This window comes from Pseudomonas sp. F8002 (assembly GCF_013385495.1).
Classification (GTDB): domain Bacteria; phylum Pseudomonadota; class Gammaproteobacteria; order Pseudomonadales; family Pseudomonadaceae; genus Aquipseudomonas.
This window is the reverse complement of sequence record NZ_JACAPW010000032.1, coordinates 288,358-345,506: the sequence shown is the minus strand read 5'-3', so window position 1 is coordinate 345,506 and position 57,149 is coordinate 288,358. Positions and strand designations below refer to the sequence as shown.

The following is a 57,149-nucleotide window of genomic DNA, read 5'->3' as shown; positions in this document are numbered from 1 at the left end:
AGCCCCATGCCAAGGGTGCGACATTCGATATTGTGACCACGGTCGAAGATTCACTGGGGCTACTGTGGGAAGCGCAAAGCCGGATGCTCTGTCGCGGTGTGAAACTCGATGGCGCAGCAACGGACAACCCGCTGCAACCCCCTGCCGCTGTCGCCGAACTGACCCGCTGGAAAGCCCCCGCCGATGTTGGCCGCCGCTACGCCCGGGTGTCCGGCGACTACAACCCGATTCACTTGAGTGCCCTTACTGCCAGGTTATTCGGCTTTCCCCAGGCCATCGCCCATGGGCTGTGGAACAAGGCCCGCACACTGGCGGCACTGAGTGAGCATTTGCCAGCCGCCAATCTCGAGATAGATGTCGAGTTTAAAAAGCCGGTGCGTTTGCCCTGTGAGGTAACGTTGTTCACGAGCGCCCCCGGCTCCAGCGGTGAGCTGCAACTTAAAGGCGCCGGGGACATTGAACACATGGTCGGCCGCTGGCGGCCCATCGCCTGATAAATTGTATATATACATCCTAAGTTATAGCGAGCTATCGATAGCTCGCTACTCTTATCAACTCATTGATTTTAATAAACTTACAACTTAAACACCGCCGCCTTCTACACCCTTGGTATTAGTCATTAAGCAAACTAACTCTTCGTGTATATAAATCGTTAATACCAAGTTGAGCGTTGCGAGAGCGCGCACCCGGGACTGTTATAGCCATAACGGACGAATGTATCGCTGCCCCTAGAAACAGCGAACTTCGAAAACAACAAAGGCTGTACCAGGTGCAAGGAACTCAATCATGAAAACTCAAGTCGTGTTGTGGAAAGCAAGTACCGCGCTGGCCCTGATTCTGGCAGTAAGCCTCGGAGGCTGCAGCAGCGGTGGTGGTGGTCATCACAGTAGCGTCGCGGCGTCATCTCCGGATGCTGGCGGCGGTACTGGCGGTGGGACAGGTGGAGGCACCGGCGGCGGTACCGGTGGTGGCACTGGCGGCGGCACTGATGGAGGTACCGGTGGTGGCACCGGCGGCGGCACCGGTGGTGGCACCGGCGGCGGTACTGGTGGAGGTACCGGTGGTGGCACCGGCGGCGGCACTGGTGGAGGTACCGGCGGCGGTACTGGTGGAGGTACCGGTGGTGGCACCGGCGGCGGCACTGGTGGAGGTACCGGCGGTGGTACCGGTGGCGGCACTGGCGGTGGCACTGGCGGCGGCACCGGCTCGACCACTCCCCTGGTCACCGGCCAGGTAGTAGGCGCTGTGGGCGGTGTCGTCGGTAATGTCGGCACCACAGTAGGTAACCTGGGCACAACCCTGACCACGGTTCCCATTGTCGGCACCACTGCCGGCGGGCTGGTCACCGCGACAGGCACCGCCGTCAACAGTATCGGCGGCGGCTTGAGCAACGGCCTGGGCACGTTGGGTACCAATAGCAACTCCGTGGGCACAACCGTTGCCGGTGTGGCCGATGGCGTTGCCGACCTGGGCACCGGCGTTTCCAACACCGGCAAATCCCTGGGCACCACACTCGGCGGCATTCCCGTAGTCGGCGGCTTGACCGGTGGCGTAGGCGGTGCGGCAGGTGGCGTGGTTGATCAGGTCGGCCAGGCCGTCACCATGCTCGGCGATACCTTGAGCACTGCCAGCACCACCGGGCCATTGGGCAGCGTGACCAATACGGTGGGTAAAAGCGTATTGGTACCCGTCGTCTCTCTGGTGGAAAACACCACCGGCAACCTGGGCAATAAAACAGGCCTGGGCAACCCGGTCGGCGGCGTACTGGATAAAGTCGGCTCCACTGTCACCGGCCTTGGCGGCCAGGTGGCCAGCGCCGGCGGCGCAGGCAACCCAGTCGGGACACTCGTCGGTGGCGTGTTGACTGGCGTTGGCACCACCCTTGATAAGTCGAGCGGTTACGTCAACCCGGCCACCACGACCCCTCAATCGGGCCTGCCTGAACTCGTCGGCGGTCTTGTCGCCAACGTCGGCAACGGCCTGAATGCCGGCAACACCAACGGCACTGTCAGTGCAGCCGGTGTGACCGGCGGCCAAGTGGGTAACACCGTCGCGTCGCTCGGCACCCTGATCGGTGGCAATGGCGTGGCCAACACTGCAGCCACGGCTCCCGTTGCAGGCCTGGCGACCAATGTCGGCACCGCACTCAACCCAGTGACCTCGGGTGTTGCCAACCTGACGCAAAACATCGGCACCAGCACCGGTATCGGCGCACCGGTGAATGGTCTGGTTACCCAGGTCGGCGGCGCAGTCAGCAGCCTGGGCACCAACCTGACGGCGGCGAATGCCAATCCGGTGACTAACGCTGTGGGCGGTACCCTGAATGCCGTCGGCAATACCGTCGGCTCGGTGGGTGGCCTGGTAACCGGCGGCACCAGCAGTAACGGTGGCGGTCTGCTCGGTGGCTTGAACGTGGGTGCCGGTGCCACCGCTACGGGCACTGCCAATGCAAATGCAAACACAGGCGGCGGCCTGGGAGGTCTGCTCGGTGGGCTGACCGGCAAAAAATAGAATTGCACCTGGCCATTAGACGGCCTCCCCTACAGCGCCTACGCTTGGTTGAGACGAGAGATTCCAACGAGTCTCTCGTCTTTTTTATTGGCCAATGAATGGCTTTGCGAACCGTGTCCCAGAACCCGGCGGGCCTAGCGAAAACGCTGCAGCAGTTTTGACCATGGAGTGTCCTATGCGCGCCTTGACGCCTTTGTTTCTGCTCACCCTCATTGCTGCCAGCGTCCATGCCGAGACCCTGCCCAGCTACCTCAACAGCAACGACACCATTCGCAACCTGCCGGTACCCAACCTCCCCGCCGATGCCTATCGCCCGGTCACCCCACAGACCCAACTGCCCGAGCCGGCGGCAACCCAGGGCCAGCCATTGTTGATGGACACCAAAGTGACCATCCGCAAGCTGCAAATCGACGGGGGAACTATCTACCCGCTCCAGGACGTGGCCAAGGTTTTCGAACCGCTGATCGGCCATGAAACCACCCTCGCACAACTGATCGAAGCCACCCGCGGCATCACCCGCCGCTACCAGCAGGACGGCTACCTGTTGTCCTACGCGTACCTGCCCGACCAGCGCTTCGAAAACGGTCTGGTGCGCGTGGTGTTGGTGGAGGGCTACATCAAGGATTACAACGTGCAGGGCGACATTGGCTCGGTCTCGGCCTACGTCGACAAACTGGCGGCCAAGCTGCTGGCCGAGCGCCCGCTGACCCGCAAGACCTTCGAACGCTACACCACCTTGATGGGCCGCATTCCAGGTGTAACGCTGCAGGCGCAAGTACCGCCGCCGGGCACCACCGATGGCGGCACGCGCATGCAGATCCAGGCCTCGCGCAAACCCTTCACCAGTAGCATGAGCATGACGGACGACAGCCGTGGCGGCCTGCAAGCCCTGATCACCGGCACCAGCAATTCCCAGACATCCATGGGCGAACAACTGAGCGTCAGCGGCCTGTTCCCGCCCGGCGAGGACAAGGAGCATTACTACCGCCTGGGCTACAGCCAGTTCGTGAATGCCGAGGGCACTCAACTGGTGGTCAACGCCGAGCGCTACCGCGCCGACCCGCGCAGCAATGTGCAGCTGGACGGCGGTTTTGAACTCAAGCCACACCAGGAGGTTGACCGCTACTCCGTCGGCCTCAGCCATCCGCTGATTGCCTCCCCCACCGAGTCATTGACCCTGGGCACGCGACTCTATGCCGTGGACCAGACCACCCGCTATCAACTGGTGGGTTTCCCGCAACGTTTCGACCTGGAAACCAATCTGCGCGCCCTGGCGTTCGAAGGTGACTGGCGCAAATCCGATACGCGCCAACTGCGCATTGTCAGCGCCGGCCTGTACCAGGGCATCGACGGCCTGGGCGCCAGCACCCGGAGTGACTTCGAGGGCATAAAACCCGACATCGACTTCTTCCGCCTGCGCGTCTCGGGCGTACAGAGCGACAAGTTCTTCGACAACTGGCAAGGCGTGGCATCGGGTGCCTTCTACTGGAGCAACGACACCCTGCCCGACAGCGAACGCGCGACGTTCGGCGGGCAGAATTTCGGGCGTGGCTACCCGGATGACCAGGGCTCGGGCGACAAGGGCTGGGGCGTGGCGTATGAGGTCAACTACAGCTTCAACCGCAGTGGCGAGTGGGTAAAAATCCTGCAGCCGTACGTGGTGCTCGACAAGGCCAAGACCTGGTTCAACGAACTGCCGGCCAAGGGCAACAACATGTCATCGGCAGCGGTGGGCCTGCGCTTCGGGGATAACAAGTACTACAACATCGCGCTGGAAGCGGCCAAGCCAATGTCGGACATCGCCCTGGACAGCTTCAATCGGCGGCCACGGTATACCCTGAGTTTCAGCTACCAACTCTGAACCCTGTGGGAGCGAGCTTGCTCGCGAAGAACGTCCAGACAACGCGGGGAACCAGACTGCCCGCGTTATCGTTGACGTTTTTCGCGAGCAAGCCCGCTCCCACACAAGCTCGCTCCTACATCAGCCTGATTTTGGGGATGGGGAAGAGGTTGTTGAGGGTATCGATCAAGCGCACCAGGTAGATCGGCTTGCGGAACAGGTCCAGCACCTGCAGGCGCAGCATGTCACTGACATCATCCATCTCGGCGTGGCCGGACATGACGATCACCGGCAAGTGCTGGCGAGCGGTGTGTTCACGCAAACGCTTGATCAAGGAAATACCACTTTCCTCGGGCATGCGCAGGTCGGTGATCACCAGGGCGATATCGGGGTGCAGGGTCAGCTCCTGCAAGGCGAAGGTGACCGAAGTCGCGGTAAAACAGACAAAGCCTTCATTCTCCAGCGACTCGGCCAGTTCAATGAGGGCGTCCTCTTCGTCATCCACCAAAAGGATTTGTTGCCGGGGAGCCGAAGAGGAGTTCATGTGGAAATGCCTGATACGCAATAGATCATTCAGCGGAACCTGCACGTGTTTGCGCGAGTACCTGGGTCAGGTATGAATGGCGGCTTGTATCGAAGTAAATACGTTGGTTACCGCCGTCCGGATGGGTGTAATAAAGGCAGCCAGCGCCACGGCAACCATCGCCGCAACCAGTGCGTACTCGATACCCGATGCGCCCTCTTTGGAATAGAAAAAAATCTGGACTTTGATGAAACCCATGCGAATAAGATCAAGGAACATAATGACTTCTCCTTTGCGCCCACGGCGCTGGTATCGCGGCATCACAAAAATGATTTCGGTGTGCCACTAGAGCATTGTCAACAAACCCCATACCAACAACTGTAAGAACTGATTAATCACAAAGTATTAGTCGGCAGGCTGACGCCAAAAATCCAACTTTCGCAGAGGTTTCTGGAGATATTTTTCGCTCGGTAATGGCGTTTTGTCTTAGCTGAACTACCTTCAAATAGCGAAATAGTTAGAAGCTTGAAGCGATCCGGATACGCAAGCATTTGTGGGAACAGCAGTGGATGCAGCAGGAAAGGGAGAGCCTTCATGAACAGTCGGATTAGCTTGATCCTCGCCGGGCTGCTGTTGGTAGGTGCACTGATTGCAGGCTACTGGGGCCTGGTACTCAGCCGCCCTGCCCCCGTCGCACCGCCCGTGCCCCAAACGCCTGAAGTCGTGCAACCCGTAGCCGAAGACCAGACCCGCCAACCCGTGGTGGTGCTGGCCCATGACGTCGCACCTTTTGTTGCGCTCACCGCCGCCGACCTGACCCTGGAAAAACTGCGCACGGTTCCCGCCGGCAGCCTCACCAGCCTCGACCAGGCCGTGGGCAAGATCCCGTGGCGGCCGCTGCCCGCCGGTACCTGGCTGACCGAGGAGAGCTTCAACTCCGGCGGCACCGTGGCGCGAATGATCCGCCCTAACGAACGCGCGCTTGCCGTCGCCGTGGATGAAGTGATCGGCGCCAGCGGGCAACTCTCCCCGGGGGACTATGTGGACGTCCTGCTCTTCCTGCGCCAGGAAGCCAGCAACCCGCAGCAGTCCGCACAAATCGTGGTGCCCGCCTTGCGCCTGCTGGGCGTCGGCGATCAATTGGGGCTGACCAACGACGGCAAGCCCGGCTCCGTGCCACCGACCACCCCCGACGAAAAACTCAAGGCGCAGCAGAGTCGCGCCAGCGCACGTACGGTACTCCTCGCCGTACCGGAGGAGCTCCTGAGCCGGCTGATGCTCGCAGCCCAGTCCGGCGTACTGCGCCTGGCTGTACGCAGTGCCGACGAACAACTGCTGAGCCAATACTGGGCCGGTGAAACGGAGTCCGCGATCCACCTGGAAAACACCCGGCGCGAGCTCTACCAGTTCAACCAGCTGGCCTTCAGCACAGCGCCCGTCAACGGCCTGAGTCCCGCTGGCAATGGTGCGCCAAGGCGTTCAGGCGTCGAAGTAATACGTGGCAATCAGGTTACCCAACAAACGCCCTGAAAGAGCTAAGGATGCCTTGAATGAGCAGTCGTTTCGTGTGGTCTTTTTCGCGAATTTTCTGGGCACTTCTCACCCTGAGCCTGCCTGTCGGCGTCGCACTGGCAGCACCCGGCAACTGCACGGGCCTGGGCCAGCTGCCGGCGGTGCTGGAGGTGGGTGAAGGCGCTCAACAGGCCATCCAGTCGCCGGTGCCGATTACGCGCCTGGCCATTGGCGATCCGAAAGTGGCCGATGTGCAGGTCAACGGCAACCAGGCGTTCCTGCTCACCGGCATCGCCTCGGGCACCACCAGCCTGATGGTCTGGACGGCCTGCTCCAGCAGCCCGCGCCAAAGCATGGTGTTCGTCAAGGGCAAGGCCACGTCGGCCCTGACCAGCCTGGCCCTGGCGCCGTCCGATGACCCGACGCTGCCGAGCCAGGTGCAAACCGACATCCGCTTTGTGGAAGTGAGCCGCACCAAACTCAAGGAGGCCAGCACCTCGATCTTTGGCCGGGGCGGCAACTTTCTCTTCGGCGCCCCGAACAATGTTGCCAACGCCGCGGCCACAGGATTCCGTGGGCTCCCGGTGAACAACGACACCTTCAACATTGGCTTTGGCGGCGGGCGTGTCTCGGCCATGATCAACGCCCTGGAAAGCAGCGGTTTTGCCTACACCCTGGCCCGGCCGAGCCTGGTGGCGCTCAGTGGACAAAGTGCGACCTTCCTCGCCGGTGGTGAAGTACCGATCCCGGTGCCCAGCAGCGGCAGCAACAGCATCTCCATCGAATACAAAGAGTTCGGTATTCGCCTGACCCTGACCCCGACCGTCATCGACCATGGGCGGATTTCCCTGAAGGTCGCGCCAGAGGTCAGTGAGCTGGACTACAGCAACGCGGTCAACATCCAGGGCATCTCCGTGCCGGCCCTGACCATCCGGCGCACCGACACCAGCATCTCCCTGGCCGACGGCGAAAGCTTCGTGATCAGCGGCCTGATCAGCACCAACAACAGCTCCAACGTGAGCAAATTCCCGGGGCTGGGCGACATCCCGGTCCTCGGTGCGTTCTTTCGCGACTCCAGCATCAATCGCCAGGAAAAAGAGCTGCTGATGATCGTCACCCCGCACCTCGTGCAGCCCTTGGCGGCCAACGCCCAACTGCCCTCGTTGCCTGGGGAAAAACTGCGCAATTACGACCCGAACTGGTACCGCCTGTACTTCCTCGAAAACGGCAATTTCGACCGTCGCAGTGGACTGTCCGAATGAGTGAGAGCCTGAGCCAGACCTTTTTGGCAATTACCCGCAACACCACGGATCTGGAATGGCTTCAGGGTGCGCTCGCGCCCCTGGGGCAAGTGGTCAGCGCCGGTGCCGGCAGCCTCGACGAACTGTTGGCACTGGTAGACGTGACGTTCGCCAACCTGGTGTTCATCGGCCTGGACCGGGAACACGTCACCACCCAGTGCGCCCTGATCGAAGGTGCCCTGGAAGCCAAGCCGATGCTTGCCATCGTGGCCTTGGGCGATGGCATGGACAACCAGCTTGTACTGAACGCGATGCGCGCCGGCGCACGGGATTTCGTGGCCTACGGCTCGCGCTCCAGTGAGGTTGCCGGCCTGGTTCGGCGCCTGAGCAAACGCTTGCCGGCGGTCACCCCGAATACCCATCTAGGCGGGCTGACCGTGCTCTACGGCACCCAAGGCAATGCCGACGGCGCGCTGATCGCCAGCCACCTGGCGCTGGTTGTGCAAAAAAGCGGGCAGCAAACGCTGTTGCTCGACCTGGGCCTGCCACTCGCTGACAGCCTCGCACTGCTGGGGCTGGAGAGTTCTTTTCATTTCGGCGACGCCCTGCGTCACTTGCGGCGCCTGGACTCAACCCTGATCAACAGCGCCTTCACCACGGCCGAAGCCGGTCTGCGCATCCTCGCCTACCACAACAACGACGAGCCCCTGGAACGTACCAGCGCGGCCGAGCTGTACATGTTGCTCAGCGCCCTGCGCCAGCACTTCCAGCACATCGTGGTGAACCTGACCGGCCAACCCGACAGCGAAGCCTTGCGCACCTTTGTCAGCCATTGCGACAAACTGCTGTGGTGCACCGACCAAAGCGTGCCGGACTGCCGCCGCAACCTGGCCGTACTCAACCTGTGGCGGGAAAAAGGCATGAAACTCGACCATGCCCGCCTGCTGGTAGACCGCTACCTCAAAGGGGCCGCCCCGGACTCGGATGCACTGGGCAAGAGCTTCGGGCTGGAGGTAATCGCCGTCCTGCCCTGGAGCCCGGAAGTGCGCCTGAGTGCCAAAAACCAGGCCCAGACCCTGTTCGCCCTGGCCCCACGGGAAGCCCTGACACAGACGTTGCGCGGCTTGGGCGAGCGCCTGGCAAAACGCTCCGAGGGCCTGGAAAAACCCTCCACCAATTGGCTCAACCGCCTTCTGAGGACCAAATGAACGGCGAGAAGCTGTTTGGCGTCGCCCCGCGCGGCAACGTCGGCAACACTGATCACGACGGCCTGAAGCTGGTGCTGCATCGCTACATCATCGATGCCATCGAGGATTCGGGAAAAAATCTGCTGGAAGGCACACGCCAGTCCCTGGCGCAGTTTGTGATCGACAAGGTGGCCGAATACATCACACGTATGCACCTGGCGATTTCCCGCTATGAGATGGAGCGTCTGGCCGAAGAGATCGTCGATGAGCTGACCGGTTTCGGCCCGCTGGAAGTGCTGCTGCGCGACCCGACCGTCACCGAGATCCTGGTCAACGGCCCGCACCGGGTATTCGTCGAACGCGATGGCCTGCTGCAACAAAGTGACTTGCGCTTCATTGACGACCACCATGTCGAGCGGGTCATGCAGCGCATCCTCGCGCCCCTGGGACGCCGGCTGGATGAGTCGTCGCCGATGGTCGATGCGCGCCTGCCCGATGGCAGCCGGGTCAATGCGATCATTCCGCCGATTGCCCTGGACGGGCCGTGCCTGTCGATTCGAAAGTTTCGCAAGGACATGCTTAAAAGCAGCGACCTGGTGGCCATGCAAACCATCGACCAGGCCATTTTCGACTTTTTCAAGGAAGCCGTCGGCAAGCGCTGCAACATCCTGATCAGCGGCGGTACCGGCACCGGTAAAACCACACTGCTGAACATTCTCAGCCAGTTGATCAACCCCCGCGAGCGCCTGGTCACCATCGAAGACGTGGCCGAGTTGCAACTGGGCCATCCCCACGTTGTGCGCCTGGAAACCCGCCCGCCCAATGCCGAGGGGCATGGGGAAGTGAAGGCCAGTGACTTGATCCGCAACGCCCTGCGGATGCGCCCCGACCGCATCATCCTCGGCGAGATCCGGGGCGTGGAGGTCATCGATGTGTTGACCGCCATGAACACCGGCCACGACGGCTCGATGAGTACCGTGCACGCCAACAACGCCCAGGACGCCTTGCTGCGCCTGGAAACCCTGGTGGGCCTGACCGGCCGGGTCGTCGCGGAAAAAACCCTGCGGCAAATGATCTGCGCGGCGCTGGATGTGGTGATCCAGCTGACGCGCCTGCCCGATGGCCGCCGCTGTGTCAGCGAAGTGGTGGAAGTGGTGGGCATCCGCGAAGACGTGTACGTCACCAACACCCTGTTTCGCCACGACAAGCGCACCGGCTTTGGCTTCCTGCGCGAAGCGGTCAACCCGGCCGGTGACAAGTTGCGTCACGAAGGTCACCTGCCGGTGTAGGAGGCAACCCGATGATCGGTCCGATTCTGCTCGCCCTGCTCGCCGTGGCCCTTCTGGTGCTGGGGATAGGCCTGATGCGCAACGGTTTGCGCAAGGCCCAGACCGACCGGGTATTGGAACGCCTGGCCGAAGGGCAACCCCAGGCCATGAAAGACAACGCGGTGACCACTAGCCTGGAACGCATGTTTATCCGTGCAGGCCTCGGCCGGCCAGCCGAGCGCCTCGGCCTGTGGCTGACCCTGTGGGCCTTTGGTGCCCTGCTGGGGGGGCTCGTGGGCCAGTGGATAGGCTTGTTTGTGATGGTGGCGGCACCGCCCTTGGCACTGCGCCTGTACATCGCCGTACGCTACCAGCGGCGGCTGCGCCGGATGATTGAACAACTCCCGCAATTGCTCGATCACGCCGTGCGCAGCCTGAAATCCGGACGCACCCTGGCGGACGCCATCCTGAGCGGCATCGATGCCAGTGACGATCCGTTGAAAAGGTCCATGGGCCGTATCAAGCGCAATGTGCAATTGGGTGTCAGCCTGCCGGAGGCCGCTCATGACTATGCCGAGTTTTATGAACAGGATGAATTGCGTCTGTTTGCCCTGGGCCTCAAGGTCAACCACCGCTACGGCGGCAACGCCAGTGAGCTGCTGGAAAACCTGATCAAGATGATTCGCGAGCGCGATCAGGGCGCACGGCAATTACGCGCCATGACCGGCGAAACCCGAGTGACCGCGCTGGTGCTGGCGGTGCTGCCGGTGAGTGTCGCGGGCTACTTCCTGATCATTAATCCGACGTACCTGATGGCCATGTGGGATGACCATAGCGGCCAACGCCTGATGCTCGGTGCGTTCGCCTTGCAAGTCATCGGATGCGTGGCGCTGTGGCGCATGTTGCGGAGTATCTGAGATGGCAATACTGATCAGTGCCGTATTGTTTCTTGCCGCATTATCACTGCTGCTGGCGAATATCCTGAGCAGTCGTCGTCAACAACGCGTGGTCGCCCAGCGGCTGCAGGGCGAGCCAGGCCGCAATGACAAAATGAGTGAGTGGTTGCACCAGTTGGGCAGCACCCGGATCGGCCAGCGCACCATCAGCCTCGATAACGAAACCCAAATCCTGCTCAACCGCATGGGCTGGAGAAAAGCCAGCCAACGCTCGATGTTCGCCGCTTGCCAGATCGGTTCACCGATAGTTTTGCTGGGGCTGACCGCGATGACACTGGAGCTGTTCTTTCCCGGCACTGAGCATGAGTGGGTGATCTCCCTGCTGGGCGTGATCATCGGATACCTGCTGCCCAAGCGAGTACTGGTTGCACTTGCCAAAAGACGCCAGGGGAAAATCTCCCGGGAAGTAGCGACCTTCATCCCCCTGGTGCGCATTCTGTTTGAGTCAGGCATGGCCGTGGAGCAAGCGCTGCGGGTCATGGCCTACGACGCGCAAAAGTTGCTGCCGGTACTGACCGCCGAACTGCGCCTGGTGCTGGCACGCGTCGATTCCGGGCTGGAGCTGGGGGAGGAATTGAACAAGGCCAGCCAGATGCTGGACGTCGATGAACTCAGCGACACGTGCCTGATCCTCCAGCAACTTCTGCATCAGGGCGGCGGGGCGATGAAGTCGCTGCAATCGCTCAAGCAACTGCTGGATGACCGGCGCCTGACCCGCCTGCAGGAATACATTTCCAAGATGTCCGCCAAAATGTCCGTGGTGATGATGCTGTTCCTGTTTCCCGCATTACTGATCGTATTGGCCGGCCCTGGCTTTATCGCCATCGCCAAAGCCTTCGTGCCTTGAGAGGACATGCAATGAAGACATTGATGGTCGCCTGCAGCCTGTTGTTGTTGAGCGGTTGCGCCAGTAACGGGCAACTGCCGTGGGCGGGTTTCAGCGCGCAGGGCAGTTGTGCCAAGCCCAACTCCGATCAGGAGTTATCGCTGAACCTGGCCGACGACATGGCCAACGAGGGCAAGCTGCACGCCAGCCTGGCCAACCTGCAAAACCTGCCGGACAACCTGCCCCAGGTGCGCCAGCGCCAGGCCAAGGTGTACCGCCTGCTGGGCCGCAGCGAAGCCGAACCGTTGTACCGCAGCCTGCTCGGCACCTGCATGGCTGCCGAAGGCGAGCACGGGCTCGGCCAACTGGCAGCGGCCAGGGGAGACAACGGCCAGGCCATGGCGCACTTGCAACGCGCGGCCAGGATGTCGCCCACCGACGAGAAAATCCGCAACGACCTGGGCGTGGTGTACCTCAATCAACGGCGCCTGGAAGATGCACGCTTCGAATTCCTGACGGCCATGGAGCTCAAGCAGAGCGATCAACTGGCGGCGATCAATCTGGTGACGCTGATGATCTACCAGGACAACTGGGAACAAGCCGCACGAGTGGCCAGCCGCATGGGCCTGAGCCCGGAACAAGTGACGCAAGCCCAGGCCCGGGCGCAGCAACTCAAGGCGCCCGTCTCAACGGCGACAGCGCCAAAAGATCAGGTCGCAACCGTAGGCGACGTGCTGCAAGCGCCGGTCAAATAGATCTCTGAAGGGAGTACACACGATGAAACTCACACTGCTCGCCACGCTGCTGTTCGCCAGCCTGCCGCTGACGGTGCTGGCTATTGAGCCGGGGCCTTCTTCGCCACAGCAAAAACAGACCGAAGGCTGGCTGCAACTGCAGGTCAGTGGCGAACGCGCATCTCCCATCCGGCAGAAGGCCACGCCCGCTGAACGCGACCTGGCCATGCAACGCCTGCTGGACAGTTACAAACACACTATTCCTGAGTACTACGACCAGAAACTGGGCGGCAACACCCCAAGCGGCAGCAACTAATGCGCAGTGACGCGCTGGCGCGCCGCAGAATTGTTCGGCGATAACGCCAGCGCCAACTGGGTTCGGTTGTGCATATGGGTCAGGCGCAGCACCTGGGACACGTAGAGTTTCACGGTGTTTTCAGTGATGCCCAGCTCACAGGCAATCTGGTAGTTGGTCTGGCCCTTGCCTACCAGCCTTGCAACATCCAGTTGGCGGGGCGACAACTGATTGAAGATCGCCGGTATTTCAACCCGGTCAGTGTCGCTTACTTCACCCTCGGCTTCAGTCGACGGGCCGGATTGCGGACTGCTGCGCACCTTGTCGAGGTCATGATAAAGGTCATCGATGGACGCCGAGAGAAACTGCAGCTTCTGGTTCAGGTGCCCCAGGTCGAGATCTTTCTGCCGGTCCTGCAGCGCGACCACCTGGCGTTGCAACCCTTCGAGCAGCTCGCCCAAATTGATCGGCTTCTGGTAGTAATCGGCAATCCCGGCGCGCAAGGCCTTGATCACGTCCTGCTTGTCTGCACGCCCGGTCAGCATGATGGCCTCAAAGACCCGTTGCTTGCCGGCCAGGTGTTGCAGGGCCTGGACCAGTTCGATGCCATCCATCTCGGGCATATGCAGATCGCACAGCACCAGGCCGATCTCGGCATCGTCGCGAAAACGCTCGATGGCTTCCTGGCTGGATGCGCAAGGGACGCAACGGTAACCGTTGCTTTCAAGAAATTCGCAAAGCTCTTCCACGATCAAAGGCTGATCGTCCACCACGAGCACTTTCACTTGAGAGGTAAGCTTGTTCACGCGCTACTCCATGCCTGGCAAGCAAAAGGACCGATGTATCCATTCCGACCATTTTTCCTATACAACTTACCCATAAACGTAGACGTACTTTCCTACTATGTACATAGCGATACCCTACGTGGCGACTAATGGGATCCAAAACCAGGACAGGCAAAAACCGATCAGTAAAAACGGCACGAACGGCTGCCTGGCCGAATGTGCCGGATCAAGGTACTGCAAGGTATTCCTAAGCCCTTGATTCATCAGCGGCCACACCCTGGGCGCCAGCAACAGCCAGGCTGCGCTCGCGAGGCCGGCGCCGATAAAAGTGCCCAGTACGTAGAGGTAGTCGGTTGCCAGCCCCAATGCCGCGATCAGCTTCACGTCACCGGCGCCCAGGCGGCCCAGCGCGTACCCCGGCAGGGTGAACAACAACGCCAGGACAAAGGCCACGCCGCCCTCGACAGCCGGCGCACCGAGCCAGGTCGTACCGCTCCAGAACAGGTAACCCAACGCCAGCAAGGCTGCGCCGAGGGTCAAACGGTTGGAGACCTGACGTAGACGGATATCTTGCACAGCGCACAGCGCGAGCCAAACGACCAGGACGAGGCTTTGAATCACGTAAAAAAAATCCCTTTTTGCTGAATGATTCTATGCTGATATCAGGTAGTAGTAGTCAGGGTAGACGAGTCATGAAAAAAGGCCTCGCTAAAAAGCAAAAAGGTGCCGCCGCGCTGGAGTTCGCGATGGTCTTCATGATTTTTTTTGCGATTTTTTATGGCCTGGTCAGCTACAGCTTGCCGTTATTGCTGATGCAGTCCTTTACCCAGGCCGCCGCCGAAGGCGTAAGACGTAGCGTCGCGCTGGACCCCGCCACGCCTGGCTACGTCACGGCACTGCCGCTGCAGGCCGTCAGTGCGGCGCAGGCACAACTGGCGTGGATCCCCTCCCAGTTCAAATTCCTTCCCGGGTACGTGACGGCCGTCTACAACTCGTCAGGCGTGTTGACGGTGTACATCAACTACCCGACGTCCAGCCTCCAAAGTGTGCTGCCGTTCCTGGTACTGCCAGGCATCGGTACCGTCCCCGCCCTGCCTCCCATGCTGTCTGCCCAGTCGAGCATGCAGTTTTGACCTCAGGCGATAAACTCTTCGGCCGCCTGCTCGGACGTGGCAACCAGCTGCCTGCTGACGCACCGGCAGCGATCCCGGCAACCGCCGCGTTGTTGTTCTACCTGGACGCCCAGGGCCGCGTAATGGATGTCCATGGCCCGCTTCGCCATCGACTCGAACACCCCGCTGCGCAACAGCAACAGGCACCCTCGCTGCTCGACTACCTCACTGCGGCGAGCCGCCTGGTGATCGAGGGCACGCCCAGCGACTGGCAGGGGCAAAGCCTGGACCTGGAGCTCAAGGGGCTCGCCGGGCAAACCCTGCATACCCGTGGCTGGGTTCAACCCGAAGGCAAGGGCTGGCTCCTGCAATTGCTGGACATTGGCGACCTGATTGCCCATCGCCAACTCACCCAGGTGCGCGAACACAATCAACGGGTGAGCGACCAGATCAGCGAGCAACTGCGGGTCTGCAGCCTGGTGCGCCTGCCCGAAGTACTGCAAGACACTCTGCAGGCTATTTCCCAGCACTGGCACATCCCCTGCGTCGCCATCGCCTTGCTGGATGAGCAGGGCCAGGCGTGGTGCATCGAGGGCTGTTACACCGCCCACGATGCGCCGGTACTCTGGAGCAACGGCCAAGCCCTGGGCTCCAGCCTCGACAGCCTGGGCGGCACGGCGCCAGTGAGCCTGGAGGTAAACCGTGGCCACAGCGAACACCCACGCCTGCAAGGCCTGTTCGGCAATACCGATGGCTTTCTGGTGCCCTACCGCGACGGCCTGGGCGTGGGCGCATGGCTGCTGTGCGGGGTGTATCACCGTCAGGAACACACCAGCGACCGTGACTGGTTGCAACTGACCGCCGCCCTCGCGGCACCGCTGCTCGGCCGCCTGCGCGAACTGCGCCATCAACAGCAACTGGAACGCCTCGACGCGCTGCAAGGATTGCTCGGCACCGGCTGGTGGGAGCTGTCCCCACACACTGAAGACCTCGAACTCGCCCCACCGCTGCTGCACACCCTGAGCCAAGGCGAGGCGATCACACAGCTGTCGCTACCCATGTGGCTCAAGCTGATTCACCCTGCCGACCGGGAAGAACTCGCCAGCCGCCTGCAAGACCTGAAGACCCTGGGCAAACCGCTGTCCACCAGCGTGCGCCTGCAACGTGCCGACGCGGCGCTTAACCCCATCTGGTATCGCGTGCAGGGGCAAGCGTTGGGCTCGGGTGAGCATCGCCGCCTGGTGGGCTTCATGCTCGACATCAGCGACATAAAAAACCAGGAGCAACAGGCCGCCGCCGCCCACGCACGCCTGGATAACCTGATCGCCAGTTCCCCGGCTGTGATCTATGTGCAGCGCTATGTCGAGGGCACGCTGCAACCGGTGTTCTTCAGCGACAGCTTGCTGCCGCTGCTTGGCCGCACCCTGGCCGACTTCACCCCGGCGACGCTGAACCAGTGGATCCACTCCGAAGACCGCGACCTCTACTTCGACCGTACCCGCCAACTGCTGCGCGAAGGCAGCGTGCGCAGTCGCTATCGAGTGCTCGACACACAGGGCAATTACCACTGGCTGCTGGATGAAGCCCGGCTGCTGCGCGACGACCTCGGGTTGCCCGTGGAAGCCGTGGGCCTGTGGCTGGATGTCACCGAGACGACCCTGGCGGCGCAACGGGTCAAGGAAAGCGAGGAGCGCTATCGAATCCTCGTGGAAGACTCCCCGGCCATGATCTGCCGCTACCTTCCGGACCTGACCCTGACCTTCGGCAACACGCCCCTGGCCAACTACATGGAATGTCTGCCTGGACAGCTGCCGGGCATGAACCTCAGCCAGTGGTTGTCCGAAGAACAACGCGAGGCATTTGTGCAGCGCATCCGGCAGTTGACCCCGGAGTTCCCCGTGAGCACCGCCGAAATCAGCCTGCAACTGCCGGGGCGCACACATGCCTGGTGGGTGTGGTCGGACCGGGGCGTGTTCGACGAACAGGGCCAGTTGCAGGAAGTGCAGGCCGTGGGCCGCGACAACACTGAAGTGCGCCGCTCCCAGCAGCAACTGACCCAAAGCGCCAAAATGGCCACCCTCGGCGAAATGGCCACCGGCCTGGCCCACGAGATCAACCAGCCGTTGAATGTGATGCGCATGGCCATCGTCAACGTGCTCAAGCGCTTGAGCAACGGTGATGCACAAATCGACTACCTGACGGAAAAACTCCAGCGTATCGACTCCCAGGTCCAGCGCGCAGCCCGCGTGGTAGACCACATGCGGGTGTTCGGCCGCCGCTCGGAAGTCGAACAGCAGCCCTTCAACCCGGCGCAAGCTGTGGAAGGCACCCTGTCGCTGCTCAGTGAAGGCATGCGCGGCAAAGGCGTGGACCTGCGCGTAACACAGCTAGACGTGACGGTGCAGGTCAAAGGCTATGTCGACCAGCTGGAGCAGGTGCTGATCAACCTGATGGTCAACGCCCGCGATGCCCTGCTGAGCAAACGCGAGCACGACCGCGACCTGCAACCGTGGATCTCGGTGCAGATCGAGCACGACAGCCGCCACGTGCGCATCTGGGTCGAGGACAACGGCGGCGGGATTGACCCGCGGCTGCTGGAGCGGATTTTCGAGCCGTTCTTCACCACCAAGCCGATTGGCGTGGGCACCGGCCTGGGGTTGTCGGTGAGCTACGGCATTGTCGAGAACATGGGCGGCCGGTTGAGCGTCGCCAACAGCGAGCATGGGGCGAAGTTCTGTGTGGAGTTGCCGGTGGTTGAAGCCTAATTCACCAGGGCCGCTTGCCCATGGGGCCGGCAACTGAGGTTGGCGCCCACTTCCACCGCGTTCAGGTTAACCCCAAGGTTCGACAACAGGCTGTTCACCACCGGGTCCAGAATAGGGCTGAGCACTCCGCCAATCACGGTGCCCAAGGTGCTGTTGAGCCCGTTGAGCACTGTGCCCGCCGTCGTCAATAACCCTCCCAGCAGATTGAACCCCGTTGGCTTGTAGACCTGGAACTGGATACCGCTCAACGCGTTACTGATCGCGCTGAGAAGGCTGGCTGTCGATGAGGCGTAGTACTGCGGCGGCAGGTTGATTTCCGGCGGTTGGGGGTACGTGTGGGAAGGCAAAGCACTCGTCGCAGCGCCCACCGAGCTATTGATGCTGAGGCCAATACCACCACCGTAAAACGGCTTGCGGGTCGCAGGGTCGCACGTCGTCGGGCCGAGCCCCAGCAAGGGCCTGAAACAGGTAATGGCCCCGATATCCACCACTGGTAAAGGCGGAATCGGATTGAGCACGGTGTTGCTGTTAAACGCGTTGATCAACTGCGGGCTCTGACCAATTTGTACGGTAACAATCGAGGCGTTGGTTTGGGTAGTCAGGGTCTTCGTCGCGTCGCTGACACAGGTAAACCCGGTGACATAGCTTTCCGCCGTACCCAGTTGAAGTACCACGTCTATTCTGGCAGCCGGTGGATTTGAGGAAGACGACAACACCTGCAAACTCGTCATCTGGCAATAGCCACCCAGCAGGCACAACACCGAATTGATTGTTCCGCCCAGGTTCAAGCTCAACAGGTTGTTCAATACGTCGGAAAGCGGTCCGACCAGGCCATTCAACGCGAGGTCCACCGCCGGAGAGCTCAGCACTGGCAGCCCCAGGGTCAGGCCCAGGCTTAGCTGGGCGGTTTTCACATAAATACGCGTCGCTGGAGTCTTGTCCTTGGCATAGGTAGGGTCACCGATCGCCGACAATTGTGGCGGCTGGATCACTTTCAACTGGACCCCGCCGTTAAGCAGGCCCGGGATATTCATGGGGATGGTAGCTACCGCGCCGTTCTTGGTGTTGGCCAGTTGTACAAAGGCTTCGGCCAGTTGAAATACGTTCAAACTGGTGTTCAGCCCCGCCGACACCGCCCCCGTTTGCAGCTGCAGCAGGCTGCCCAGGGTGACATCAAGGTTGCCGATTATCGCGTTGATACTGGTAAGACCGCTGACCGCCACGCTGGCTGTATTGCCTCCGGCACTGAGCACCGTAATGGCTGCGTCGACCAGTTGACTGATCTTGACCGTCTTGGTCAGCAGTTGATCGTAGGCTCCGGCCGTGACGCCCACGTTCAACGCCAGCTGGTTGAGGTAGCTGAGCAAGTTGATGTTGGTGTCTACCAGGCCCTGCCAGCCTGCCACGCTCAGGTTCAGTGAGCCGCCCAAAAGTTGGCCGAACAACAGGTTCAGTGCTGCTGATTTGCTCGAGTCCACGGTGACCAGGGTCGATTTGATCGTCAGTTGCGCCTGAGGCGGCAGGATCTTCGGCGCCGCCACCGCGACGGCAGACAACTGGGTGTTGAAGTTGTAGCCGCTACCGCTGAACAACGCCCAGACACCCCCGGCAACGCTGGTCATGATCGGGCGCGAGGCAGTCACCTGGATGGCATCGGTCTTGGTCGCGTCTGCGGAGAACACCCGCTGGTTGGTGGCGCCGGTGGTCAGCACGCCGCATTTCACTATCAGGGCGTTTGCTGGCGGGATGACATAACCGTTGCGCACTGCGCTGGCACGGGCATAGGTGGGCGCGGTATTGGTGGCGGGCAGGCAATCCCCCTTACGCTGCACTGCCTCCAGTGCCGCCATATCGGCAATCCCCTGCAACTGGCGTTTTTCCAGGTACAAACGGCTGCTATCGACCACCAGCAACATGAATACCAGCACCATGCCCAGGGTCAAGACCGCCACCAAGCCAACCGCACCGCGCTGCCTTGCAGGCCCGGCGTGGTGACCGGAACGAAGTCGAAGAGACATCGAGCACTCCTTTGCCGGCACACTGCCGAGCGCTTACTCTCCTGTGTTGCCTGGGAGTGTAGTCAAGAGCGGCGGGGGCTGCAGGCCAGTCGCCATAGAACGGCGACTGGCGGAGGGCTGATCAGGCGATCAATGCGGCGGGTAGTTGGAAAGCACCTTGGTCACCGTGGCACGAATAGCGGCACTGCGGTCTTGGGGTTCAGGCGAGCTGGCGAGGATCTGCTCATCGCTGCCACGCCACACCAGCTTGCCGTCCTTGCCGTCGAGCAAGTCAATCTGGATGGTCGCGACCTTGTAGGTGATGTTGCGGGTTTCGTTATACATCGGCGCGCCCCAGTAACCATTCCACGGGCCGCCCCAGGCGCCGCCGTAATTGGTGGTGACTTGTTGCTGGCGGTCTTCGACGATCAGGTAGGTCTGTACATTCAGGTCAGCCTTGGTGCCCGGCGCGGCAGGACGCAGGCCACGCTGGTCGAGCTGCTCGCCCACGGCCTGGCGAATGCGCTGTTCGGTGAGGTCACTCTTGATCCGCGGGTCATCCGGGCGGTATTGCAGCGCGGGTTCTTTCCAGCTCCAGCTGCGGTAGGCGCCAAAGTCCCGGCTGGCGTCGAAATCATGGTTGACCTGACTGGTCTGGCAACCGCCCAGCAACACAACAACAGCAAGTGCAGCAATACGACGAAGCATGGTTTTTCTCCAAAAGACAATCCGGGCCTGAGATGAGAATAGCTGCTAACTGGGTGGGTAGGCAGTCATTGCCTTTTGCATCGCCTCACGCAGCGAGTCGGCGCGCTCGCTGAGGCTGCCCTGGCTCGTGGTTTCGGCGCTGGTGCTCCATACCGGTTGGCGGGTGCGCGCGTCGAACAGGCTGATGCGCGCCACGGCCACCGTCACTTCATAAGTGCGTACCACCGGCACCGTGTTGTACATGCCGTAGCCGTTGCCGTAGCGGTTATAGCCGCCGTAACCGTAGCCATAGTCGTCCTGGACCTGGCGCAGGCGTTTTTCCAGGCGCACGTCGGCGCTTACCAGCAGGTCGGGGGCGCGGTTGTCATGCAAGGGGCGCAGGCCGCGCTGGTCGAGGGCGCCGCTGACCGCCTCGGCAATCTGCGCCGAATCCGCCCAGGCCGAGCCTGCCGGCAGCTGGTTGTTGAGCCAGGCCCAACTGCGGTACGCGCCGTAGTCGCGCACCGGCGCCGGGTAGGCGCTGGCATCAAAGGTGTTGGCCGCCTGGGCAGGCGCCGGCGGCATCGGGGCAGACGCCGCCACATACGGGTTGGGGCTTTGGCAACCCGCCAGGCCCAGGCCCAGCAGGATCAGTCCAAGACAGCGCTTCATTTCGACCTCCGCAGACTGGGCCGCTTAAACCGGACGGCAGATCCAGTGCAAATAACGCCCAAGTCCGGCAAAGCTTGGGTGACGACGGTGTGCGAGCTCCATCTCCAACAAATCCAGCAACTCGGCGCGGGCCTGGAATTCCACCGGCATATAGTCGTGGAACACCCGCACGCCACTTTGGGTTTCGACCTGCCACAGGCCCTCTAGTTGCGTCGCCAACTCCCGTGGGTCCAGGGGTTTTTGCGGCGTAAGGCTCTGCTTTTCGCCGGCCATGTCGTTCTTGCGCATTTTGCGGAAGTGGCCTTTGAGCAGGTTGCGGTAAATCAGTGCATCGCGGTTGTAAAAAGCCAGCGACAGCCAGCCACCGGGCGCGGTCAACTGGTGCAGCACCGGCAGAATCGCGTGGGGTTCGGCCAGCCATTCCAGCACGGCGTGGCACAGCACCAGGTCGTAGGGCTCGGTGAGCTGGCCCAGCAGGTCCTGCCAGGGTGCCTGAATGAAGGTGGCGGTCTGCCCGGCTTCGGCGAAACGCTGGCGGGCGCCCTCAAGCATCGGCTCGGCGGGTTCGGCCAGGGTTACATCGTGGCCGCGCTCGGCCAGCCACAGCGACATATGGCCCAGCCCCGCGCCGATATCCAGTACCCGCAACGGGCGGTCCGGCAGCGCTTCAATCAGGTCGGCCTGCAGCACCGCCAGGCGAATCGCGCCCTTGGCACCGCCGTAGATCTTCTCGGCAAAGCGGGTGGCCAACTGGTCGAAATGACGGTCGCTCATTTGGCAAACCGCCGTTCGCTGTCGGCCAGCTTGGCCTTTACCACCTGATCCATGTCCAACCCCAATTCACTGCACAACAGCAGCAGGTACAGCACGATGTCACCGACTTCCTGGCCGGCATGGGCGAGTTTATCGGCGGGCAACTGGCGCGACTGGTCTTCGCTCAACCACTGGAATATCTCCACCAGCTCGGCCATTTCAACGCTGGCGGCCATGGCCAGGTTCTTGGGGCTGTGGAACTGCTTCCAGTCGTTGGTATCGCGGATGCGGTGCAGGCGTTCGGTGAGGTGGTCGAGGTTCATGGGGGGCTCCTGAAGGTGTATAGCTTCGGGCGCAAGCCGCGCGAAGGCAAGTGAATCCCTGCGGCCCGTAAACCTCTATGCTAGAAGGGAACTAGCTTGGGCCAATAACGAACAAAGGCTCAGGTTCGGCAGCTACGCCCACCGTCTTATCAGGACACACACATGCAAACAGACTTTTTCGGATGGCTGGGTCTCAAGATCGGCCAGATCATCCACTTTATCGTCGAGTTGTTCAGCGGGCTGTTCAATACCCTGTCCCACGCGGGCGGCGACTTTGTCGACGGGCTGTCCAGATCCTTGGGGATGGACACCTCGATCATCAGCATCCTCATGCTGATTATCGGCTTGATGCTGTTGTACTCGGCGGTGCGCGCGTTTATGCGGGCTTCGATCATCATGGGGATTATCTGGTTGATGCTCGGGCTCTGGGTGCTCAGTTGGGTGGTGCATTAATAAAGGGCCAGCAGGGTAAATCCCTTTAATTTGAGGGACGTTTCCGAGACAATCTTTCGGCCTTGTGCCTGTTGGGATGGGTGGCTAGTCTTCGGCCCTTCACTGCATATCAGTGATCGGGTTTAGTCGCCCGGAATTAGTGAGCGCAAGTTGTCGCCATGCTTCATGGCGGCTGTGCGCAGGGCACCTTCGGGTGCGCCGGGTTCCACTAGCCGGTCGACTAACCTGCGTACAGCCGCCACCCTCGTTTAGTCGCGCGGGTGTCAGCTCCTTACCTTCTAGTGGAGTTACACCATGCATAAGCTCGTCCCCGATCCACCCAGCGACCTCCTCAACGACCGCGCCGCCTTCAATCGCGCCCTTGAACACTACCTGCCATCCCAAGGCTTCCACACCATCAACGAAGACCTGAGCTTCGAAGATTCCCTGCTCTACACCGCCAGCTTGCTGAGCAGCGCCTCGGCGACTGCGCTTGATTGCGGCGAACTGCTGGAAAGCCCACAGCGCGCGAAGATCCTGGCGGTTTGGCACTTGCTGGAAATTGCCAAGACCACCGTCGACCGCTCCATCGAATGCCTGCATCCGCGCAAAACCTGACACTACGCGGTCAAAAATGTGGGAGCGGGCTTGCTCGCGAAAGCGGTGGATCAGCCAATACATCCGGCGACTGACACACCGCTTTCGCGAGCAAGCCCGCTCCCACATTGGCCCTGCGGCGCAGCTAATGGACAGTTACACTACCGCTCCCCAAAGGAGCCCGCATGACTTCCCTGCTAACCGACTGGCGCGACCGCCCCACCCACCGCCGCGTGTGGGCCCTCGCCGCGCCGATGATTTTGTCGAACATCTCCGTACCACTGGTGGCGCTGGTGGACAGCATGGTCATCGGCCACCTGCCCCACGCCCACCAACTCGGCGCCGTGGCCGTTGGCGCCAGCCTGTACACCTTCCTCGCCTGGGCCATGGGTTTCCTGCGCATGGGCTCCACCGGCTTTGCCGCCCAGGCCGCCGGGCGCGGTGACGGGGCCGCGCTGCGGCAGATTCTGTTGCAGGGGCTGTTGCTGGCGCTGGGCCTGGCCATAGTGCTCGGCAGCATCGGCATTCCGTTAAGCGGCCTGGTGCTGGACTGGATGCAGCCCTCGCCCGAACTTAACCAACTGACCCGCGAATTCTTCCACACCCGGCTCTTCGGCCTGCCCGCAGCGCTGGCCAGCTACGCGCTGGTCGGCTGGTTCCTCGGCACCCAGAACGCCCGCGCACCGCTGGCGATTCTGCTCACTACCAACCTCGTCAACATCGCGCTCAACCTGTGGTTCGTGCTGGGTCTGGATTGGGGTGTGGTCGGCTCGGCCCGCGCCTCGGTGATCGCCGAATGGACCGGCGCCCTCCTCGGCCTGGCCCTCACCCAAAAAGCCCTGCGCGCCTACCCCGGCCATATCGCCTGGGCGGCACTCAAGCTGTGGCAAAGCTGGCGCCCGCTGCTGGCGGTGAACCGCGATATCTTCATCCGCAGCCTGGCCCTGCAATCGGTGTTTTTCATGATCACCGTGCAAGGCGCTCGCTTGGGGGATGCCACGGTGGCGGCGAATGCGCTGCTGCTCAATGGTCTGTTGCTGACGGCCCACGCCCTGGACGGACTGGCCCACGCCGTGGAAGCGTTGTGCGGCCACGCCATCGGCGCCCACGACCGCCAGGCCTTGCGCCGCTCGCTGGTGGTGGCCTGTGGTTGGTCGTTGCTGGCGAGTATCGGCTTCGCGATCCTGTTCGCCGTGTTCGGCCACCTGTTTATCGCCATGCAAACCGATATCCCGAGCGTGCGCGAAACCGCCGACATCTACCTGCCCTACCTCGCCGTACTGCCGTTGATCGCCGTGTGGAGCTACCTGCTGGACGGCCTGTTCATCGGCGCCACCCGCGCCCGGGAAATGCGCAACGGCATGCTGCTGACGGTGGTGATTGTGCTGCCCTTCGCCTGGGCCTTGCAGGGCTTGGGCAATCACGGCTTGTGGATAACCTTCCTGCTGTTCATGGCCCTGCGCAGCCTGACGCTGTGGGCAATTGCCTGGCGCCTGAACAAACAGGACCGCTGGCTCACTGGCCCGGCGTGAACGTGATAAACGCCGTGACCCGGTCCAACACGGGCGCCAGCCAGCGCAGCGGCCGGGACATCGACGCTACCAATGTGGCGTGGCTGGTCTTGGTGAAGTAGAACTCCTCCACCGGCACACCCGCCGCTCGCAGCTTTTTCGCCAACCCGCCGGTGTTGCGCTTGGGGTTGACCAGATTGTCGTCCACCGAAGCAATCAACAGGCTGGGGGGTGCGCTTTGGCTCACGTGGTTGATGGGTTGGGAATCGGGCGGCGAGTCCGGGTAGAAGAACACCGGGCGCACATCACGGTTTTCAATCGGCAGGAAATCATACGGCCCGGCGAGGCCGATCCAGCCCTTGAAGACTGACGGCGACAGGCCGACCCCGGCCAGCCACTGCGGGTCCAGTGCCAGCATTGCGGCGTTGTAGGCACCGGAACTGTGGCCCATCACATACAGCTTGCGGGGATCGCCGCCGTACTCGGCACTGTGCTGATGCGCCCAGGCGACCGCTTGGGCGCCGTCCTGCAAAAACAGTGGGTAACGCACTTGCGGGTAAAGCCGGTAGTCGGCGATCACCACCACGATGCCGCGCGAGGCCAACGCTTCGCCGACAAACCCGTAGTCATCCTTGGAACCGCTGTTCCAGCTGCCGCCATAGAAAAACACCACGACGGGCGCGTCGGGCAAGGCGGTGACGGGGCGGTAGATATCGAGTTTCTGGCGGGGGTCATCGCCGTAGGCGAGGGAGGAGGTTTTGGTGAAGGTGCTGGTGGGGGTGAGTGCGTTGAGCACTTTGATCGGGGAGCAGGCTGCGAGCAGTGTCGCGATGGCCAGGGTGAACACTTGCAGGAGTTTTTTCGACATTATTCAGGCCCTATAAAAACTGCAGGACTTGCGGCGATCCAAATGTGGGAGCGGGCTTGCTCGCGAAGGCGGTGTATCAGTCTGCACAGGTATTGACTGACACACCGCCTTCGCGAGCAAGCCCGCTCCCACACTGGATCTCTGTCACATTGAGATCTTTGTCAGCCTGGAAGCGGTGTGCTTACGAGGACAGGTACGACGAACGCGTCAAACCAAGACGCAACGCATCCAGGAACTGAGTCCGCTCCGCCGCCGTGATCTTCGCGCTGGCGCACTTGTCACGGTAGTGAGTCATCAACTCCTCCGGCGACAAGTGCACGTAGCGCAGCATGTCTTCGATGGTGTCGTGGGTCTCGATCCCGGCGCTGTACACCGAACCGTCGTCACGCTGGTAGATGTTCACCGAGTCGGTGTCACCGAACAGGTTGTGCATGTCGCCGAGAATTTCCTGGTAGGCACCCACCAGGAAGATCCCCAGCAGGTAGTCCTCGCCTTCTTTCACAGCGTGCACCGGCAAGCTGGTCTCGATGCTTTGCTCATCCACGTACTGCTTGATCTTGCCGTCGGAGTCGCAGGTCAGGTCCTGCAGCACCGCACGGCGCAACGGCTCTTCGTCGAGGCGATGCAGCGGCAGGATCGGCAGCACCTGGCCGATGGCCCAGGTGTCCGGCAGGCTCTGGAAGACCGAGAAGTTGCAGATGTATTTGTCGGCCAGCTTGTCGTTGAGTTCGTCCAGCACCTGGCGGTGGGAACGCTGGCGGGCTTTCAGCGAGTCGTGCAGGCGGCGGCAGACGGCGAAGTAGCACTGCTCGGCCAGGGCTTTCTCGGCCAGGGTGATCTTGCCGTCGGCGTACTGGGTTGCCACGTCGCTCATGTAGTGAGTGGCGCGCCAGTAGGTTTCGGTGACCATTTCAATGTCGGTCGGGCCCAGCAGGTCCACCAGCCATTGCACGGTTTCCGGCAGGCTTTCCTTGTTCTCGATCAGCGGCACGTCGTCGTTGTGCTTCTCGACGTCGGTAACTTGCACCACCAGCATGGCGTGGTGGGCGGTCAGGGAACGGCCGCTCTCGGAGAAGATGTTCGGGTGCGGCAGGCTCTGCGCGTCGCAGAATTCCTTGAGCATGCCCACGACCACGCCGGCGTAGTCGTCCATGTCGTAGTTGATCGAGCTGGCGTTACGCGAGTGGGTACCGTCGTAGTCCACGCCCAGGCCGCCGCCCACGTCGATGTGGTCTACCGGCAGGCCGAGGTTGCGCAGTTCGCCGTAGTAACGAATGGCTTCCTTGAACCCGTGCTGGTAGTCGGCCAGGTTGGCGATCTGCGAACCCATGTGGAAGTGCAGCAGGCGGATGCCCTGGTCCAGGCCCGCCGCGCGGAAGCGCTCGACCACCGACAACAATTGCGCCGCCGACAGACCGAATTTGGATTTCTCGCCGCCGGTGTCCGCCCACTTGCTCGACGCCAGGGACGACAGGCGCACCCGCAGGCCCACCTGAGGCTTGACCTTGAGGTTGGCAGCTTCTTCGATCACCAGGCCGACTTCGGATTCTTTCTCGATCACGATGAACACGTTGTGGCCCAGCTTCTGGCCCATCAGCGCGAGGCGGATGAACTCACGGTCCTTGTAACCGTTGCAGACGATGGTGCCGCCTTTCGGCGCCAGGGCCAGCACGGCCAGCAGCTCGGGCTTGGAGCCGGCTTCCAGGCCAATGGACACGTCCTGGGTGGCGATGATGTTCTCGATCACCGCTTCCTGCTGGTTCACCTTGATCGGGTACAGCGCGGTGTATTTGCTCTGGTATTCCAGGCGCTCGATATTGGAGTCGAACGCGCCGGTCAGCTGGCGCACGCGGTCTTGCAGGATGTCGGGGAAGCGCACCAGCAACGGCAGGGACAGGCCGCTTTTGCGCAGCTCGTCGACTTGCTCGTACAGGTCCACAGGCGTGCTGTTCGGGCCGTTCGGACGGACTTCAACGCGACCGGCATCATTGATCGCGAAATACCCGGCCCCCCAATGGCGAATCCCGTAAACACTGCGGCTGTCCGCAACTGTCCATTGGCTGCCATCGTCTTTGCGTGTGCGTCGTACGGACATCGAAGTCCCCTATAAATGAAGTCGAAGTGCACCGGCCTGATCAGAGGCTGGCGCAGTCTAAAGAATGAAAATGACGATTTGCCTGTGAGAGGGGTAGACCCCACTTGCAGGACAGAGTTTAGACACCGGTCAGGAACAGGCTCTGTGAAAACCATGGAGACGACAGTTCGCGTTCAGCCAGCGGGCTATCGGGGTGGTTTTCACAGAGGCTGCTAGCCGCCGGATTTCTTCGCCTTGTAACCCAGCTTGATCAGCTCGGCCAACAGCAACTCGACGTGGTCGCCCTGGATCTCGATCACGCCGTCTTTCAGGGCGCCACCGGTGCCACAGCGCTTTTTCAGCGTGGTGGCCAGTTCCTTCAAGGCTTCTTCGGCCAGGGGCACGCCAGTGATGGTGGTCACTGTCTTGCCGCCACGGCCCTTGCTCTCGCGACGAACGCGGGCAATACCATCGCCTTCGGGAATCAGGGTTGTTTTGCAGGTACAAGCGTCCACGGGCTGGCGACAGTCCGGGCAGTGTCGACCTGCGTCGGTGGAAAATACCAGGCCACCAAGGGCGGCGAAGGATGCGGCTTTTTTGGCCACCGGCAATCCTCTTGGGAGGACAAAGACTGATCGATGGGGTCATCGACCGCGAAGCCCCACTCAGGCAGGGGCAGCGCTACTGAACCGCGAGAGCGGTTCAGCCTGAAAAGTCGCGCAGTGTAACGGCAAAAACGCCCCTTGCTAAGAGCCAAATGGCGCCAATTTATGCAACTTTAGCGACGCAGGGCCAAATAACGACGCAACCCTTCCTGGGCATCCGGGCAATAGGGTTTTTGCTCGGCCTCCTGAAGCACCGTCGCCAGGGGCAGAAAGCGCGCTTCCATGACTTCTTCCGGCTGGATTCGCAGCGGCCCGTCCCACACGGCCGAGAACGAGGTGCACCAGAGCCGGCTGTCGCCGTCTTCGAAGTAGAAGTGATCGTGGGCGGTCAGTTCGACGCCGCTGACGCCCAACTCTTCTTCCAGCTCACGGGCCGCCGACTCGGCATAGGACTCGTGGGCCGCCACCATTCCGCCCGCCGCCGTGTCCCAGAAACCCGGGTACATGGCTTTGCTCAGGGTGCGCCGGTGCACACACAACTCACCGGCCGAGTTGAACAGGAAAATAAAGGTGCAGCGCCCGATCAGCCCGCGCCGGCGCAGATCGGAACGTACGAGGCTGCCGAGCAGGTTGTCCTGCTCGTCGACCCAGGCAATCAGTTCGGCGTCGGAGGCGGCGCGGTGCGCTGCCTCCCTGGTGGAAGCGTCCATCATCAACCCTGGTTCAGGAGCTGACGCAGGTCGATCACTGCAGCGTTGGCCCGGGAAATATAGTTGGCCATGACCAGCGAATGGTTGGCCAGGATGCCAAAGCCACTGCCGTTGAGAATCATCGGGCTCCATACCGGCTCTTGCGAAGCTTCCAGCTCACGAATGATCTGGCGCACGCTGACGGTGGCGTTCTTCTTGGCCAGCACATCGGCGAAGTCGACTTCAATGGCGCGCAGCAGGTGCGACAGGGCCCAGGCCTGGCCGCGGGCTTCGTAGAACACGTTGTCGATCTGCATCCATGGGGTTTCCACCACTTCTTCGTCGACCTGCGGCACTTCACCCGGCGCCAGCGCTTCGGTTTTCAGCGCGGTGTTGAGCTTGACCCGGCCCACACTGGCCGACAGCCGTTGCGACAGCGAGCCCAGGCGGGTCGCCACATCACCCAGCCAATTGTTGAGGTTGTCGGCACGTGCATAGAACAGCGCGCCTTTTTGATTCGGGTCGGACAAGCGCGCTTCGTAGCGGCTCAGGGAATTGATGCCTTCCTGGTATTCCGACTCGCTGGACGGCAGCACCCAGCTCTTGTTGTCGAAGTTGAAGCGCGGCTCGGCCTTGGCCAGGTCTGCGTCTTCCGCCGACTGCGACTGGGAGCGGGCGAAGTCCTTGCGCAGGGCACGGGTCAGGTCACGCACCTGCACCAGTACGCCGTATTCCCAGCTCGGCATGTTGTCCATCCACAGGCCCGGCGGGAAACGGTCGTTGGAAATGTAGCCACCCGGCTTGTTCAGCAGGGTGCCCACCACCGTCTTGAGGGTTTCGACGGTGGTAAAGCCCACCACCATCTGCTTGCCATCCTTCTCGGCGGCAATTTGCGCATTCTGCTGGACCGGGAACAACGCAGGCTCTTCGCTCCAGTACCAACCCAGGGCACCGGTGACCAACAGGTACAACGCAACCAGCGAGAGCAACGCACGGCTCATCAGCAGGTTACGGAAATAGCTGCGGGGGGCCGACTTGGTTTCAGGGGCCGGGCCCTTTGCACTGCCTGCGCGGTTTTTCCAGTCCAGCATGGCGATATCCTTTCAATCACTTGAGTTCAATAGCTACGACCACAACCCTGCCCCATCGTGCCGAGCAGTGCGGCGCTTTTAGCCAGGGTGGCGCGAGTACGCGGTTCGACTATAAAGGATGCACGCTGTTTACGCCCGCGCGACTGCATGGTCGATAAATGAATCTCTGCGACCTTGCAGTTAATTGACGTATGACACTCGTGCAACAGAAAAGAGGTGCTAGCATAGAGCCATCAGTTCGACCTCAGCATGCAGCCTAACTAGTAGTCAGGATATGACCGAGCCAGAAGACCCCAGCCGTGAGCGTCTCAAGCACCATTTTGCCCAGCGGGTAATTCATCAGGCACGTCAAATTCTTGAGATCTGGCAGCGCCTGCAACGCAGCGAATGGTCGACCACTGACTTGTCCGAGCTCAGTGAGGCCAACCTGCGCCTGCTGCGTTTTGCCGAGCGCTTCGAGCAGCCGGAACACGGCCAGTTGGCGCACCAGATCGGCGCATCACTCAAGGCGGTGGACGACAACCGCGGCCGCCTGAGCAGCCACCTGATCACCGAACTCAACCGTTTGATGCAGCGCCTGTCGCGCACCGGGCTGCGCCAGGGCGACCAGCTGGAACAAACCCTGCTGCCGCCGATGCGCAAGCCGATCTACGTGATGCTGGCCGATCACGACCGCGCCGACCGCCTGGCCAAGCAGCTGGAATTTTTCGGCTTGAGCGCCCAGTCCCTCGACAGCGTGGCGGCGTTTCGCTCATCCATGGCCGAGCGCTTGCCGGCGGCCATTGTGATGGATGTGGATTTCTGCGGCGCCGGTCTCGGCCTGAAGCTCGCCGCCGAAGCCCAGGAAGGCCTGGAGCAAAAGCTGCCACTGCTGTTTTTCAGCCTGCACGAAACCGACACCCCAACCCGCCTGGCCGCCGTGCGCGCCGGCGGCCAGGAGTTCCTCACCGGCACCCTGGAGGCGTCGAGCCTGCTGGAAAAAATCGAGGTGCTGACCTGCGTCGCCCAGTACGAACCTTATAAAGTGCTGATCATCGACGACTCGCGGGCCCAGGCGATGCACACCGAGCGCCTGCTCAACAGTGCCGGTATCGTTACCCGCACCCTGATCGAACCGATCCAGGCCATGGCCGAGCTGGCGGACTTCCAGCCCGACCTGATCATCCTCGACATGTATATGCCGGCCTGCACCGGTACCGAGCTGGCCAAGGTGATCCGTCACAATGACCGCTACGTCAGCGTGCCGATCATCTACCTCTCGGCCGAAGACGACCTGGACAAGCAACTGGACGCCATGAGCGAAGGCGGCGACGACTTCCTCACCAAGCCGATCAAGCCCCGGCACCTGATCACCACCGTACGCAACCGCGCCGCGCGGGCACGCAACCTCAAGGCGCGGATGGTGCGCGACAGCCTCACCGGGCTGTACAACCACACCCACATCCTGCAACTGCTCGAAGACTGCAGCTTCCGCGCGCGACGCGAGAGCAAGCCACTGAGCTTTGCGATGCTCGACATCGACCACTTCAAGCGGGTCAACGACAGCCACGGCCACCCCATGGGCGACCGGGTGATCAAGAGCCTCGCGCTGTTTCTCAAGCAGCGCCTGCGCAAGACCGACTATATAGGCCGTTACGGCGGCGAAGAATTTGCCATCGTGATGCCCGACACCGACCTCGACAGGGCTTGCCAAGTACTTGACGAGATTCGCGGGCGCTTTGCCGAGATTCACTATCCCGCCCAGCCCCAGGATTTGTGGTGCACCTTCAGTGCCGGCGTGGTGGAGCTGTGTGATGGCTCCGACAGCCTGATGATGGCGGCCCAGGCCGACGAGGCGCTGTACCGCGCCAAGGATGCCGGGCGTAACCGGGTGATGTCGGCGCGTGTATCAAAGCAAAGTGCCACCTTTTCACCGGAATCCACCGAATCCGTCATAACTCTGTAATGGAAACGCAATAACTTCAGGCACTTACTTCTGCTGTCGGTTGAAACCACGCATGCGCCTGAAGCTGCTGACGAATCTGAACACCCTCCTTCTGGTCGCCGTTTGCCTGGCCCTGGGCGCTACGCTCTGGTGGTCGCAACGTGCCCTGGAACGGCCTTACCTGCTGATGGAGCGCTACCTTGGCCTGTCGCAGACGTTCCAGAACCAGGCCGCGCGCAATATCGACGATTACCTCGCCAGCGGCGACGCCCTGCGCCTGAGCGGCGCCAGCCAGAGCCTGGAAAACCTGTTACAGCAGCTGGATGAGTTACCCGCAGAGCTGGCGCAAAACCTGCGTCCCAGCCTTGCCGACCTGGACACCTTCGGCAAGACCGACCTGCTGGCCGCCGGTAAGCTGGCCGGCGACCCGCAAGCCCTGTTGCTGCAAGCCGAACGCGAACTCGGTGCCAACCTGGAGCAACTGAACCAGTACGCCAGCGGCGTCAGTACGCCCGAGGCGGCGCGCTATCTGCCGCCGTTGCTCGCTGCGTCCCAGCACCTGGCGAAACTCTCCCTGGCCCGGGACAAGCTGGTGAGCAGCGGGCGCAGCGAACTGGCCGACGATGTGGAGCGCGAAGTCAGTAATATCCGCAGCCAGGCTGACGTGCTGGGGCAGCTGCCATTACTGGGGGTGACCGCCAGCAGCGAGTCCAGTACCGACGATTTCTCGGCCATGATGGGCCTGGAAAACACTGAAAAAACCGTGGCCCAGGACACCGGCGTCGACCTCAAGCGCGAACTCAACAGCCTGCTGACCCGCTACCCCGCCGAGCTGAAACGCACCCGCGAACAAATCCAGCAACGCACCGAACTGGCCACCGCCACCCACCTGAAAATCAACGCCGTGCAGCAAGCCATCGCCGGGCTGGAGCCTGTGGTGCGCGCCCAGCACGCGCAGATCCAGGGCGAAGTGCGCCTGATGCAAGGCGTGATGATCGGCCTGATTCTGCTGATCGCCCTCTTGATCGACACCTTGCAGCGGCGCCTGGCGCGGGTGCTGACCAACCTGGCGCCCGCTTTGTCCACCTGGGCCGAAGGTGACTTCAGCCAACACATTGCCCTGGGCAAGACCAACCGCGAACTGCACGATATCGAAGAGTCCCTGAACCGCCTGCGCGCCTACCTGGTGGACCTGGTGGGCACCATCAGAGGCAACGCCGAGCAAGTGGCCGGCAGCAGCAGCGCGCTGGCGGAGTTGAGCAGCGGCATGCACGACGGGGCCGAGCGCCAGGCCGGTGATACCGCGCAGATTCGCGATTCCCTGGGCGAACTGGAAGCGACTATCCAGCAGGTTGCCGGCGACGCCAGCCAGGCTGCCGAGGCCAGCCGCAGCGCGGGCCAGGCCGTCGAGCAGGGCCAACGGGTGATCGGCCTGAGCCTGACCGGGTTGCACGCATTGGTCGGCGAAGTGCAGATAAATGCGCAGATGATCGAGAAACTCGCCGAAGAGTCCGCGACCATCGGCGGCGTACTCACGGTGATTCGCTCGATTGCCGACCAGACCAACCTGCTGGCGCTGAACGCCGCCATCGAAGCCGCCCGGGCCGGTGAAGCCGGGCGCGGGTTCGCCGTGGTGGCCGATGAGGTGCGCTCCCTGGCCCAGCGCACCGCTGGCGCCACCGCCGAAATCCAGCACCTGATCGCCGGCCTGCAAACCGCCGCCCGGCAATCGGTGGAAGGCATGCGTGCCCAGGTCGAACACGCCGAGGCCACTGCCGAACAAGCCCAGGCGGCTGACGGCGCGCTGGATGAAATCGTCGGGGCGATCCAGACCATTTCCGACACCGCCGTGCGGATCGCCGATGTGACGGCCCAGCAAAGTGGCGCCGTGAGTGAAATCCGCGATAACAGCGAGCGGATTCACCAGCTGGGCGAGGACAACTTGCTGCGAATTGGCCAGGGACGCCGCCAGGGCGAGCACTTGCTGGTACTTGGCGGGCAACTCAATACCGCCGTGCAGGCATTCCGCGTCTGACCAAATGTGGGAGCTGGCTTGCCTGCGATGGCGGTGAATCAGTCAAAAAACCTGCCACTGACACGCCGCCATCGCAGGCAAGCCAGCTCCCACACTGACCGGATTCAGCCTTGCGGTCACATATTTTGCGCAATCCTCGCTAATCGTGCTGCCTACTGCATAGAACTGGACAGTCACAAAGCCTTTGCGGCATAGTCGCCGGGTTCTACCGTGCCCACATCAATAACAAGGAACAGCCGATGGCGACCTTACTGGTTCTTCACGGACCCAACCTGAACCTGCTCGGCACCCGCGAACCGGGCGTCTACGGGGCAGTGACCCTCGAACAGATCAACCTCGATCTGGAACGACGGGCACGTGATGCCGGCCACCATCTGCTCTACCTGCAAAGCAATGCCGAGTACGAACTGATTGATCGCATCCATGCCGCGCGCAGCGAAGGCGTGGACTTTATCCTGATCAATCCCGCCGCTTTTACGCACACAAGCGTTGCATTACGTGACGCGCTGCTGGCGGTGAGCATCCCATTCATCGAAGTGCATTTATCGAACGTGCACAAACGCGAACCTTTCCGCCATCACTCTTACTTCTCCGACGTTGCGGTAGGAGTGATCTGCGGCCTTGGCGCCAGCGGTTACCGACTGGCCCTGGAGGCCGCCCTGGAACAGCTTGAAGACACGGCCAAGCGCCCCTGACCGACCCTTTGGGAGTTGATGATTCATGGATATCCGTAAAGTTAAGAAACTGATCGAACTGCTGGAAGAATCCGGTATCGACGAGCTGGAGATCAAGGAAGGCGAGGAATCCGTACGGATCAGCCGTCACAGCAAGACCCCGGCCCAACAGTTCTACGCACCACAGATGCAAGCGCCGGCTCCGGCCGCTGCACCCGTGGCGGCTGCTCCGGTCGCGGCTGCTGCCGAAGCCCCTGCGGCTCCAAAACTGAACGGTTTCGTGGTCAAGTCGCCAATGGTCGGTACCTTCTACCGCACCCCGGCACCGACCTCGCCAGCCTTCGTTGAAGTCGGCGCAACCGTGAAAGTGGGCGACACCATCTGCATCGTTGAAGCGATGAAGATGATGAACCACATCACGGCTGAAAAAGCCGGCGTCATCGAATCCATCCTGGTAGAAAACGGTCAGCCGGTTGAGTACGACCAGCCGCTGTTCACCATCGTTTGAACCGCGGAGCGCCTTCGATGTTGAAACCTGCGAAGAAACTGCAAAAAGTCCTGATCGCCAACCGCGGCGAGATCGCGCTGCGTATCCTGCGCGCCTGTAAGGAAGAGGGCATCAAGACCGTCGCTGTTTACTCGACGGCCGATACCGAATTGATGCACGTGAAACTGGCGGACGAAAGCATCTGCATCGGCCCGCCACTGGCCACGAACTCGTACCTGAAAGTCTCGAACATCATCGCCGCCGCTGAAGTGACCGGCGCTGATGGCATCCACCCCGGCTACGGCTTCCTCGCGGAAAACGCCGATTTCGCCGAACAGGTGGAGAAATCCGGGTTTGCCTTCATCGGCCCGAAAGCCGAAACCATTCGCCTGATGGGCGACAAGGTATCGGCCAAGGACGCCATGATCGCGGCCGGCGTACCTACCGTTCCAGGTTCCGACGGCCCGCTGCCTGAAGACGAGGCAACCGCCCTGCGCATTGGTCGCGAAGTCGGTTACCCGGTGATCATCAAGGCCGCCGGTGGCGGTGGTGGTCGCGGCATGCGCGTGGTGCACAAGGAAGAAGAACTGATCGAAGCCGCCAAGCAGACTCGCTCGGAAGCTGCCGCCTGGTTCGGCAACCCGATGGTCTACCTGGAAAAGTACCTGACCAACCCACGTCACGTGGAAGTGCAGGTACTGTCCGACGGCCAGGGCCACGCCATCCACCTGGGCGACCGCGATTGCTCGCTGCAACGTCGTCACCAGAAGGTGCTGGAAGAAGCGCCGGCACCGGGCCTGGACGAAACAGCTCGCCAGGAAGTACTGGCTCGCTGCGTCAAGGCGTGCATCGACATCAACTACCGTGGCGCGGGCACTTTCGAGTTCCTGTACGAGAACGGCCGTTTCTACTTCATCGAGATGAACACTCGTGTGCAGGTAGAGCATCCGGTTTCGGAGATGGTCACCGGTATCGACATCGTCAAGGAGATGCTGAGCATCGCCGCTGGCAACAAGCTGTCGTTTACCCAGGATGATGTGAAGATCCACGGCCACTCCCTGGAGTGCCGGATCAACGCCGAAGACCCGAAAACCTTTATCCCAAGCCCTGGCCTGGTCAAGCATTTCCACGCGCCCGGCGGCAACGGCGTACGTGTGGATTCGCACCTGTACAGCGGCTACAAGGTTCCGTCCAACTACGACTCGCTGATCGGCAAGCTGATCACCTGGGGCGCCACCCGCGATGAGGCCATGGCCCGTATGCGCAACGCCCTGGACGAAATCGTGGTAGACGGCATCAAGACCAACATCCCGCTGCATCGGGACCTGGTTCGCGATGAAGGCTTCTGCGAAGGTGGTGTGAACATTCACTACCTGGAACACAAGCTGGCTAATCAGTAAGCGAAGTGCTCCACCCAACAAAACCGCCTTCGGGCGGTTTTGTTGTTTCTGGGATACAAAAAACACCACAAAACCCTGTGGGAGCTGGCTTGCCTGCGATGGCGGTGGATCAGTGAGGTAATGCTCCGCTGACACTCCGCTATCGCAGGCAAGCCAGCTCCCACATTTAGCCTGCGTTCAGTCAGTGGTGTCGTCTTCTGCCCGCCGCTCGCGTAAACTTGCGCGTCTTTCGCAGCCCTACCCCGCTGCACACTCATTTTTTCAAAGGTGCCCGCCATGCCTTGGCTGCAAGTCCGTCTCGCCATCAGCCCAGAACAAGCCGAAACCTACGAAGACGCGTTCCTCGAAGTGGGCGCCGTGTCGGTGACCTTCATGGACGCCGAAGACCAGCCGATCTTCGAACCCGAGCTCAACACCACCCCGTTGTGGTCCCACACCCATCTGCTGGCCCTGTTCGAAGACGGCACCGATGCCGCCAGCGTCCTGGCCCATATGGAACTGCTCACCGGCGGCCCGCTGCCGGAACACCACAGCGAAATCATCGAAGACCAGGACTGGGAACGCAGCTGGATGGACAACTTCCAGCCAATGCGTTTTGGCCAGCGCCTGTGGATCGTGCCGAGCTGGCACGCCGCCCCCGAGCCTGACGCCGTGAACCTGCTGCTGGACCCGGGCCTGGCGTTCGGCACCGGCACCCACCCCACCACCGCACTGTGCCTGGAATGGCTCGATGGCCAGGACCTGAAAGACTGCAACGTGCTGGACTTCGGCTGCGGTTCGGGGATCCTGGCGATCGCTGCCCTGCTGCTGGGCGCCAAGGAAGCGGTCGGTACCGATATCGACGTGCAAGCCCTGGAAGCCTCCCGCGATAACGCCGGGCGCAATAACATCGCTGAAGAGAAATTCCCGCTGTACCTGCCGGAGCAATTGCCCCAGGTGCAGGCCGACGTGCTGGTGGCCAATATCCTCGCCGGGCCGCTGGTTTCCCTGGCGCCGCAGCTGTCGAGCCTGGTCAAGCCGGGCGGCCGCCTGGCGCTGTCGGGCATCCTCGCCGAACAGGGCGAAGACGTTGCCGCCGCCTACGCCCAGGATTTTGAGCTGGATCCGATCGCCAACCGCGATGGCTGGGTACGCATCAGTGGTCGTCGGCGCTAGAATGAGCGCCTGCATGAATCGGATGGCCGCATGACCGACAGTTTCGTCACCCAGTGCCCACACTGCCAAGCACGCTTTCGCGTCAACCACGCTCAATTGAGCGTGGCCCGTGGCGTGGTGCGCTGTGGGTCGTGCCTGCAGGTGTTCAATGCCGCTCGCCAACTGCTGGAGCAGCGCGCCAACGCGCCCGCGCCCCAGGCACCACCTGCGGCAGAGCCGCCGGCAGCCGTAGAACCGCCACCCCAAGCGCCGCGAGCCATCAGCCAGAAGCAATGGACCGCCGAAGAGCTGGACCTGGATAACCTGGACCTCGACGTAGAACTGGCCAAGCTGGAGCGTCGCGAGATCCAGCACACCCAACCCGTGGGTGCCGACCGTCGCCAGACCGGCGCCGATCGTCGGCAAAAGGAAGATGCCCTCAGCGCCAGCCGTGATACGGCCAAGGCCGAGGAAGAGCAATGGGCCTCCAGCCTGTTCAGCGAACCCCGGGATGAACGGGCCCAAGCCCCGCAAATGGTCGACGACGAACCGCAACCGGCCAAGGCAAGCCCAGGCAAACCCAAGCGCACCGAACCGTCGATGTCGTTTGAAGCGGTCGAGCCGGACGACGAACCACCGCTGCACACAAGCACCACCGATGACGAACTCGACCCACCGGTAACCGCCGTAGCAGACGAGCCGGAACCCGAACAACCGGAACGCCCGCAGCCCAAACGCAAGCGCCCTCGCCCCGAGGCTGGCGCCCACGACGACCTGCTTTCGGACCTGGAAGACGACCCGCTGCACCTGTATTCACAGAAGCGTTCCTCCGGCTGGGGCCGCCGCCTGTTCTGGGGCTTGCTGGTGCTGCTGGCCGCCGCCGGCCTGGCGGGACAATACGTCGCCTACCAATTCGACGACCTGGCACGCCAGGACGCCTACCGTCCATGGTTCCAGGAACTGTGCCCGAAACTGGCCTGCACCGTGCCATCCCGGGTCGATATCGCCCACATCAAGAGCAGCAACCTGGTGGTGCGCAGCCACCCGGAGTTTGCCGGTGCCCTGGTGGTGGACGCGATCATCTATAACCGCGCGACATTCTCCCAACCGTTCCCGCTGCTGGAGCTACGCTTTGCCGACATGAACGGGAATATGATCGCCAGTCGTCGCTTCAAACCCGCCGAATACCTCAGCGGCGAGTTGGCAGGCGTGACCGAGATGCCCTCCCAGACGCCGATCCACATTGCCCTGGACATCCTCGACCCGGGCAACAAAGCGGTGAATTACAGCCTGAGCTTCCACTCCCCCGAGTGAAACGGCTGCCTGGCCGGTGCTTGACGGCAGATTATTGACTGCATCGCCTTTGACCAAACCTGCGGCGATAAGAAAATAACTGCTCAGATTTTATCCAATTCAGCCTTTATCCAGTCATCGAGAGCGGGTATCATGCCAACCCTTTTTCGAACTCTAATGATCCGGCCCCACAACAGGGAAGTCCTATGTCGGCGGTACGCATCGGCCCATACACATTGCACAACGGCTTGATCCTCGCCCCGATGGCGGGCGTCACCGACCAGCCCTTTCGTCAGCTTTGCAAGCGTTTGGGCGCAGGGCTTGTAGTCTCGGAAATGGTCACCAGCGACATGAGCCTATGGAACACCCGCAAATCGCGGATGCGCATGATCCACGAAGGTGATCCCGAGCCCCGCTCGGTACAGATCGCCGGCGGTGATGCGCAGATGCTGGCGGATGCGGCCCGGGCCAACGTGGAGTTGGGGGCGCAGATTATTGATATCAACATGGGTTGCCCGGCCAAGAAGGTCTGCAACAAGGCCGCAGGTTCTGCCCTGTTGAAGGATGAGCAGTTGGTGAGCGAGATCCTGCATGCCGTTGTCGCTGCAGTGGATGTGCCGGTCACCCTGAAGATCCGCACCGGTTGGGACCGGGACAACAAGAATGGCCTGACGGTGGCGAAGATCGCCGAGCAGGCGGGCATTACAGCGCTGGCGGTGCATGGCCGGACCCGCGCCGACCTTTACACCGGTGAAGCCGAGTACGACACCATTGCCGCGATCAAGCAGGCGGTGTCGATTCCCGTCTTTGCCAACGGCGACATCGACTCAGCCGAGAAAGCCCGGCGCGTGCTGCACGCGACCGGCGCCGATGGCCTGTTGATTGGCCGGGCTGCCCAGGGGCGGCCGTGGATTTTTCGTGAGATCGAGCATTTTCTGCGTACCGGCGAAACCTTGCCGGCACCGGAGCTGATCGAGGTGGAACGTATTCTGCTAGAGCATCTGGCCGCCCTGCACGCCTTCTACGGAGACGTGATGGGAGTACGCATTGCTCGCAAGCATGTGGGCTGGTATCTCGCAACCTTGCCGGGCGCCAGGGAGTTTCGCGCCCACTTCAATCGTTTGGATGATACGGAAGCACAGTGCGCCAACGTTCGTGAGTTCTTCTCCGAGCGTTACAAGAGCCTGGTGACAGGGGACGGAGAAGGGGTGGCCGCATGACGATGATGACCGAGACTTTAGTGAGTGGAACAACACCCGTGAGCGACAACGTCAATTTGAAACAGCACCTCAACACGCCGAGCGAAGAAGGCCAGACCCTTCGCGGGAGTGTCGAGAAGGCGCTGCACAATTATTTCGCCCACCTTGAGGGCGCTGCCGTCACGGACGTGTACAACCTGGTGCTCTCCGAAGTCGAAGCACCGTTGCTCGAAAGCGTGATGAACTACGTCAAGGGCAACCAGACCAAGGCCAGTGAGCTGCTCGGCCTGAACCGTGGCACGCTGCGCAAGAAACTCAAGCAGTACGATTTGCTGTAAGCATTCAATCAAACCAGAAAGGCGCCCGCGTAAAAACGGACGCCTTTTTTGCTGACTCCTTTGCTTTTGATGGAAATTGAAATGACCGACCAGACTACCCGCCTGCCGATCCGCCGTGCCTTGATCAGTGTCTCCGACAAGACCGGGATCCTCGAATTTGCCCGGGAGCTGGAAGCCCTGGGCGTGGAGATTCTCTCCACCGGCGGGACCTTCAAACTGCTGCAGGACAACGGCGTGGCCGCAGTGGAAGTGGCGGACTACACCGGTTTCGCAGAAATGATGGACGGTCGGGTCAAGACCCTGCACCCGAAAATCCACGGCGGGATCCTCGGTCGTCGCGGTATCGACGACGCCATCATGAGCGAGCACGGCATCAAGCCGATCGACCTGGTGGCCGTTAACCTGTACCCGTTCGAAGCCACCATCAACAAGCCAGGCTGCGACCTGCCGACCGCCATCGAAAACATCGATATCGGCGGCCCGACCATGGTTCGCTCGGCAGCCAAGAACCACAAGGACGTGGCCATCGTGGTGAACGCCAGCGACTACGCCAACGTACTGGAAAGCCTGAAAGCCGGCGGCCTGACCTACGCCCAGCGCTTCGACCTGATGCTCAAGGCCTTCGAACACACCGCTGCCTACGACGGCATGATCGCCAACTACATGGGCACCGTGAACCAGGCCGCTGAAACCCTCAGCACAGAAGGTCGCAGCCAGTTCCCGCGCACCTTCAACAGCCAGTTCATCAAGGCCCAGGAAATGCGCTACGGCGAGAACCCGCACCAGAGCGCGGCGTTCTACGTTGAGGCCAAGCCTGCTGAAGTCGGCATCGCCACCGCGACCCAACTGCAAGGCAAAGAGCTGTCGTACAACAACGTGGCCGACACCGACGCCGCGCTGGAATGTGTGAAGAGCTTCGTCAAGCCAGCCTGCGTGATCGTCAAGCACGCCAACCCGTGCGGCGTGGCCGTGAGCCCGGACGCTGAAGGCGGTATCCGCCAGGCGTACGAACTGGCCTACGCCACCGACACCGAGTCGGCCTTCGGCGGCATCATCGCCTTCAACCGTGAGCTGGACGCCGAGACCGCCAAGGCGATCGTCGAGCGTCAGTTCGTTGAAGTGATCATCGCGCCATCCGTCAGTGAAGAGGCCCGCGCCATCGTTGCCGCCAAGGCCAATGTGCGCCTGCTGGCGTGCGGCGAGTGGTCGGCCGAGCGTGCCGCTGCCTGGGACTACAAGCGCGTCAACGGCGGCTTGCTGGTACAGAGCCGCGACATCGGCATGATCGGCAGCGCCGATCTGAAAGTGGTGACCAAGCGCGCCCCGACCGAACAGGAAATCAACGACCTGATCTTCGCCTGGAAAGTCGCCAAGTACGTTAAATCCAACGCCATCGTCTACGCCAAGAACCGCCAGACCATCGGTGTCGGCGCCGGCCAGATGAGCCGCGTGAATTCGGCACGCATCGCTGCGATCAAGGCAGAACATGCCGGCTTGCAGGTGCAGGGTTCGGTGATGGCGTCCGACGCATTCTTCCCGTTCCGTGATGGCCTGGACAACGCCGCGAAAGCCGGTGTTACCGCCGTGATCCAACCGGGCGGCTCGATGCGTGACGCAGAAGTGATTGCAGCGGCTGATGAAGCCGGCATTGCCATGGTCTTCACCGGCATGCGCCACTTCCGTCACTGATTGCTCGTTCCCACGCTCTGCGTGGGAATGCAGCCCGGGACGCTCCGCGTCCCAAAGCGTGACGCAGAGCGTCACAAGAGGCATTCCCACGCAGAGCGTGGGAACGGTCAGAATTCAGCGTCATCCGAGGTTTTTGAAATGAATGTTTTGATCATTGGCAGCGGTGGCCGTGAACACGCCCTGGCCTGGAAAGTTGCCCAGGACCCACGTGTCCAGAAAGTGTTCGTCGCCCCCGGCAACGCCGGTACCGCCATTGAAGCCAAGTGTGAAAACGTCGCCATCGACGTGTTGGCCCTTGAGCAACTGGCGGACTTTGCCGAGAAAAACGTTTCCCTGACCATCGTCGGCCCGGAAGTGCCCTTGGTAGCTGGCGTTGTGGACCTGTTCCGCAGCCGCGGCCTGGACTGCTTCGGCCCAACCGCCGGCGCTGCCCAGCTGGAAGGCTCGAAAGCCTTCACCAAGGATTTCCTGGCTCGCCACAAGATCCCGACCGCCGACTACCAGAACTTCACCGAGATCGAGCCGGCCCTGGCCTACCTGCGTGAAGTCGGTGCACCGATCGTGATCAAGGCCGACGGCCTGGCCGCCGGTAAAGGCGTGATCGTCGCAATGACCCTGGCTGAAGCCGAAGACGCCGTGCGCGACATGCTCGCCGGCAATGCTTTCGGTGAAGCCGGTTCGCGCGTGGTGATCGAAGAGTTCCTCGACGGCGAAGAAGCCAGCTTCATCGTGATGGTCGACGGCAAGAACGTACTGCCGATGGCCACCAGCCAGGACCACAAACGTGTGGGTGACGGCGACAGCGGCCCGAACACCGGCGGCATGGGCGCCTACTCCCCGGCGCCAGTGGTCACCGCCGAAGTGCACAAGCGCGTGATGGACCTGGTCATCTGGCCAACCGTGCGCGGCATGGCCGACGAAGGCAATGTGTACACCGGTTTCCTGTACGCCGGCTTGATGATCGACAAGGCCGGCAATCCGAAAGTCATCGAGTTCAACTGCCGCTTCGGCGACCCGGAAACCCAACCGGTGATGCTGCGCCTGCAATCGAGCCTGGTGCTGTTGGTTGAAGCTGCGCTGGCCCAGGCCCTGGACAAGGTCGAAGCCCAGTGGGACCCGCGCCCGAGCGTCGGCATCGTGCTGGCCGCCGGCGGCTACCCGGCCGACTACGCCAAGGGCGATGTGATTGAAGGTCTGGACGCGGCTGCTACGCTGGAAGGCAAGGTGTTCCACGCGGGCACCGCGCTCAAGGATGGCAAGGTCGTCACCGCCGGTGGTCGCGTACTGTGCGCAACCGCTATGGGCAGCAGCGTAGATGCCGCCCAGCAACAGGCTTACAAGCTGGCGGCGAAGATCGACTGGAAAGGCTGCTTCTACCGCACCGACATTGGCTACCGCGCCATTGCCCGTGAGCGTGGCGAAAGTCAGTAAACAGCTATCCGTTCGGTTAGGCAGGGGCCTCTGGCCCTTGCCCTACGCTTGTGGCCCCGCGCATAGTTATACCCATGCATCAACCTACGAAGGGATTTCGCCGTGCGCTGGCTCAGGATCGCCATAGGTTTCACTGTCAGTCTGCTGACCTTGCTCTGCTTGCTCCCGGCCCAGGCCGCCGCACAAGGCAGTGGCTGGGCAGTATTGCTTGATGAACAGGCCGATCTGCAACTGAGCGACATCCGCTCGCCCCGCTACATCAATCAATTCAGCCCCATCGAACTGGACCGGATTACCGCCGCGCAACCGGACGGTGCGTTGTGGGTACGCTTCAGGCTGCAACCCGGCAAACACGAGCAAGTGCTGCGGGTATTCGCCCCTGACCTGTCACACCTGAACCTGTATGTACTCGACGGCGACACCCTGGTGGAGCAGGAAGCTACCGGCACCCGCCAGCCCCAGGCCGAGCGCCCGCTGCCCAGCAGCGACTTCATGCTGCCGATGCCGCAAAGCCAGAAGCCGCTGGACGTGTACCTGCGCATGGTCTCGGAACACGAGCTGCGCCCCTACATCACCCTTGAGCCGGCCGTGCTGGCTGCGGCCAACCAGAACCAGACGCTGATCTACGGGCTGCTGTTCGGTTGCCTGGTGATGCTGATCCTGCACAACCTCACCCGCTACGCCTACCATCGCTCCCGCAGCAGCCTGTGGCTCGCCGCCTGCGAATTGCTGTTGCTGCTGAGCCTTGCGCTGCTGCTCAACGTGCTGGGCCCGTGGTTGCCGAACTGGCACGCGGTACAAACCCCCGGTGCCTACCTCGCCCTGCTGCTGACCGCGCCGTGCGGGCTGATGTTTGCCTACCGCTTCTTTGCGCCACTGGGCCCGCATCCGCTGAACAAGCTGTTGATGGCCGATATCCTGCTGATCGTCCTGACCGGCCTGTTGCTGCTGTTCGTCAACACCTTGCCCCTGAACATCATCACCTACGCCCTGGTGGCGCTGGCCGGCCTGAGCATGTTGTTCGTCTCGGCCTATCACTGGCAAAAGGGCTACCGCCCGGCGCGCCTGTTCATGCTGGCGATGGTGATCTTCAACATCGGCACGCTGATTATTCTCCCGGCCTTGCTGGGCCTGACGCTGGTGCCGCCACAAGGCTTGATCATCACCCTGCTCGGCTTTATCTGCCTCAGTGGCCTGTTGATGAGCCTGGCCCTGGGCGAACGCCAGCGCGCCATCACCGAAGACAACTTCAGCCTCAGCCGCGACCTGGCGGCCAGCAACGCCGAAATCGCCGCCAAGGCCGAATTCCTGGCGAAGATCAGCCACGAAATTCGCACGCCCATGAACGGCGTGCTGGGCATGACCGAACTGCTGCTGGGCACCCCGCTTTCAGTCAAGCAACGCGACTACGTGCAAACCATCCACAGCGCCGGCAACGAACTGCTCACCCTGATCAACGAGATTCTCGACATCTCCAAGCTGGAATCCGGGCAGATCGAATTGGACGATGTGCAGTTCGACCTCAACGCGCTGATCGAAGACTGCCTGAGTATTTTCCGCGCCAAGGCCGAGCAGCAGAACGTCGAGCTGATCAGCTTTATCCAGCCCCAGGTACCCCGGGTGATCAGCGGCGACCCGACGCGGCTGCGCCAGGCACTGTTGAGCCTGCTGGAAAATGCCCTGCAAAAAACCGATGAAGGCGAAGTACTGATCGTCGTCGCACTGGACGAGCGCAGCAGCAAACCGCGCCTGCGCATTGCCGTGCAAGACAGCGGCCTGCCGATGGAACCCGCCGAGCGCGACGCCCTGCTGCACAGCGAGTTGCACAGCAAGAACTTCCTCTCTGCCACCCGCCTGAGCGGCCATCTGGGCCTGGTCATTGCCCGCCAGCTGATCCTGTTGATGAACGGCGAATTCGGCATCAAGAGTGGCAGCCAGCAAGGCAGCACCCTGTGGCTGACCTTGCCGCTGGACCCGGAACGCCTGGAGCACCCGACCTCCGACCTCGACGGCCCGCTCAAGGGCGCGCGCGTGCTGGTGGTGGACGACAACGACACCTGCCGCAAAGTGCTGGTGCAGCAATGCACGGCCTGGGGCCTGAACGTGAGCGCCGTGCCTTCGGGCAAGGAAGCCCTGGCGCTGCTGCGCACCAAGGCGCACCTGCGGGACTATTTCGACGTGGTGCTGCTGGACCAGAACATGCCCGGCATGACCGGCATGCAACTGGCGGCGAAGATCAAGGAAGACCCGAGCCTGAACCACGACATCCTGCTGATCATGCTCACCGGCATCAGCAATGCGCCGAGCAAGATCATCGCGCGCAACTGCGGGATCAAGCGCATCCTCGCCAAACCCGTGGCCGGCTATACCCTCAAGACCACCCTTGCCGATGAGTTGACCCAGCGCAGCAAGGGCTCCGTGCAACCACGCCAGCCGGCGATCAGCGCGCCGGCCCCGGTGACCGTGCCGAGTGATTTCCGGATCCTGGTGGCGGAAGACAACAGCATCTCCACCAAGGTGATTCGCGGCATGCTCGGCAAGCTCAACCTGCAGCCCGACACCGCCAGCAACGGCGAAGAAGCCCTGCAGGCAATGAAGGCCCAGCGCTACGACCTGGTGTTGATGGACTGTGAAATGCCGATCCTCGACGGCTTCTCCGCGACCCAGCAACTGCGCGCGTGGGAGGTCAGCAACCAGCGGATTCGTACGCCAATCGTGGCACTCACCGCGCACATTCTTTCGGAACATAAAGAGCGTGCACGCCAGGCCGGGATGGACGGGCACATGGCCAAGCCGGTGGAGTTGTCGCAATTGCGCGAGCTGGTGGAGTACTGGGTGGCACAGCGCCAACAGCGCCCTGAGCACGCTCCCACCTGACCCATGCATGACGCAGATCAAAATGTGGGAGCGGCGGTGCGACGATTCGACTTGCTCGCGAAAGCGGTGTGTCAGTCAAACATGTATTGGCTGACACACCGCTTTCGCGAGCAAGCCCGCTCCCACATTGGATTGTTGTCGCTTCACAGATAGCGCTCAGCCACAGGCCTGATAAACTCCCGCTCGCCCTCCTTCGCTGCGAGCTCCCACCATGCTCCACGTGCTATTCAGCGTTTACCTGAAGATGCTGGTGCTCTACAGCCCCTTCTTCGTGCTCTCCTGCTTTATCAGCCTGACTCGCGGGTACTCCAGCAAGGAGCGGCGGCGCCTGGCCTGGAAAGTGGCCCTCGCCACCCTGGTATCGAGCGTGTTGCTCTACCTGTTCGGCCGGGTGATTTTCAGTGTGTTCGGCATCACCGTCGACGCCTTCCGCATCGGCGCCGGCAGTGTGCTGTTCATCTCGGCCCTGGGCATGGCCCAGGGCAAGTCGGCGGTGCAGACCGACAACGTGCAGCAGGACGTGACCATCGTGCCGCTGACCATTCCCCTGACCGTCGGCCCCGGCACCATCGGTGCGCTGCTGGTGATGGGCGTCAGCCAGCCGCACTGGGACGACAAGATCACCGCGATTCTCAGTATCGCCCTGGCCAGCCTGACGGTGGGCGTGGTGCTGTACCTGTCCAACCGTATCGAACGCATCCTCGGCGACCAGGGCTTGCAGATTGTCAGCCGGTTGATGGGGCTGTTCGTGTGCGCCCTGGCCGCGCAAATCATCTTCACCGGTGTACGCGGTTACCTGGTGCCGTAGATCAAATCCTGTAGTTGGCGATAGCCAGGCGGACCTTGTCCCCTGCGCTGTCCCGCAGCAGTTGAATCGTGTCTTCGTTGACCACCGAGCTGTTCAGCACCAGGCACGTGCGGCCACTGAAGGCCTCGACGGATGCACTGTCCCACTCCAGAAACGGTATGCCCAGTTGCTTGCTGACGCCGTGGGAGCTGTACGTCACCAGCACCATCGAAACTTCCCCGGCGATTTCCGAGCAGGACGCCAAGCCGAAATCGCCACCGTCACGCGTGGTGGTATTTCGCTTGAATAACTCAAATGAAGCCGGGAGCTGCTTCAAGGCTTCAACCGCCTCCGCCACCCGTTTGGGCAATACACTGATCAGCGGCCCCGACAGAAACGTCGAGGCCACGGTGGCCGCCATCAGGTTCAGCGCCGCCAACTGCACCGACAGCCCCTTGCGAGAGGTGTACACCCGCTCGAAACTGCTCCTGACCGGCATCCACCCGAGGCTGCTCATGACCTTGATGAATTCGTTGTACCAGGCCTCTGTGCCCCGGGCGACCCGCAGCACATCGCTGACGTAGCTGCTCGCCAGCAAATAGCTTTTGCGGGTGTACTCCTTGTTGAGGCTGGTCATGCCTTGCACAAACGACATGACGCTGTTGTTCACCACCGCCGCGTCCAGCTCATCATCCGCCTCGGGCTTCACCGGCGCGCTCAACCCCGACGCCAGGCCGGGCGCGCCCGGAAGCCGGTAAGCGGCAATCAGCTTCCTCCTTTTTGCGCTGTTGATCCGTTTGTTGTTTCGCTCCATAGCCATTTCTCCATAACCCCCAACATGGGGCTCAACGCCAACACTAGTCGACTTGCCGGGGATTTTGAGCTGCTGGAAATTGACCACGGGACGCGCCGCGACCCGCAGGAAAAATCACTGCAGGCGGCGCAGCTGAGTAAACGCTGGGGATGAGGCGGCGGCACACAAAAGCGCCGTGCTTTTCTTCAAGCCGTAGAGAAAGGTATGACTTGAGCCGATGCAAAAAAACCTCGGCAAGCAGACCTTTCCGGCATCAATGACTGACGTTTCAAGGCGGCCCCATGGCGGGGCCGCCGTTGTTTTCAGGAGGCGGGTTTCTCGCCGTACCAACGTGGCGTGTAGACCCACTCGCCACCACCTGCCCGCGCAAAGACGCAGGTGGTGGACGAACCGATCAGCACCATGGTGCGCATGTCCACCTGCTCCGGCGTCAGTTGCCCCAGGGTGGTGACTCGCAGGGTCTGGCCCGGGCGACCGATGTCACGGCCCAAGACCACCGGTGTTTCAGGCGTGCGGTGCTGCGCGACGATTTCCAGGGCGCGTCCCAACTGCCAGGGCCGCGCACGGGAAATCGGGTTATAGAACGCCAGCGCCAGGTCGGCCTGGGACGCCAGGTCCAGGCGCTTCTCGATGATCGACCAGGGTTTGAGGTTGTCCGACAGTGACATCACACAGAAGTCATGCCCCAGCGGGGCACCTGCCTGGGCCGCCGTGGCGAGGGATGCCGACACGCCCGGCAAAATCTCCAGGTCGACCTGATGCCAGGCCGGGTCGCTGGACTCGTGCAAGGCTTCGATCACCGCGGCGGCCATGGCAAATACACCGGGGTCACCCGAAGACACCACCACCACCGAACGCCCCTGCGCCGCCAGCTCAAAGGCATGACGCGCGCGCTGCATCTCTTCGCGATTGTCGGTGCAATGCTGGATCTGGTCCGCGCGGAACGGCCCGGCCATGCGCACATAGGTTTCGTAACCCAGCACGTCAGTGCAGCGGGCCAGCTCGGCTTTTACTGCCGGTACCATCAGTTCGGCAGCGCCGGGGCCCAGACCGATCACCGCGAGGCGGCCACGGGGACGACCGATCAGGGACAGGTCCAGAGGAGCCTCGGCCACCGTGATCGCGATGTCCGCCTGAGGCGCCAGATCGGCGAAGCGCAATGGCACGCCCAGCTCCAACGCCGCTTCGTGCAATGACGAATCGGCCATCTCCGTTTCAGCCGCCAGCAGGCAAGCCAGGGACTGCACGGCGAGCCCGGCACCCTGCAACGCCGCACGAATTCGCCCGGCCAGTTGCGGCCCCGGCTGGCAGGTAACCAACACCGTCTTCGGATAAATCAGCAACTCATTGGCCGCAGGTGTGCGCTCGGCACTGCCGACGTGAATCGCCAGGCGCGCCTGTTGATCCTGGGGCAAATTGGCCTGATCCAGCCACGGCGCCGCGCCTTCGATGCGTACTGATTCGCCAGCCAGCAAATCCGAGACAAAGCGTTTGCCCAGTTCCAGATCCCCCAGCTGATAACCATGGGGCGGGTTAAGCAGGCAGGTACCAAAACGCAGCTCGCCACTGGTGGTGATCGCGGCGGCAACGTCCAGGGCCGCGGCGATTTCCCGCGCCATCACGTTCACGCCACCGAGGCCACCGAGCAACGGCACCACCGCGCTGCCGTCTTCGGCGACGGCCAGCACAGCAGGCTCGATGCCCTTCTCCAGCAACAGCGGCGCCAGGGTGCGGATCACAATCCCGGCGGCACACAGGGCGATGATCGGCGTGCCCTGTTGATACAACTGGCGCACTGTGGCGCCGAATTCGTTATAGGCCTGATCTGCGCCCTCGACCCGCCCGGCCAGGCCGTGGATCAGTGCGTCGGGATACACCTGCTGGATAGCGCGGGCCGTGGCGAGGCTGCCCTGCCCCAGGATGACAATCGCGGGAGCCGTCATCAGCCTTGCCACCTTTCACCGGGAACGATGATCAACGAGAAATACGGCGAGGACGTCGGATCGACCTGATCCAGAGCGACGATTTTCTGATTGGCCATGGTCGCGCGCTCGACGTACAACGCCCGGCTCGCCAATCCCAATTCTTCCAGTACCTGACGCACCTTGGTGAAGTTGCGTCCCAGCTTCATGATCACCGCCGCGTCGGCATCCGCCAGGCGACGCTTGAGTTCGTCATGGGGCAGCACGCCGGAAAGCACCGACAGGCTCTGGTTGCGGTACACCAACGGTGCGCCCAGTACAGAGGCGCCACCGAGCATCGAGCACACACCCGGGATCACCTGGGCTTCGTAGCGCTCGGCCAGGCGGTCGTGCAAATACATGTAGGAGCCGTAGAAGAACGGGTCGCCTTCACAGATCACCGCCACATCGCGCCCCGCGTCCAGGTGTGCCGCAACGTCGACACTGGCGGCGTCGTAGAAATCGCTGATCACTTGCTCGTAGGACAGCGGCGCCGGCAACACTTCAGTGGTCACCGGGTACACTAGCGGCATCAGGGTTTGCTGCGGCACCAAATGGTCTTCGATGATGCCGAAGGCGTTGCCCTTCTTGCCCTTGGCCACGAAGTACGCCACCACCGGCGATTCGCGCAGCAGGCGCAGGGCTTTGAGGGTAATCAGTTCCGGATCGCCGGGGCCTACGCCCAGGCCAATCAAACGTCCGCGTGCCGGCATCATTCGACCTCCGTGGCCAAGGCGTTGACCGCGGCGGCGGCCATCGCACTGCCGCCGAGGCGGCCCTGCATGATCACGAACGGTACGCCGCGGCTGTCTGCCGCCAGCATCGCCTTGGATTCGGCGGCGCCGACAAAGCCCACCGGGAACCCGAGGATCAGTGCAGGTTTTGGCGCGCCGGCGTCGAGCATTTCCAGCAGGTAAAACAGCGCTGTCGGCGCATTGCCGATCACCACCACACTGCCTTCCAGGTGCGGGCGCCACAGCTCCAGGGCGGCGGCGGAACGGGTGTTGCCCAGCTCGCGGGCCAACGCCGGCACGCTGTCGTCGCGCAGGGTGCAGATCACCTGATTGTTGGCCGGCAGGCGCGTACGGGTCACGCCTTCGGAGACCATCCGCGCATCACACAGGATCGGCGCGCCAGCGGCCAGGGCTTCGCGCCCGGCCTTGCCGGCATCTTCGGAAAATTGCAGGCCGTCGATGGCGTCGACCATGCCGCAGGCATGAATCACCCGCACCGCGAGTTTTTCCAGGTCGGCAGGGATGCGATCAAGCCGGGCTTCTGCGCGAATGATCGCGAAGGAGTTGCGATAGATCTCCTGACCGTCGCGGATGTAATCAATCATCGGTGTTGCTCCGTGGGTGAGCGCGCAACAAGGCGCCCGCCGCTTCAATAGAAAGAGTGCGCGCGTGCAGGCGGCCGAAACCGGGCAGGCCTGCGTCGCGAAAATAGAGGTCGTAGTGGCCGGGGCTTACCGCCAGCAGGGTGACCGGCGCGGTGTGTGCGGCCGCGCAGGAACGCGGGCAGCCGGACAGGTGCACGCTGTGGCCGGGCGCAAGCGCAGCCAGTTGCACGGCGTCGGCCTTGGTGTCGGACAGGCCTTTGGCGCAACCGCCGGCGCCGGTGCAGGCGATCATCCGTGCGAGGGGTTGGTCCACCGAACACAAAAAGCCAAGCTGTTCGAGGCGTTCGGTGACAGCCGCCGCATCCTGGATATTGGGCAGCAGCAGGCCTTGCCATGGCGTGACACGCAAGGTGGCGTCGCCATGGTCGACGGCCAGTTGCGCAGCGCCCCTGAGCATCGCCGAATCCAGGCGGCCCAAGGGTGCGACGGCGGCGACGTAGACCTGGTTTTTTTGGCGCTGTGGATAACTTCCCAGGTGCAGCGGCGCGGGGTTGGAGTGCCTGGAAAAGCCATCAACCGGCTGCAATGGCATATTCAGCTGCCGCAAAAAGTTATCCACAGCGGTTTCAGCCAGCAGGTGGCGCATGCGGGTTTGATCAGGCCGGGCCAGTTCAAGGAACCGCTCCAGCACCGCCACCACCAGTGCATGCCCTTGCGCCAAAGGTACCGCCGCCAAGGGCGCATCCCGCGCCGGGCAGCCTGCCAGGCCGAATGCCAACAGCGTGTTGCCATTGGCATCGAAGGCTGACAGCCACAGGTCGTGATGATGCTCAAGCATCGCCAGGGCTTCACCGCCGTCCAGTTGCACGGCGAACTTGGCCGACAGCTCATGGAAACGCGGGTGGGTTTCCAGGGTGGTGAGGATCTGGTCGGCCAACGGTCGGGTATCGAACAGCATCTCGCGGTCAATGCCGGCACTGGGGCTGAGCATCAGGTTGCGCACATCATCACCGGCGGCACGCTTGGGGCCCAGGTCGGCGGCCAGCAAGGCGGCGATCAATGCATCCTGTTCGGCGCCGATCCCGCGAATCTGCAGGTTGGCGCGGTTGGTCGCCTCGATCACCCCGCCGGCATGGGCCTGGGCGGCGTCGGCCACGGCAAACGCCTGCTCGGCGCGGATCGAACCGCCCGCTAGTTTGATCCGGCAAATCCCGCCATCCAACGCCTGGACAATACGCAGCAACCCCGGACAGGCCGAGGGGCGCAAGGTATTGGACGGTGGTATTGGTTTCACGGGGCTACCGGTTCACGGGTAAAGGCGCGGTATTATGCCTGCTTTGTCCGGCGGCATGAAAAGCCTGCCCGTCGGATGTCGTTCAAGGAATTCATATGTCGCCCTGGCTGACGGTAGTAGGCATCGGTGAAGACGGCTTCAAGGGCCTGGGCAGAAACGCCCGGCACGCCCTGTTGCGCGCCTCGCGCATTATTGGCGGGCAACGCCAGCTGGACTTGTTGCCGGTGTGCATCCGTGGCGAACGCCAGGTGTGGCCCAGCCCGTTTTCCCTGGAGCCGGTGCTGGCCAGGCGTGGTGAAGCGGTGTGCGTGCTGGCCAGCGGCGACCCGATGTTCTATGGCGTGGGTGCGAGCCTGGCGCGGCAGGTGCCGGCGGATGAGCTGCTGATTCTGCCGGCGCCCTCTTCCGTGTCCCTGGCGGCGGCGCGTCTGGGCTGGCCGTTGCAAGAGGTAGTGACGCTGTCGGTGGTTGCCCGGCCGATGGCGGCGCTGAATGCGCATCTGGCCAGCGGCGTGCGTTTGCTGGTGCTGAGCAATGACGGCCAGAGCCCGGCGGCGATTGCCACACAATTGGCCGAGCGCGGGTTTGGCGCAAGTCGCCTGAGTGTGTTTGAACACCTCGGCGGGCCGGATGAGCGCCGCATCGACGGCATCGCCCGGGATTGGCCTGGCGAACCGATTGCCGCGTTGAATCTGCTGGCCATCGACTGCGTGGCCGACGCCAACACAGCGCGCCTGTCACGCCTGGCAGGGCTGCCGGACTCGGCCTTCAGGCACGACGGCCAACTGACCAAGCGCGACGTGCGCGCCATGACCCTCGCCCGCCTCGCGCCGATGCCCGGTGAACTGCTGTGGGACGTGGGCGCGGGCAGCGGCTCCATCGGGATCGAATGGATGCGCGCCCACCCCAGCTGCCGAGCGCTGGCGATCGAAGCCGATAAAGGCCGGCAACTGTTGATCGAACATAACCGTGATGCACTCGGCGTCCCAGGCCTGCAGTTGATTCGCGGCACCGCGCCCCACGCCCTGAACGGGCTGGAAGCGCCCGACGCCATCTTCATCGGCGGCGGCGTCACCCGCGACGGCGTGCTCGACACTTGCTGGCAACACCTGCGTCCGGGCGGCCGGCTGGTGGCCAACGCCGTGACCCTGCAAAGTGAAATGACCCTGATGGCCTGGCGCGAACAACACGGCGGCGAGCTGACCCGCATTCATGTGGCCCAGGCCCAGCCACTGGGGGACTTTGATACCTGGCGCCAGGCGCTGCCGATCACCCTGCTGGAAGTGATCAAGCCGCTATGAAACGCATCCTGCTGTTGGGCGGCGTGACGGAAGCCCTGGCCATCGCCCGCACACTGGGGCCCGAGCATATCTACAGCCTGGCGGGTGTTGGCCGCGTTCCCACCGACCTTACGTGCCAGGTGCGCGTCGGTGGCTATGGCGGCGCGGAAGGTTTGGCGCAGTTCATTCGCGATGAAGGTATCGAGCTGGTGCTGGACGCGACCCATCCGTATGCCGCACAGATCAGCGCCAACGCCGCCCGTGCCGCAGGTTTATGCAACATTCCCTGCTGGGCCCTGCGCCGCCCGGCGTGGCAGCCACAGGCCGGTGATGACTGGCGCGAAGTCAGTGACTGGGCGGAGTTGATTGAAGCCCTGAAACCCTTCAAGCGACCACTGTTCACGCTGGGCCGGGAACCGTTGCAACACCTCGACGAAATCCCCGCCGAGCAGTTCTGGACACTGCGCGCACTGGATGTGTACCCCGGCAATGAGCGCTGCGAAGTGATTGGCGCCCGTGGGCCGTTTTTGATCGAGGATGAGCGGGCATTGTTTGAGCGGCGGCAGATTGATGTGCTGATCAGCAAGAACAGCGGCAGCACGGCTACCGAGCCGAAGCTGGAAGTGGCGCGGGAGCGGGGGGTGCCGGTGTTGGTGTTGAGGCGGCCGGTGTTGGCGCAGGTGGATAGGGCATTCACGACAGTCAACTCGGTACTGGAAGCATTCCAGTCTGTATGACGCAACACGAAACAAAGGTGGGAGCTGGCTTGCCTGCGATGCAAACGACACGGTCATTCAGATACACCGCGGCGATGCTATCGCAGGCAAGCCAGCTCCCACACTAACCTGCGTCGCGCTGTTAGCTCCTCGCGGCAGCCGTCTGTCCGGCTGCATCGTGCACCCGATCAGCCAGTAACTCCGCCAGCTCGATCAACTGAGCGACGCCCAACAACTCCTCTCGCTTCGATCCTTCCAGGCTAAACGCCAAGTCGCAACTCAGCGCATTGGCCGAGGCGAGTGTTTCAATGAGGTTGACCAACAGGTCTTCGGTGCTGATTCCGTCGGCTACGGTGAACAGCCGAAAAGGGGGATTGGGGGTAGGTTTAATCATTGTGAAGCTCCGGAGAAGTACAAAGGAGCTACCACTGATCGCCGCGATGCGATGGGGGTGGTAGCTGAACGCGGGTTCGCGGACCGGCTCTCCAGAACACCGGCATACCCGAAGGTATCCCGCGCACAGCCACCATAGCGCCGCACAGTAGACGATAAAAAAGCGCCAACTGAAAGGACACGATGACGCTTTTGCGTCTGAAGAAATCCGGGCCGCGACGCCCGACCACTGAGTTTGCAGTGGTGTTCGGAGACTAGAGATTGAGTTTCCTAGAGACAACCGCCAATCACTGTCGGAAATTTCTGTGGAGGGCCTCCACATTCGAATCGAACACAATCCAAACTGTGGGAGCTGGCTTGCCTGCGATAGCATCACCTCGTTCCAGCAGGAAGACCGAGTCGCCTGTATCGCAAGGTGCAATGACCTCATAGGAAAGCGCCTCAATCATCGACATCCTTTTGACAACCTCGCTTTAAAAACTGATTCGCCTTACACCCCCCTCCGAACCAGCCGGCTGGTTCAGCCAAAAGCCCTCGCCCTAAGCTCCCCTCCCGCAGTTTTGCACCAGAGTCTGCGATGGGGATGCACTGCTTTTGCGGAGCATCGTGACTTGTCATTCTGTATCCCAAGGAATACGATCCAAGATGATTCACTTCAAGAAATCCAAGCATTTCCTGGAGTGGCTTGATTCGTTAAACAATAAACCGGCCCGTGCACGCGTACTGGCAAGGTTGAATAACGCACAATCAGGCAACTTCGGAGACTGTGAGACAGTAGGAAATGGCGTTTCGGAAATGCGCATCCACTACGGTCCTGGATACCGGGTTTATTTCACTCGTAGAGAGGAGGTGGTTTACCTGTTGTTGATAGGCGGCGATAAATCAACGCAGAAACGCGATATCCAGCGCGCTAAGCAAATTGCAGCAGACTTTGAAAAAAAGGAGTAAGCCATGACTGAATTTACAGACTTCGACATAGCGGAACACCTCAAGACTCCTGAAGATATGGCCGAGTATCTTGAAGCGTGCTTCGAGGAGGATGCCGGTGACGGACTGCTTATTCGTTCAGCCCTCAACAACATCGCCCGCGCCCAAGGCATGACTCAAGTAGCCCGCGACGCAGGCCTCGGACGCGAAAGTTTATATAAAGCCCTCTCCAGCACTGGCAATCCCGAGTTCGCGACTATCATGAAGGTCATGAAAGCGCTCGGCCTGAAGCTGCACGCCACAGCTGGTTGATAGCACTGCGACACCAAACCACACCGCCCCTTTTTACTTATCCTCCCCGATCAGGCTAAATACCCACCTGATCGCTTAACCCTACGGATTGTCCGCCATGGCCCGTCAACGCTTTGCAATTGCCTGGATCGCCTGCCTTGCAGTGCTGTTCAACGCCTTTGCCATGCCGCTGGCGAGTGCGATGCAGCAGGCGGATGACCCGGTCAAGCAATTGCTGTGGGGCAGTTTCTGCTCCTCCAACGGCACGAAACTGACAGCCATTGCCCTGGGCAAGCTGGAGATACCGGCGCCGCAGCAGGACGATCACTCCACCATGCAGCATTGCTGGTGCTGCTCCGGCTCGGCACCTCTGGTCGCGCTGCCTGGGCACACACCCAGCCTGTTCTTTGCTCGATTCGACGCGGTGCAAGACCTGCCGCCGCCGTCATTGCAATCCCCCACCCCGCGCCAGCAATGGCCGAGCCTCAACCCCCGCGCCTCTCCAACGGTCTGATTTCTTCGCAAGTGAACTGCGTTTAGAACCGTTCTGGAGAACTGCCATGCTCAAATCTTCCCTGCTTCTGGCTGCGTTGTTGCTGCCGGTGTGTGCTGCCGCCAATGCCGAAGACTTCAAGGTCGGCGAACTGGAGGTCAGCGAACCCTGGTCCCAGGAACTGCCGCCCAATGCGCCGACCGTCGCGGCGTATTTCGTGATTCATAACCAGGGCGAGCATGCGGATCGCTTGCTCAGCGTCGACACGCCCGTGGCCGCCAAGGCCGAACTGCATGAGCATGTGATGCAGGGCGATCTGATGAAGATGCAGCAGGTGACCAGCGTCGCGGTGCCGGCCAAAGGTGACCTGACGTTCGCGCCCATGGCCTACCACGTGATGCTGCTGGACCTGAAGGACCGCAGCGTTTTGCGCGACGGCCAGCATTTCCCGCTGACCCTGAACTTTGAAAAGGCCGGGCCAGTGAAGGTGGAAGTGTCAGTGCAGAAGCAGCCGCCCAT

The 57,149-nt window shown here is 62.0% G+C and carries 54 protein-coding genes and 1 pseudogene (2 of these 55 only partly in view); 35 read left to right on the top strand and 20 right to left on the bottom strand.

Going from position 1 to position 57,149, the window contains the following annotated elements:
- The 3 genes from HX811_RS24135 to HX811_RS24120 form a co-directional block, all read left to right on the top strand.
- A protein-coding gene (locus HX811_RS24135) for a MaoC family dehydratase (protein WP_177047670.1) crosses the window boundary here: on the top strand, window positions 1–494 show its 3' portion. Its footprint begins 355 nt before the window's first position; the window shows 494 of its 849 coding nt (coding positions 356–849); its start codon lies beyond the left edge, outside the window; its stop codon occupies window positions 492–494.
- A gap of 292 nt (window positions 495–786) precedes the next feature.
- Complete coding sequence (locus HX811_RS24125) at window positions 787–2,511, top strand: collagen-like triple helix repeat-containing protein (RefSeq protein ID WP_256344460.1); 1,725 nt, start codon at window positions 787–789, stop codon at window positions 2,509–2,511.
- A 175-nt stretch (window positions 2,512–2,686) separates the two neighbouring features.
- A complete protein-coding gene (locus HX811_RS24120; RefSeq protein ID WP_177047666.1) occupies window positions 2,687–4,372 on the top strand; it encodes a ShlB/FhaC/HecB family hemolysin secretion/activation protein in 1,686 nt (561 codons plus the stop codon).
- A gap of 115 nt (window positions 4,373–4,487) precedes the next feature.
- Here the strand turns inward: HX811_RS24120 and HX811_RS24115 are convergent, their stop codons facing one another.
- Both HX811_RS24115 and HX811_RS24110 read right to left on the bottom strand, forming a co-directional pair.
- Complete coding sequence (locus HX811_RS24115; protein ID WP_003212897.1) at window positions 4,488–4,895, bottom strand: response regulator; 408 nt, start codon at window positions 4,893–4,895, stop codon at window positions 4,488–4,490.
- A gap of 66 nt (window positions 4,896–4,961) precedes the next feature.
- On the bottom strand, window positions 4,962–5,153 hold the full coding sequence (locus HX811_RS24110; RefSeq protein WP_003212899.1) for a Flp family type IVb pilin: 192 nt from the start codon (window positions 5,151–5,153) through the stop codon (window positions 4,962–4,964).
- A gap of 315 nt (window positions 5,154–5,468) precedes the next feature.
- Between HX811_RS24110 and cpaB the strand changes: the two genes are divergently transcribed.
- From cpaB to HX811_RS24070, 8 genes are read left to right on the top strand one after another with little or no spacing between them, the layout of a single operon-like run.
- Window positions 5,469–6,404, top strand: a complete 936-nt coding sequence (gene cpaB / locus HX811_RS24105) for a Flp pilus assembly protein CpaB (RefSeq protein ID WP_177047663.1) — start codon at window positions 5,469–5,471, stop codon at window positions 6,402–6,404.
- 20 nt (window positions 6,405–6,424) lie between these two features.
- A complete protein-coding gene (locus tag HX811_RS24100; RefSeq protein WP_177047661.1) occupies window positions 6,425–7,648 on the top strand; it encodes a type II and III secretion system protein family protein in 1,224 nt (407 codons plus the stop codon).
- Window positions 7,645–8,835: a pilus assembly protein gene (locus HX811_RS24095; protein WP_177047659.1), complete on the top strand. Its 1,191-nt coding sequence runs from the start codon at window positions 7,645–7,647 to the stop codon at window positions 8,833–8,835. Before HX811_RS24100 ends, HX811_RS24095 begins: the two co-directional genes overlap by 4 nt.
- On the top strand, window positions 8,832–10,103 hold the full coding sequence (locus HX811_RS24090) for a CpaF family protein (RefSeq protein WP_008438997.1): 1,272 nt from the start codon (window positions 8,832–8,834) through the stop codon (window positions 10,101–10,103). Before HX811_RS24095 ends, HX811_RS24090 begins: the two co-directional genes overlap by 4 nt.
- An 11-nt stretch (window positions 10,104–10,114) precedes the next feature.
- Complete coding sequence (locus HX811_RS24085; protein ID WP_177047657.1) at window positions 10,115–10,999, top strand: type II secretion system F family protein; 885 nt, start codon at window positions 10,115–10,117, stop codon at window positions 10,997–10,999.
- A 1-nt stretch (window position 11,000) separates the two neighbouring features.
- Window positions 11,001–11,885 carry a type II secretion system F family protein gene (locus HX811_RS24080; protein ID WP_177047655.1) on the top strand — a complete coding sequence of 295 codons (885 nt, stop codon included), beginning with the start codon at window positions 11,001–11,003 and terminating at the stop codon, window positions 11,883–11,885.
- An 11-nt stretch (window positions 11,886–11,896) separates the two neighbouring features.
- Window positions 11,897–12,619 carry a tetratricopeptide repeat protein gene (locus HX811_RS24075; protein WP_177047653.1) on the top strand — a complete coding sequence of 241 codons (723 nt, stop codon included), beginning with the start codon at window positions 11,897–11,899 and terminating at the stop codon, window positions 12,617–12,619.
- Window positions 12,620–12,641: 22 nt separating this feature from the next.
- Window positions 12,642–12,914, top strand: coding sequence for a DUF3613 domain-containing protein (locus HX811_RS24070; RefSeq protein WP_177047652.1), 273 nt, complete (start codon window positions 12,642–12,644; stop codon window positions 12,912–12,914).
- Here the strand turns inward: HX811_RS24070 and HX811_RS24065 are convergent.
- Together HX811_RS24065 and HX811_RS24060 are read right to left on the bottom strand one after the other, a co-directional pair.
- Window positions 12,911–13,699 carry a response regulator transcription factor gene (locus tag HX811_RS24065; protein WP_177047650.1) on the bottom strand — a complete coding sequence of 263 codons (789 nt, stop codon included), beginning with the start codon at window positions 13,697–13,699 and terminating at the stop codon, window positions 12,911–12,913. The genes HX811_RS24070 and HX811_RS24065 overlap by 4 nt on opposite strands.
- 114 nt (window positions 13,700–13,813) lie before the next feature.
- On the bottom strand, window positions 13,814–14,299 hold the full coding sequence (locus HX811_RS24060; RefSeq protein ID WP_003212917.1) for a prepilin peptidase: 486 nt from the start codon (window positions 14,297–14,299) through the stop codon (window positions 13,814–13,816).
- Between the two features lie 71 nt (window positions 14,300–14,370).
- Between HX811_RS24060 and HX811_RS24055 the strand changes: the two genes are divergently transcribed.
- Complete coding sequence (locus tag HX811_RS24055; RefSeq protein WP_003212919.1) at window positions 14,371–14,811, top strand: TadE/TadG family type IV pilus assembly protein; 441 nt, start codon at window positions 14,371–14,373, stop codon at window positions 14,809–14,811.
- Window positions 14,808–17,555, top strand: coding sequence for a PAS domain-containing sensor histidine kinase (locus tag HX811_RS24050; RefSeq protein WP_177047648.1), 2,748 nt, complete (start codon window positions 14,808–14,810; stop codon window positions 17,553–17,555). Before HX811_RS24055 ends, HX811_RS24050 begins: the two co-directional genes overlap by 4 nt.
- On the opposite strand, the gene HX811_RS24045 is transcribed toward HX811_RS24050, so the two are convergent.
- The 5 genes from HX811_RS24045 to HX811_RS24025 form a co-directional block, all read right to left on the bottom strand.
- The gene (locus tag HX811_RS24045) at window positions 17,552–19,573 is read right to left on the bottom strand and encodes a pilus assembly protein TadG-related protein (protein ID WP_256344459.1); all 2,022 of its coding nucleotides are present in this window, start codon (window positions 19,571–19,573) and stop codon (window positions 17,552–17,554) included. The genes HX811_RS24050 and HX811_RS24045 overlap by 4 nt on opposite strands.
- Before the next feature lie 129 nt (window positions 19,574–19,702).
- Complete coding sequence (locus tag HX811_RS24040; RefSeq protein ID WP_003212927.1) at window positions 19,703–20,260, bottom strand: DUF4136 domain-containing protein; 558 nt, start codon at window positions 20,258–20,260, stop codon at window positions 19,703–19,705.
- 45 nt (window positions 20,261–20,305) lie between these two features.
- Window positions 20,306–20,911, bottom strand: coding sequence for a DUF4136 domain-containing protein (locus HX811_RS24035; RefSeq protein WP_008439011.1), 606 nt, complete (start codon window positions 20,909–20,911; stop codon window positions 20,306–20,308).
- Between the two features lie 24 nt (window positions 20,912–20,935).
- Window positions 20,936–21,685: a methyltransferase gene (locus HX811_RS24030; RefSeq protein ID WP_177047647.1), complete on the bottom strand. Its 750-nt coding sequence runs from the start codon at window positions 21,683–21,685 to the stop codon at window positions 20,936–20,938.
- The gene (locus HX811_RS24025; protein WP_087693104.1) at window positions 21,682–21,987 is read right to left on the bottom strand and encodes a MazG-like family protein; all 306 of its coding nucleotides are present in this window, start codon (window positions 21,985–21,987) and stop codon (window positions 21,682–21,684) included. Before HX811_RS24025 ends, HX811_RS24030 begins: the two co-directional genes overlap by 4 nt.
- A 162-nt stretch (window positions 21,988–22,149) precedes the next feature.
- Here HX811_RS24025 and HX811_RS24020 point away from each other — a divergent pair, with 162 nt between their 5' ends.
- The 3 genes from HX811_RS24020 to HX811_RS24010 all read left to right on the top strand — a co-directional run bounded on the left by HX811_RS24020 (window position 22,150) and on the right by HX811_RS24010 (window position 24,548).
- On the top strand, window positions 22,150–22,440 hold the full coding sequence (locus HX811_RS24020; RefSeq protein ID WP_003212934.1) for a hypothetical protein: 291 nt from the start codon (window positions 22,150–22,152) through the stop codon (window positions 22,438–22,440).
- 294 nt (window positions 22,441–22,734) lie between these two features.
- Complete coding sequence (locus tag HX811_RS24015; RefSeq protein WP_023659366.1) at window positions 22,735–23,037, top strand: DUF6124 family protein; 303 nt, start codon at window positions 22,735–22,737, stop codon at window positions 23,035–23,037.
- A gap of 164 nt (window positions 23,038–23,201) precedes the next feature.
- On the top strand, window positions 23,202–24,548 hold the full coding sequence (locus tag HX811_RS24010) for an MATE family efflux transporter (RefSeq protein ID WP_003217292.1): 1,347 nt from the start codon (window positions 23,202–23,204) through the stop codon (window positions 24,546–24,548).
- On the opposite strand, the gene HX811_RS24005 is transcribed toward HX811_RS24010, so the two are convergent.
- The 5 genes from HX811_RS24005 to HX811_RS23985 all read right to left on the bottom strand — a co-directional run bounded on the left by HX811_RS24005 (window position 24,532) and on the right by HX811_RS23985 (window position 29,854).
- A complete protein-coding gene (locus HX811_RS24005) occupies window positions 24,532–25,395 on the bottom strand; it encodes an alpha/beta hydrolase (RefSeq protein WP_177047645.1) in 864 nt (287 codons plus the stop codon). The two genes, HX811_RS24010 and HX811_RS24005, sit on opposite strands and share 17 nt — an antisense overlap.
- 181 nt (window positions 25,396–25,576) lie before the next feature.
- A complete protein-coding gene (gene speA, locus HX811_RS24000; protein WP_003217295.1) occupies window positions 25,577–27,490 on the bottom strand; it encodes an arginine decarboxylase in 1,914 nt (637 codons plus the stop codon).
- A gap of 212 nt (window positions 27,491–27,702) precedes the next feature.
- On the bottom strand, window positions 27,703–28,074 hold the full coding sequence (locus HX811_RS23995) for a translation initiation factor Sui1 (RefSeq protein WP_003217297.1): 372 nt from the start codon (window positions 28,072–28,074) through the stop codon (window positions 27,703–27,705).
- A gap of 173 nt (window positions 28,075–28,247) precedes the next feature.
- Complete coding sequence (locus HX811_RS23990) at window positions 28,248–28,784, bottom strand: NUDIX hydrolase (protein ID WP_008439015.1); 537 nt, start codon at window positions 28,782–28,784, stop codon at window positions 28,248–28,250.
- 2 nt (window positions 28,785–28,786) lie between these two features.
- Complete coding sequence (locus HX811_RS23985) at window positions 28,787–29,854, bottom strand: DUF2333 family protein (RefSeq protein ID WP_003217301.1); 1,068 nt, start codon at window positions 29,852–29,854, stop codon at window positions 28,787–28,789.
- A 274-nt stretch (window positions 29,855–30,128) separates the two neighbouring features.
- Between HX811_RS23985 and HX811_RS23980 the strand changes: the two genes are divergently transcribed.
- The 13 genes and pseudogenes from HX811_RS23980 to HX811_RS23920 all read left to right on the top strand — a co-directional run bounded on the left by HX811_RS23980 (window position 30,129) and on the right by HX811_RS23920 (window position 47,143).
- Window positions 30,129–31,799, top strand: a complete 1,671-nt coding sequence (locus HX811_RS23980) for a PleD family two-component system response regulator (protein ID WP_177047643.1) — start codon at window positions 30,129–30,131, stop codon at window positions 31,797–31,799.
- A gap of 1,519 nt (window positions 31,800–33,318) precedes the next feature.
- Window positions 33,319–33,813 (top strand): annotated as a pseudogene (locus HX811_RS32305) (methyl-accepting chemotaxis protein); the annotation flags it as partial.
- Window positions 33,814–34,052: 239 nt separating this feature from the next.
- Window positions 34,053–34,508, top strand: coding sequence for a type II 3-dehydroquinate dehydratase (gene aroQ / locus HX811_RS23970; RefSeq protein WP_003217307.1), 456 nt, complete (start codon window positions 34,053–34,055; stop codon window positions 34,506–34,508).
- Window positions 34,509–34,533: 25 nt separating this feature from the next.
- Window positions 34,534–34,995, top strand: a complete 462-nt coding sequence (gene accB, locus HX811_RS23965; protein ID WP_003217309.1) for an acetyl-CoA carboxylase biotin carboxyl carrier protein — start codon at window positions 34,534–34,536, stop codon at window positions 34,993–34,995.
- Window positions 34,996–35,012: 17 nt separating this feature from the next.
- A complete protein-coding gene (gene accC / locus HX811_RS23960) occupies window positions 35,013–36,374 on the top strand; it encodes an acetyl-CoA carboxylase biotin carboxylase subunit (protein ID WP_003217312.1) in 1,362 nt (453 codons plus the stop codon).
- 276 nt (window positions 36,375–36,650) lie between these two features.
- Window positions 36,651–37,529, top strand: coding sequence for a 50S ribosomal protein L11 methyltransferase (gene prmA, locus HX811_RS23955; protein ID WP_003217316.1), 879 nt, complete (start codon window positions 36,651–36,653; stop codon window positions 37,527–37,529).
- 30 nt (window positions 37,530–37,559) lie between these two features.
- Window positions 37,560–38,822: a DUF3426 domain-containing protein gene (locus HX811_RS23950; RefSeq protein ID WP_177047639.1), complete on the top strand. Its 1,263-nt coding sequence runs from the start codon at window positions 37,560–37,562 to the stop codon at window positions 38,820–38,822.
- 185 nt (window positions 38,823–39,007) lie between these two features.
- Window positions 39,008–40,021, top strand: a complete 1,014-nt coding sequence (gene dusB / locus HX811_RS23945) for a tRNA dihydrouridine synthase DusB (protein WP_003217321.1) — start codon at window positions 39,008–39,010, stop codon at window positions 40,019–40,021.
- Entirely contained in the window at window positions 40,018–40,338 is a 321-nt protein-coding gene (gene fis / locus HX811_RS23940) for a DNA-binding transcriptional regulator Fis (RefSeq protein WP_003186237.1), read from the top strand. The genes dusB and fis overlap by 4 nt, the downstream gene beginning before the upstream one ends.
- An 81-nt stretch (window positions 40,339–40,419) precedes the next feature.
- Window positions 40,420–42,027, top strand: a complete 1,608-nt coding sequence (purH, locus tag HX811_RS23935) for a bifunctional phosphoribosylaminoimidazolecarboxamide formyltransferase/IMP cyclohydrolase (RefSeq protein WP_003217323.1) — start codon at window positions 40,420–40,422, stop codon at window positions 42,025–42,027.
- 138 nt (window positions 42,028–42,165) lie between these two features.
- Window positions 42,166–43,458, top strand: a complete 1,293-nt coding sequence (purD, locus tag HX811_RS23930) for a phosphoribosylamine--glycine ligase (protein ID WP_003217326.1) — start codon at window positions 42,166–42,168, stop codon at window positions 43,456–43,458.
- Window positions 43,459–43,560: 102 nt separating this feature from the next.
- Entirely contained in the window at window positions 43,561–46,335 is a 2,775-nt protein-coding gene (locus tag HX811_RS23925; protein WP_003217328.1) for a hybrid sensor histidine kinase/response regulator, read from the top strand.
- A gap of 211 nt (window positions 46,336–46,546) precedes the next feature.
- Window positions 46,547–47,143 (top strand): MarC family protein, encoded by a 597-nt coding sequence (locus tag HX811_RS23920; protein ID WP_003217330.1) that lies wholly within the window; start codon window positions 46,547–46,549, stop codon window positions 47,141–47,143.
- A gap of 1 nt (window position 47,144) precedes the next feature.
- On the opposite strand, the gene HX811_RS23915 is transcribed toward HX811_RS23920, so the two are convergent.
- The 5 genes from HX811_RS23915 to cobG form a co-directional block, all read right to left on the bottom strand.
- Window positions 47,145–47,936: a hypothetical protein gene (locus tag HX811_RS23915; RefSeq protein WP_102606174.1), complete on the bottom strand. Its 792-nt coding sequence runs from the start codon at window positions 47,934–47,936 to the stop codon at window positions 47,145–47,147.
- A gap of 302 nt (window positions 47,937–48,238) precedes the next feature.
- Window positions 48,239–49,879, bottom strand: coding sequence for a precorrin-3B C(17)-methyltransferase (cobJ, locus tag HX811_RS23910; RefSeq protein WP_177047637.1), 1,641 nt, complete (start codon window positions 49,877–49,879; stop codon window positions 48,239–48,241).
- Window positions 49,879–50,610 (bottom strand): precorrin-2 C(20)-methyltransferase, encoded by a 732-nt coding sequence (locus tag HX811_RS23905; protein ID WP_102606178.1) that lies wholly within the window; start codon window positions 50,608–50,610, stop codon window positions 49,879–49,881. Before HX811_RS23905 ends, cobJ begins: the two co-directional genes overlap by 1 nt.
- Window positions 50,610–51,236, bottom strand: a complete 627-nt coding sequence (locus HX811_RS23900) for a precorrin-8X methylmutase (RefSeq protein ID WP_177047635.1) — start codon at window positions 51,234–51,236, stop codon at window positions 50,610–50,612. The genes HX811_RS23905 and HX811_RS23900 overlap by 1 nt, the downstream gene beginning before the upstream one ends.
- The gene (cobG, locus tag HX811_RS23895) at window positions 51,229–52,530 is read right to left on the bottom strand and encodes a precorrin-3B synthase (protein WP_023659365.1); all 1,302 of its coding nucleotides are present in this window, start codon (window positions 52,528–52,530) and stop codon (window positions 51,229–51,231) included. The genes HX811_RS23900 and cobG overlap by 8 nt, the downstream gene beginning before the upstream one ends.
- A 95-nt stretch (window positions 52,531–52,625) precedes the next feature.
- On the opposite strand from cobG, the gene cbiE reads away from it, so the two are divergent.
- Entirely contained in the window at window positions 52,626–53,831 is a 1,206-nt protein-coding gene (gene cbiE / locus HX811_RS23890) for a precorrin-6y C5,15-methyltransferase (decarboxylating) subunit CbiE (protein ID WP_177047633.1), read from the top strand.
- On the top strand, window positions 53,828–54,547 hold the full coding sequence (locus HX811_RS23885; RefSeq protein ID WP_177047631.1) for a cobalt-precorrin-6A reductase: 720 nt from the start codon (window positions 53,828–53,830) through the stop codon (window positions 54,545–54,547). The genes cbiE and HX811_RS23885 overlap by 4 nt, the downstream gene beginning before the upstream one ends.
- Before the next feature lie 121 nt (window positions 54,548–54,668).
- On the opposite strand, the gene HX811_RS23880 is transcribed toward HX811_RS23885, so the two are convergent.
- Window positions 54,669–54,920 carry a DUF6124 family protein gene (locus tag HX811_RS23880; protein ID WP_087693137.1) on the bottom strand — a complete coding sequence of 84 codons (252 nt, stop codon included), beginning with the start codon at window positions 54,918–54,920 and terminating at the stop codon, window positions 54,669–54,671.
- A 644-nt stretch (window positions 54,921–55,564) separates the two neighbouring features.
- Between HX811_RS23880 and HX811_RS23870 the strand changes: the two genes are divergently transcribed.
- From HX811_RS23870 to HX811_RS23855, 4 genes are all read left to right on the top strand, one after another.
- Window positions 55,565–55,867, top strand: a complete 303-nt coding sequence (locus HX811_RS23870; RefSeq protein ID WP_008439032.1) for a type II toxin-antitoxin system RelE/ParE family toxin — start codon at window positions 55,565–55,567, stop codon at window positions 55,865–55,867.
- A gap of 3 nt (window positions 55,868–55,870) precedes the next feature.
- Window positions 55,871–56,158 (top strand): addiction module antidote protein, encoded by a 288-nt coding sequence (locus HX811_RS23865; protein ID WP_008439033.1) that lies wholly within the window; start codon window positions 55,871–55,873, stop codon window positions 56,156–56,158.
- Between the two features lie 97 nt (window positions 56,159–56,255).
- Complete coding sequence (locus HX811_RS23860) at window positions 56,256–56,651, top strand: DUF2946 domain-containing protein (protein WP_177020780.1); 396 nt, start codon at window positions 56,256–56,258, stop codon at window positions 56,649–56,651.
- A gap of 46 nt (window positions 56,652–56,697) precedes the next feature.
- Window positions 56,698–57,149: the 5' portion of a copper chaperone PCu(A)C gene (locus HX811_RS23855; RefSeq protein WP_177047629.1), read on the top strand. Its footprint extends 31 nt past the window's final position; the window shows 452 of its 483 coding nt (coding positions 1–452); it begins with the start codon at window positions 56,698–56,700; its stop codon lies beyond the right edge, outside the window.

Coding starts and splice junctions, on each gene's coding strand:
- HX811_RS24015 (WP_023659366.1), top strand. CDS start 22,735: ATGCATAAGCTCGTCCCCGATCCACCCAGCGACCTCCTCAACGACCGC.
- HX811_RS24110 (WP_003212899.1), bottom strand. CDS start 5,153: ATGTTCCTTGATCTTATTCGCATGGGTTTCATCAAAGTCCAGATTTTT.
- HX811_RS23880 (WP_087693137.1), bottom strand. CDS start 54,920: ATGATTAAACCTACCCCCAATCCCCCTTTTCGGCTGTTCACCGTAGCC.
- cbiE (WP_177047633.1), top strand. CDS start 52,626: ATGTCGCCCTGGCTGACGGTAGTAGGCATCGGTGAAGACGGCTTCAAG.
- dusB (WP_003217321.1), top strand. CDS start 39,008: ATGTCGGCGGTACGCATCGGCCCATACACATTGCACAACGGCTTGATC.
- HX811_RS24005 (WP_177047645.1), bottom strand. CDS start 25,395: ATGTCGAAAAAACTCCTGCAAGTGTTCACCCTGGCCATCGCGACACTG.
- HX811_RS24035 (WP_008439011.1), bottom strand. CDS start 20,911: ATGAAGCGCTGTCTTGGACTGATCCTGCTGGGCCTGGGCCTGGCGGGT.
- fis (WP_003186237.1), top strand. CDS start 40,018: ATGACGATGATGACCGAGACTTTAGTGAGTGGAACAACACCCGTGAGC.
- HX811_RS24040 (WP_003212927.1), bottom strand. CDS start 20,260: ATGCTTCGTCGTATTGCTGCACTTGCTGTTGTTGTGTTGCTGGGCGGT.
- HX811_RS24085 (WP_177047657.1), top strand. CDS start 10,115: ATGATCGGTCCGATTCTGCTCGCCCTGCTCGCCGTGGCCCTTCTGGTG.
- HX811_RS23920 (WP_003217330.1), top strand. CDS start 46,547: ATGCTCCACGTGCTATTCAGCGTTTACCTGAAGATGCTGGTGCTCTAC.
- HX811_RS24025 (WP_087693104.1), bottom strand. CDS start 21,987: ATGAACCTCGACCACCTCACCGAACGCCTGCACCGCATCCGCGATACC.
- HX811_RS23985 (WP_003217301.1), bottom strand. CDS start 29,854: ATGCTGGACTGGAAAAACCGCGCAGGCAGTGCAAAGGGCCCGGCCCCT.
- HX811_RS24080 (WP_177047655.1), top strand. CDS start 11,001: ATGGCAATACTGATCAGTGCCGTATTGTTTCTTGCCGCATTATCACTG.
- HX811_RS23980 (WP_177047643.1), top strand. CDS start 30,129: ATGACCGAGCCAGAAGACCCCAGCCGTGAGCGTCTCAAGCACCATTTT.
- HX811_RS24055 (WP_003212919.1), top strand. CDS start 14,371: ATGAAAAAAGGCCTCGCTAAAAAGCAAAAAGGTGCCGCCGCGCTGGAG.
- aroQ (WP_003217307.1), top strand. CDS start 34,053: ATGGCGACCTTACTGGTTCTTCACGGACCCAACCTGAACCTGCTCGGC.
- cpaB (WP_177047663.1), top strand. CDS start 5,469: ATGAACAGTCGGATTAGCTTGATCCTCGCCGGGCTGCTGTTGGTAGGT.
- HX811_RS23870 (WP_008439032.1), top strand. CDS start 55,565: ATGATTCACTTCAAGAAATCCAAGCATTTCCTGGAGTGGCTTGATTCG.
- HX811_RS24030 (WP_177047647.1), bottom strand. CDS start 21,685: ATGAGCGACCGTCATTTCGACCAGTTGGCCACCCGCTTTGCCGAGAAG.
- HX811_RS24020 (WP_003212934.1), top strand. CDS start 22,150: ATGCAAACAGACTTTTTCGGATGGCTGGGTCTCAAGATCGGCCAGATC.
- cobJ (WP_177047637.1), bottom strand. CDS start 49,879: ATGACGGCTCCCGCGATTGTCATCCTGGGGCAGGGCAGCCTCGCCACG.
- HX811_RS24010 (WP_003217292.1), top strand. CDS start 23,202: ATGACTTCCCTGCTAACCGACTGGCGCGACCGCCCCACCCACCGCCGC.
- HX811_RS24120 (WP_177047666.1), top strand. CDS start 2,687: ATGCGCGCCTTGACGCCTTTGTTTCTGCTCACCCTCATTGCTGCCAGC.
- HX811_RS24045 (WP_256344459.1), bottom strand. CDS start 19,573: ATGTCTCTTCGACTTCGTTCCGGTCACCACGCCGGGCCTGCAAGGCAG.
- HX811_RS23900 (WP_177047635.1), bottom strand. CDS start 51,236: ATGATTGATTACATCCGCGACGGTCAGGAGATCTATCGCAACTCCTTC.
- HX811_RS23905 (WP_102606178.1), bottom strand. CDS start 50,610: ATGCCGGCACGCGGACGTTTGATTGGCCTGGGCGTAGGCCCCGGCGAT.
- purD (WP_003217326.1), top strand. CDS start 42,166: ATGAATGTTTTGATCATTGGCAGCGGTGGCCGTGAACACGCCCTGGCC.
- accC (WP_003217312.1), top strand. CDS start 35,013: ATGTTGAAACCTGCGAAGAAACTGCAAAAAGTCCTGATCGCCAACCGC.
- HX811_RS24070 (WP_177047652.1), top strand. CDS start 12,642: ATGAAACTCACACTGCTCGCCACGCTGCTGTTCGCCAGCCTGCCGCTG.
- accB (WP_003217309.1), top strand. CDS start 34,534: ATGGATATCCGTAAAGTTAAGAAACTGATCGAACTGCTGGAAGAATCC.
- speA (WP_003217295.1), bottom strand. CDS start 27,490: ATGTCCGTACGACGCACACGCAAAGACGATGGCAGCCAATGGACAGTT.
- HX811_RS24125 (WP_256344460.1), top strand. CDS start 787: ATGAAAACTCAAGTCGTGTTGTGGAAAGCAAGTACCGCGCTGGCCCTG.
- HX811_RS24100 (WP_177047661.1), top strand. CDS start 6,425: ATGAGCAGTCGTTTCGTGTGGTCTTTTTCGCGAATTTTCTGGGCACTT.
- HX811_RS23915 (WP_102606174.1), bottom strand. CDS start 47,936: ATGGAGCGAAACAACAAACGGATCAACAGCGCAAAAAGGAGGAAGCTG.
- HX811_RS24075 (WP_177047653.1), top strand. CDS start 11,897: ATGAAGACATTGATGGTCGCCTGCAGCCTGTTGTTGTTGAGCGGTTGC.
- HX811_RS23885 (WP_177047631.1), top strand. CDS start 53,828: ATGAAACGCATCCTGCTGTTGGGCGGCGTGACGGAAGCCCTGGCCATC.
- HX811_RS23865 (WP_008439033.1), top strand. CDS start 55,871: ATGACTGAATTTACAGACTTCGACATAGCGGAACACCTCAAGACTCCT.
- HX811_RS24090 (WP_008438997.1), top strand. CDS start 8,832: ATGAACGGCGAGAAGCTGTTTGGCGTCGCCCCGCGCGGCAACGTCGGC.
- purH (WP_003217323.1), top strand. CDS start 40,420: ATGACCGACCAGACTACCCGCCTGCCGATCCGCCGTGCCTTGATCAGT.
- HX811_RS23990 (WP_008439015.1), bottom strand. CDS start 28,784: ATGGACGCTTCCACCAGGGAGGCAGCGCACCGCGCCGCCTCCGACGCC.
- HX811_RS23950 (WP_177047639.1), top strand. CDS start 37,560: ATGACCGACAGTTTCGTCACCCAGTGCCCACACTGCCAAGCACGCTTT.
- prmA (WP_003217316.1), top strand. CDS start 36,651: ATGCCTTGGCTGCAAGTCCGTCTCGCCATCAGCCCAGAACAAGCCGAA.
- HX811_RS24115 (WP_003212897.1), bottom strand. CDS start 4,895: ATGAACTCCTCTTCGGCTCCCCGGCAACAAATCCTTTTGGTGGATGAC.
- HX811_RS23860 (WP_177020780.1), top strand. CDS start 56,256: ATGGCCCGTCAACGCTTTGCAATTGCCTGGATCGCCTGCCTTGCAGTG.
- HX811_RS24095 (WP_177047659.1), top strand. CDS start 7,645: ATGAGTGAGAGCCTGAGCCAGACCTTTTTGGCAATTACCCGCAACACC.